This window comes from Rhizobium binae, from assembly GCF_017357225.1.
Classification (GTDB): domain Bacteria; phylum Pseudomonadota; class Alphaproteobacteria; order Rhizobiales; family Rhizobiaceae; genus Rhizobium; species Rhizobium binae.
On the sequence record NZ_CP071604.1, the window covers coordinates 4,359,891 to 4,417,561 of the forward strand.

The window sequence follows — 57,671 nt, forward strand, 5'->3', positions numbered from 1 at the left end:
GCTCGTCACCGATCTTGAGCTGGTCGAGGATTTCCCGATCCGCTACGAGGTGGAGACCTCGCGCCAGCATCGCTGGGCGCGTGGCGACTGGCAGCTCCTGCCCTATATGTTCAACCCGAAATACGGCGTCACGGCCCTCGGCCGCTGGAAGATGTTCGACAATCTGCGCCGCTCGCTGACGCCGATCGCCTGGTTCTTCGCTTCCGTGCTCGGCTGGTATTTCATGGGGCCGCTCGGCGCGCTCGTCTGGCAGATCCTGCTGATCTTCTGCCTCTTTGTGGCGCCGACGCTGTCGCTGATCAACGGCATCATCCCGCGCACCAGCGATATCGTCGCCCGCGCCCATCTCTATACGGTCTGGTCGGACATCACCGCCGCCAATGCGCAGGTTGCGCTGCGCATCGTCTTCATCGCCGACTCCGCCTGTATGATGGCGGATGCGATCGGCCGCTCGCTCTACCGCCTGTTCGTCAGCCACAAGCTGATGCTCCAGTGGCGGACCGCCGCCAGCGTTCAGGCCGGCGGGCAAGGCACCCTCGTCTCCTATTACAAGCAGATGTGGCATGCGCCGGTGCTGGCGCTGCTGGCCCTCGGTTTCGCCGCCCTTCCCGGCGACAACGCTTTCCTCGTCGGGATTCCCTTCGCGCTGCTGTGGATTCTCTCGCCTGTCGTCGCCTGGTATGTCAGCCAGTCGGCGGAAACCGAGGACCGGCTTGAGGTCGCCGATTCCGTGTCGAGCGAGTTGCGCAAGATCGCCCGGCGCACCTGGCGCTATTTCGAGACCTTCACCACGGCCGAACAAAATTATCTGCCGCCTGATAATATCCAGGAAACGCCGCATGTCATCGTCGCGGCCCGCACCTCGCCGACCAATATCGGCGTCTATCTGCTTTCCGTCGTCTCCGGCCGGCATTTTGGCTGGTTCTCCTTCGAGGAGACGCTCGAGCGGCTGGAGCAGACGATTGCCACCATCGACAAAATGGAGAAATTCCGCGGCCATCTGTTCAACTGGTATCACACCGATACGCTGCAGACGCTTGGGCCGCGTTATGTCTCATCGGTCGACAGCGGCAATCTCGCCGGTCATCTGATCGCCATTTCGTCGGCCTGCCGCAACTGGGCCGAGGCTCCTTCCGCCCACATGCAGGGCAACCTCGACGGCGTCGGCGACACGGCCGGCATCCTCGGCGAAGTGTTGGCGGACCTGCCCGACGACCGCAAGACCGTGCGGCCGCTGCGCCGGCGCCTGGAAGAGCGCATCGTCGGCTTCCAGAACGCGCTTGCCGCCGTCAAGCGCGAGCACGAATTCGCCTCGATCCGCATCATCAACCTTGCGGTTCTCGCCCGCGACATCGAGAAGCTCGCCGCCAATCTCGACCACGAAGTCAAGTCGAAGCAGAGCGAGGAGGTCACCCAGTGGGCGGCATCCCTCGTCAAGGTCTGCGAAGCGCATATATCCGACAGCACCTTCGATCTCTCCAAGGTCGATGCGCTCCGGCCGCGCCTGGTGGCGCTGCGCGACAAGGCCCGCGATCTCGCCTTCTCGATGGATTTCGGCTTCCTGTTCCGGCCGGAACGGCGCCTGCTGTCGATCGGCTACCGCGTCGAAAGCGGTGAGCTCGACCAGGCCTGCTACGACCTTCTCGCCTCGGAATGCCGCCTGACCAGCCTGTTCGGCATCGCCAAGGGCGATCTGCCGACGGAGCACTGGTATCGCCTCGGCCGCCAGGTCGTGCCGGTGGGTTCGCGCGGCGCGCTGGTCTCCTGGTCCGGCTCGATGTTCGAATATCTGATGCCACCGCTCGTCATGCAGGAGCGCGGCGGCGGTATTCTCAACCAGACCAACAATCTGGTGGTCGTCGAGCAGATGAACTACGCCCGCAAGCTCGGTATCCCATGGGGCATTTCGGAAGCGGCTTTCAATGCCCGCGACCATAACCTCAACTATCAGTACACGAATTTCGGCGTGCCGACGCTCGGTCTCAAGCGCGGCCTTGGCCACAATGCCGTCATCGCGCCCTATGCTTCGCTGCTCGCCAGCCAGTACGATCCGCCGGGCGCACTCGAAAACCTGCAGCGGCTGCGCAAGGTCGGCGCGCTCGGCAAGTTCGGCTTCCACGACGCCGTCGATTTTACGCCGACACGCGTGCCGGAAGGCAAGAAATGCGCGGTGGTCTACAATTATTATGCCCACCATCACGGCATGTCGATCGCCGCCGTTGCCAACGTCGCCTTCAACGGCCATCTGCGCGAGCTCTTCCATTCCGACCCTGTCATCGAGGCGGCCGAGCTTCTGCTGCAGGAAAAGGCGCCGCGCGACATTCCGGTCATGAGCGGCAAGCATGAATCCGACACGCCGGCCAGCATCCAGGACGATCTGCTGCGGCCGGAGATCAGGAAGATCAGCGATCCGGCGTCGCGCGACCGCGAACTCGTGTTCCTGTCGAATGGCCATTACTCGCTGATGCTGACGGCGACGGGTGCCGGTTATTCCCGCTGGAACGGCCTTTCCGTTTCCCGCTGGAAGGCCGATCCGACCGAAGACCGCTGGGGCACCTTCATCTTCTTGCGCGATACCGCCACCAACGAATGGTGGTCGGCGACAGCAGAGCCGAAGGGCGTCGAGGGCGAAAAGATCAAGGTCGAATTCGCCGACGAGAAGGCGCAGTTCACCAAGACGGTCGGCGACCTGACGAGCGAGGTGGAGTGCATCATCGCCACTGAGCATGATGCCGAGGCCCGCCGCGTCACCCTGCTCAACATGGGCACCGAAGACCGTTTCATCGAAGTCACCTCCTATCTCGAACCGGTCATCACCTCTGATGATACCGACAATGCGCATCCGGCCTTCGCCCGCATGTTCGTCAAAACGGAGATCGGCAGGCGGGGCGACGTCATTCGCGCCGAACGCAACAAACGCGATCCGAACGAGCCGAACATCAGCATCGCGCATCTGATCGTCGACAATGCCGGCGACACCCGTCACACCGAATGCGAGACCGACCGGCGCAAGTTCATCGGCCGTGGCCGCAGCCTCGCCGATGCGGCGGCCTTCGATCCGGGCGCCACACTTTCCGGCAGCGACGGCTTCGTGCTCGACCCTGTCATGTCGCTGCGCCGCACCGTGCGTGTGCCGGCCGGCAAAAAAGTCAGCGTGTTCTTCTGGACGATCGCCGCTCCAAACCGCGACGAGGTTGACAAGGCAGTCAATCGCTACCGTCATCCCGACGCCTTCAACCATGAGCTCGTCCAGGCCTGGACACGCACGCAGGTGCAGATGCGCCACGTCGGCGTCAGTTCGCAGCAGGCGGCAGCCTTCCAGCATCTCGGACGCTACCTCGTCTACCCCGACATGCAGTTGCGCAAGGACGAAGCGACGGTCGAGGCCGGCCTGCAGTCGCAATCGGCACTGTGGCCGCTGGCGATCTCCGGCGATTTCCCGATCTTCACGTTGCGCGTCAACGACGACATGGATCTCGACATCGCCCGCGAGGCACTGCTGGCGCAGGAATATCTGCGCTCGCGCGGCGTCACCGCCGATCTCATCATCATGAACGAACGTGCCTCTTCCTACGCACAGGACATGCAGCACGCGCTGGACGCCATGTGCGAGAACGTGCGCCGCATGGGGCAGGCCGACGGGTTGCGTCAGCATATCTTTGCGGTTCGCAAGGACCTGATGGAGGAGAGCACCTATCATGCGGTGATCGCGGCGTCCCGCGTCACCCTGCATGCGAAAAACGGCAAGGTGATCGACCAGATCAACCGAGCCGTCGCCCTGTTTGCACCATCGAAGGATGAACTGCAGGAAATGGAGCGCGCCGAGCGCAACAAGGTTCCGGTCAAGCGCATCGCGCCGGTGCCGCCGGCTGTCGTGCCGGCCGTCGTCATCGAGGAGGAAGGTGATCTCGACTTCTGGAACGGCATCGGTGGCTTTGCCCGAGACGGCCGCGAATATGTCGTCCGCCTGCCGGGAGGTCATGCGACGCCCCAGCCCTGGATCAACGTCATTGCCAATGAAAGGTTCGGCTTTCATGTGTCGGCCGAAGGCGCAGGCTTTACCTGGAGCGTCAATTCGCGCGATTACCAGCTGACCTCCTGGTCGAACGATGCGGTGGTCAACCGTTCGGGTGAGGCCTTCTATCTCGCCGATCTCGACAGCGGTGCGATCATGACGCCGTTCGCTGCCCTGTCGCGCCGGCCGGATATTCGTTTCGAAGCCCGCCACGGGCTCGGCTATTCGGTCTTCTCGAGCATTCAGCATGAGATCGCGCTGGAACTGACGCAGACGATCGCCCGCGACAAGCCGGTTAAACTGCAGCGCCTGCGCCTGCGCAACACCGGTTCGACCGGCCGCAGACTGCGTCTCTATGGTTACGTGGAATGGATCCTCGGCAACAATCCGGGCCGCACGGCCCCCTTCATCCTGTCGCGGCATGATGGGGAGACGGGAGCGCTGTTTGCCACCAATCCCTACAGCATCGATTTTTCCAATCGAACCGCTTTCTTCGCGGCGAGCGAGACGCCTTCGAGCGTCTGCGCAAGCCGGCGCGAGTTCATCGGCAAGGCGGGAACGATCCAGGCACCGCAGGCCGTTACGTCAGCGGCCGTGCTTTCGGGTGCGACCGAGCTCGACGGCGATCCAGCCGCAGCTCTGGCAATCGACATCGAACTTGGCGCCGGCGAAGAGCGCGACTTCACCTTCTTCCTCGGCGATACGCCGACGGAAGAAGAAGCGCGCACCATCATCGCCGATATCCGCAAGGCTTCGTTCGATGATGCCGTCGAGGCCAACCGCAGCTTCTGGCAGGATTTCACCGGCAGGCTGCAGATCTCGACGCCGGATCGCGGGATGAACAATCTCGTCAACACCTGGCTGCCCTATCAGAGCCTCGGCTGCCGGATCATGGCCCGCACCGCCTTCTACCAGGCAAGCGGCGCCTTCGGCTTCCGCGATCAGCTACAGGACACGCTGGCCTTCCTGCTGCACGAACCCTCGATCGCCCGCCGGCAGATCCTCAACGCCGCCTCGCGCCAGTTCCGCGAGGGCGACGTCCAGCATTGGTGGCTGCCGGGAACGGGTGCCGGAGTCCGCACGATGATCTCGGATGACGTCGTCTGGCTGAGCTATGCGATCCATCACTATTGCAGCGTCACCGGCGATAAGAGCGTGCTCGACGAGGAAATTGCCTTCCTGGAAGGCCCGGCGCTTCTCGAAGGACAGCATGACTCCTTCTACAAGCCGGAGATTTCCGAGGACAAGGCGAGCGTTTACGAACATGCGGCGCTGGCGCTCGACGTCGCCATCGCCCGCAAGGGATCGAACGGCCTGCCGCTGTTCCTCGGCGGCGACTGGAACGATGGCATGAACCGCGTCGGCATCGGCGGACGCGGCACCAGCGTCTGGCTCGGCTGGTTCCTGGCAGGCGCCTTGCGCTCCTTCATCCCCTATGCCGAAGAGCGCGGCGACAAGGCCCGCGCAAAGCGCTGGTCTGCACATCTCAAGGACTTGAAGAAGGCGCTCGAAACCGCGGGGTGGGACGGCGGCTACTATCGCCGCGGCACGTTCGATGATGGCGCGCTGCTCGGCTCCAAGGAAAGCCCAGAATGCCGGATCGATTCGATCGCGCAGTCCTGGAGCGTTCTGTCCGGCGAGGGCGACCCGGCCCGTGCAGCCAAGGCCATGGACGCCGTCCTCGATCAACTGGTCGACGAGGAAGCCCGCATCATCCGGCTGTTCACGCCGCCTTTCATCAATTCGGCCAGGGATCCCGGTTATATCAAGGCTTATCCGCCGGGCGTGCGCGAAAACGGCGGGCAATATACCCATGCCGCGACCTGGGTGGTGATGGCGCTGGCGGAGCTCAAGCGGGGCGACGATGCGCTGCGCTGCTTCCAGATCCTCAACCCGATCACCCATGCGCTCGACAAGGCTTCGGCCGAGCAATACCGGGTCGAACCCTATGTCGTGGCCGCCGACGTCTATGGACATGAGCCCTATACGTCGCGCGGCGGCTGGACCTGGTACACAGGCTCGGCCGGCTGGCTCTATCGGGCGGCCGTCGAGGGCATTCTCGGTATCCGGTTGAAAGACGGCCGGCTTTACGTGCGCCCGTCGCTCCCGTCGGAATGGGACGGTTTTGCGGCGGAGGTGGAGCTGGGCGACGGCAAATACCGCATTTCGGTCTCAAAAGCGTCCAACGCCAGCGGCTACACTCTGTCGATCAACGGCAGCGAAGTCGCCGATCCCGAAGAGGGATATCCGCTCGGATAAAGCGTTTCTCCACGCAGACATCACGGCGATTCGCGAACAGCCAAAAGGGGAACCCTTTTGGCCGTCGTCGCGTTTGAAAATCGGATGATAGGAGACACCCTATGGCAAGCACGCGGACCGAAGCCATCGGCACCGAGCGCAGTTCCCGATCCGTAGCTGCGCCAGGGCGCGATACACGGCTTGACGTGCTGCGTGGCCTCGCCCTGATCATGATCTTCATCAATCATGTTCCCGGGCAGTTCTTCGAATATGCAACGACGAAGAATTTCGGCTTCTCCGATGCCGCGGAGGCCTTCGTGCTGATATCGGGCATTGCCGTCGGCCTTGCGTACGGGACCCGCTTCCAGCCTGGCAATCGGCTCAGAATGGCGATCAAGGCGGCAAAGCGGGCTTTCACGCTCTACCTCGCCCATATGATCACGACATTCATGACACTGGCGCTGTTCATCTGCGGCGCCTGGCTGTTCCACCGGCCTGGACTGCTTGTCGAAATCAATATTCTAGCGGTTCTGATGAACCTCAAGGACGGTATCCCGGCACTGCTCCTGCTCGGTCACCAGATCGGCTACAACAATATCCTGCCCATGTACGGGGCATTGCTGCTGATGGTGCCCATCCTCCTTCTCCTGAACGAGCGTAGCCCGCTGCTGGCGCTTGCCGTCTCGGGCACGGTCTGGCTGCTCGCCGGCATTTATCAGGTGGCGCCGCACAACATGCTGATCGAAGGCTATTGGTTCCTCAACCCGCTCTCCTGGCAGTTCCTGTTTTCGATCGGTATCGTCTCGATCCTGCATATCAAGCGCGGCGGCCGGATCCCGCGGCATCCTCTATTGCTTGCGGTCGCCGTCGCTTACGTCGTGATTTCCTTCGTCTGGGTGACAGGGCATCTCTGGATTTTCGGCAACTCGCTGGCAGCGCTTGGCCTGCCGCCTGTTATCACCGGTTTCGACAAGACCTTCCTGTCGCTGCCTCGGCTGCTGCATGTGCTTGCGCTGACCTATCTGGTCATCAGCATCCCGGCGCTCTCCCGCATCCTGCGGCGTCCGGCCGATCACCCGCTGACGATCCTCGGCCGCCATTCGCTCAACATCTTTGTCGCCGGCACGATCCTCGCTATGGTCGGCCAGGTGGTGCTCTACATCACCAACAAGGATCCGCTGGTCGGCCCGATCTTTGTCATCGCCGGCATCGCGACGCAATTCACCTATGCCTACTATCTCGAGCACAAGCGTCAGCAGGGCAAGGTCAAGAGTAAGCTCGTGACGGAGGTTGCCGCCGTCACGGTGCCCGTGCGGACCGGCGGAGCGGCAAACTCCTATCGCCGGACCAATCGGAAATAGCTGTAAGTTTTGCCTTGATGGAACTGAGCCGGCGGCCCCATCCCGCCGGCTCAGTTTTTGTGAGCGAGGATGTTCACGAGCCTGCCCAGGGGATCGCGGACATAAAAGCGCCTGACGCCCCAGGGCTCGTCCTCCGGGCCGTATTCGACCGGAAAACCTGCAGCCGACATCGCCGCGAAAGCGGCATCGAGATCGTCGACCTCGATCGAGAGGTCCGGCACCGGCGTGCCGGAGCCGCCTTCGCTGGCGATGCTCACCTGAACGTTCATGGGTCTCGCGGCGCCGAAGGTGATGATCCAGCCGTGATCCATGATGACGTCGAGACCGAGGATATCGTGATAGAACCGCCGCGCCGGCGTGATATCGGGTGTCGCAATATTGGCGACGATGCGCAGGACCTTCATGGGCTTTCCCTCCGATGCTTGGACAAGGCGGAAGGTAGGAAGATCGGCAGGTTGATCAATCGAGGCTTGGCTTGGAATGGCGGCGCGTGGCACCCCCTCTGCCCTGCCGGGCACCTCCCGAGCAAGGGGAGATGGTTCTGTGCGTCAAGTTCAGCAAATTGGGGCGGCCATGAGGCTGGTCATGCGGCGTTTCGGAGCGCGATCTTCTTGTGCTCTCTGAGATCGTCCATGTTGATGTAGCGGTTTGCCTCCATCCAGTTTTCGTGGGTTTCGACGGCCAGCGCCCTGACCAGGCGCAGGCAGCTGTCGGCGTTGGGAAAGATGCGCACGACATAGGTGCGGCGGCGGATCTCCTCGTTGAGGCGCTCGAGCATGTTGGTGCTCTTGAGGTGCTTGTGATGGGTGCGCGGCAGCCGCAGGAAGGTGAGCGTCTGCTCGATCGTTTCCTCGACCCAGCCGGTCAGCCGCGGGTACTTGCCCGACCATTTGCCGAGCCAGGCGGCGAGATCGGTCTTTGCCTCGTCGAGGTCGCGGCGGTCGTAGAGCCATCGCAGTTCCTGCAGGCAATCGTCGCCGTGCTTGCGCGGCAGATGATCGAGCGCATTCCTCAGGAAGTGCACGTAGCAGCGCTGCCAGGCGGCTTCCGGGATGACTTCGCCGATCGCCGCGACGAGGCCGGCATGGTCGTCGGAGACGACGAACTCGACGCCCTTGAGGCCGCGGTGCTTGAGGCCGACGAGGAAGTCCCTCCAGGCCGAGCGGCTCTCGCGATTGGCCATCTCGACAGCGAGGATCTGCCGCCGGCCGTCCCAGTCGATGCCGACAGCGATCAGCACCGCCTGGCTCCTGACGACGCCCGCCTCCCTGACCTTCTCGTAGCGGGCGTCGAGGATCAGGTAGGGAAAGGGTTCTTGAAGCGGGCGGCAGGCAAAGGCCTTCAGGCTTTCGTCGAGGCGCTTGTTGATCGCCGAGATCGACGAGGCCGAGAAGGCATGGCCGCACAGCTCCTCGGTGATCGCCTTCACCTTGCGCGTCGACACCCCCTGCACATACATCTCCGCCAGCGTCGCTACCAGCGCCCGCTCCGAGCGCTGGTAGCGCTCGAACAGCTCGGTGGAAAAATGCCCGGAGCGATCCTGCGGCACCCGCAGCTCCAGCTTGCCGACCCGCGTCAGCAGCGTGCGGCCGTAATTGCCGGAGCGATAGCCGAGCCGCTCCGGCGTCCGCTCGCCTTTTTGTGCCCCCAGCGCCTCGTCCATCTCCGCCTCCAGCACCTCCTGCATCACGGCGCGGATCACCTCGCGCAGTCCATCGGGGTTCGCAAGCAGAATGTCTTTGACGGCGGCGACGGCGGTCTTATCTTCAGTCTTGGTCATGGTGGCGTTCCTCGTGAGGGAATCAGGTGACGTAAACATCACCAGCCTGCCATGACCGCCCCTCTTAGAGAATTTGCAGAACCTTCAGCACACTACCTCCCTTTCCGTCGCCGTGCGGACCACAGGTTCGTTGTTGGCTGGGGAGACCATCGCGCCGAGCCAATCTCTCCAGCTGCGGGGCTGATGCCCGGCAGGGCAGAGCGAGGTGGCCCCATGGTACACGGTTACTGTGTGTCGTCAGCGACGGTTTTGGAAGGAAAGCGAAGCCCTGAAGTATGTCGTCGGAATTGGACTTGCCTTACTCAGTCAAACAAAAAGGCCGGAAGGAGCTCCCCTTCCGGCCTTTGTTGTGAAACCCGACCGATCAGGCGGCTTCGGTTGCGTGGGCCTTGCGGACTTCGTCGTCCGTCAGGATACCGCTGGCGCGCAGCAGAGCGGCGAAGCGGCCGTTGCTGTGGCTGAGCTCGTCGAAGCTGCCCTGTTCGACGACGCGGCCGTCGTCCAGGAAGAGCACCATATCGGCTTCGCGGACCGTCGACAGCCGGTGGGCGATGATGAAGGTGGTGCGATTCTCACGCAGATTGTCGATCGCCGACTTGACGCGGGCCTCAGTCTCGACGTCGAGAGCCGAGGTCGCCTCGTCGAGCACCAGGATCGGTGCGTCCTTGAGGATGGCGCGGGCAATCGCGATGCGCTGGCGCTCGCCGCCCGAGAGCTTGTTGCCGCGTTCGCCGACATGCGTCTCGTAACGGTCCTCGCGGGTCTCGATGAAGTCGGCGGCGGCAGCGGCTTCGGCGGCCCGGCGCATTTCCTCTTCGCTGGCACCCTCGCGGCCGAGGCGAATATTGTCGCTGATCGAGCGGTTCAGCAGGCCCGCATCCTGGAAGACGGTGGCGATATGGCGACGCAGCGACTTGCGGGTCACCTTCGTGATATCGGTGCCGTCGACGAGAATGTGGCCGCCTTGCGGATCGTAGACGCGCTGCAGCAGGTTGACGAGCGTCGTCTTGCCGGCGCCGGTCGGGCCGACGATGGCAACCGTCTGGCCGGCCTTCACCGAGAAGGAGACATTGTGCAGACCCTGCGAGCTGTTGCCGAAGCCGAAGGAGACGTCGCGGAATTCGACCGCACCCTTGACGTTCTTGATCTCGCCGTTGCCGGCCGGCTCTTCGCGTTCACGCACCGAATCTTCGAGCGTGTAGAAGTCCTCGAGCTTGGAACGAGCCTCGAAGATCTGCGTAGCGAATTGACGCATCAGGTCGAGGCGGGCAATCAGCAGGTTGGCAAAGCCGATGAAGGCAATCACGTCACCGACACGCAGCTGGCCGGACTGAACGAGCATCGTGCCGATGATCAGGACGACCATCATAGCGATCGTCGAAGCCATGCGGTTCAGCGCGCTGGCGATCGCCCACCAGTCGAGCACCGGATACTGCGCCTCGAGCAGCCGATCGGCAAACGATTTCAATGCCCTGGTTTCGGCTTCGATGCGGTTGTAGCTATGCAGCACCGACACGTTGCTGATCGAGTCGCTGACATGCGAGAAGACCGTATGGTAGTGGTTCTCGACCGAAGCCTGGCCATCCTTGGTGCGGCTCATGACCAGGCGGCCGATCAGCCAGTAGGCAATGCCGAGCACGATGAGGACGGCCGACAGGCGCAGGTCCATCGATATTGCGGTTGGCACCAGAAGAGCAAGCGCGATGACCGTCGACAGATGGTTGCGCATGAATTCCAGCCAGAGGCCGAACAGAGTCTCGCAGGCGCGCAGCAGCGTATGCAGCGCGTTGGAGGTGCCGCGCTGGTGATGCCAGGCGAGCGGCATGGAAATGATGCGGCCAAAAGCCTCCGTCAGCAATGTCGCCCGCCGGCCGTGAGCAAGCCGGTCGGCCTCGCGCGATACAAGGACGAAGGCGACGGTGTTGAACACGGCGAAGGCCGCCCACATGAACAGGATGGGCTTGACTTCACCCTTGCCCGAGATCGCATCGATAATGCGACCGAACAGGATCGGTTCGGCAATGGTGATGGTCGCCAGAACAATATTGGCGATAACGACCAGGGATACGCGGAGCTTGTAGGCGCCAAGATAGCGCAGAGCCCTTGCATAGACCTTGAATAGCGACACGTCCAACCTCTTGTGCATCTGCGAAAACGGGAATGATGCGATGCTACAAAAGGCTACCTGAACCGGCGATTAACGGATCATTCAGAGCCCCTGCCGCGGCAAAATTAAGCTGAACGCTCCATTGCCTCCTGCGACGAAATCGGAGCCGCATCAATAGCATAAAGCAGTGGCTCGCGTGAAGATCGCTCACATCTTTTGGCATCAGGGTCTGGCAACCGGATGCCTGCCGGTTTATATGCCACGACAATTTGCGCTTGCATTTTAATAAATGTTTAGCACAGCATTGAAATTCAAGACTGCATTATTGAAGACCGTTTCGCGACCAAATTGAAAAGCCGCCAACGGCCTGGATGCGGACTTAGGTCCGGACAAGGGGCGTTTTGTGAATATTAATTCGTTAATTCAAGTGCTTGTAATTTTGGAAGAGTGCCCAAATCCGGACGCCGTCATCACCGAGCTCGAGCAGGTCCTCCACGGTTCCGGCTTCGAGTATTACGGCCTGCTGCGCCATTTGCAGAAGACACCGGCGCGACACAATTCGGAACTGCGGGCTGCACAGCTGGCCGGCCGCTGGCCGGAACGATGGCTGCAGATATATGCCGCAAAGAAATATGTCCGGATCGATCCGAGGGTGCGCTATCTCGCCCACGCGCAGCGGCCTTTCCGCTGGCGGGAAAGCATGGCGGCGTTCAACGGCGACGCGCATCGGCGCCGCATGGAGCAGATGATGGTCGACGCCTTCGGCCACGGATTGGAGGACGGCTACCTCTTTCCGATCCACGGGCGCAACGGCATTCTGGGCAGCCTCAGTCTCGGCGGCAGACCGATCGAATTGTCGCCGGTGGAAATCGCCCTGCTCGAGGCCGTGGCGCGCAAGACCTTCTGGCGACTGCTCGAGCTGACGGGCGAGGCCGAGGCACTGGAAACGGTGCTGCCGGCTGAGACGCCGCTGACGCGGCGCGAGATGGAAATCCTGCACTATCTCGCCGAAGGCATGACGTCGATGGAGATCAGCAAGATGCTGAAAATCTCGAACCACACCGTCGATTGGTACATGAACAGCCTGCAGGACAAGCTGAAGGCGAAGAACCGGCAACAGGCAGTGGCGATCGCTTTCCGCCATGGCCTGATAAGCTGAGCTTTTCTGATCCGTTTCGCCAAAATTGCTGCATACTGCCAGTCGACATGTCTTCGCATGGCGAGAAAGTGCGTTTCGCAGTCGCAAGAGAAATTGAACTTCCTGTGACAAGAAGTTAAGAATTTTCTTCGCGGGTGCAGCATGCCCGCCTCTGAACGACGGAGGAGACCGTTTTGCCCATTTCCAAGATACTCGTTGCCAATCGCTCTGAAATAGCCATTCGCGTGTTCCGCGCGGCCAACGAGCTCGGAATCAAAACGGTGGCGATCTGGGCGGAAGAGGACAAGCTGGCGCTGCATCGCTTCAAGGCGGATGAGAGCTACCAGGTCGGCCGTGGTCCGCATCTGGCGCGCGATCTCGGGCCGATCGAAAGCTATCTGTCGATCGACGAGGTGATCCGGGTCGCCAAGCTTTCGGGCGCCGACGCCATTCACCCCGGCTACGGCCTCTTGTCGGAAAGCCCGGAATTCGTAGATGCCTGCAACAAGGCCGGCATCATCTTCATCGGCCCGAAGGCCGATACGATGCGCCAGCTCGGCAACAAGGTCGCGGCGCGCAATCTGGCGATCTCGGTCGGCGTGCCCGTCGTGCCGGCGACCGAACCATTGCCGGACGACATGGCCGAGGTGGCGAAGATGGCGGCGGCGATTGGCTATCCCGTCATGCTGAAGGCCTCCTGGGGCGGCGGCGGCCGCGGTATGCGCGTCATCCGCGCCGAAGCCGATCTCGTCCGCGAGGTGACGGAAGCCAAGCGCGAGGCAATGGCGGCCTTCGGCAAGGACGAGGTCTATCTGGAAAAGCTGGTCGAGCGCGCCCGCCATGTCGAAAGCCAGATCCTCGGCGATACGCACGGCAATGTCGTGCATCTGTTCGAGCGTGACTGCTCGATCCAGCGCCGCAACCAGAAGGTCGTCGAGCGCGCGCCGGCGCCCTATCTTTCCGAGGCGCAGCGCCAGGAGCTCGCCGCCTATTCGCTGAAGATCGCGGCGGCGACCAATTATATCGGCGCCGGCACCGTCGAATATCTGATGGATGCCGATACCGGCAAATTCTACTTCATCGAGGTCAATCCGCGCATCCAGGTCGAGCACACGGTGACCGAAGTCGTCACCGGTATCGACATCGTCAAGGCGCAGATCCATATCCTCGACGGCGCCGCGATCGGCACGCCGGAATCGGGCGTTCCCGCTCAGGCCGACATCCGTCTCAACGGCCATGCGCTGCAATGCCGCATCACCACGGAAGATCCGGAACACAACTTCATTCCGGATTACGGCCGCATCACCGCCTACCGCTCGGCCTCCGGCTTCGGCATCCGCCTTGACGGCGGCACTTCCTATTCCGGCGCCATCATCACCCGCTATTATGATCCGCTGCTCGTCAAGGTGACGGCCTGGGCGCCGAACCCGTCCGAAGCGATCAGCCGCATGGACCGGGCGCTGCGCGAATTCCGCATCCGCGGCGTGGCCACCAACCTGACCTTCCTCGAAGCGATCATCGGCCACCCGAAGTTCCGCGACAACAGCTACACCACCCGCTTCATCGACACGACGCCGGAGCTCTTCCAGCAGGTCAAGCGTCAGGACCGCGCGACGAAGCTCCTGACCTATCTCGCCGACGTCACCGTCAACGGCCACCCCGAAGCCAAGGACAGACCGAAGCCGCTGGAGAATGCCGCCAAGCCGGTGGTGCCCTATGCCAACGGCAATGGCGTGAAAGACGGCACCAAGCAGCTTCTCGACAGGCTTGGTCCGAAGAAGTTCGGCGAGTGGATGCGCAACGAGAAGCGGGTGCTTCTGACCGATACGACGATGCGTGACGGCCACCAGTCGCTGCTCGCCACCCGCATGCGCACCTATGACATCGCCAGGATCGCCGGCACCTATGCGCATGCGCTGCCGAATCTCTTGTCGCTCGAATGCTGGGGCGGCGCCACCTTCGACGTCTCCATGCGCTTCCTCACCGAAGATCCGTGGGAACGGCTGGCGCTGATCCGCGAGGGCGCGCCGAACCTGCTCCTGCAGATGCTGCTGCGCGGCGCCAACGGCGTCGGCTACACCAACTATCCTGACAATGTCGTCAAATACTTCGTCCGCCAGGCTGCCAGGGGCGGCATCGATCTCTTCCGCGTCTTCGACTGCCTGAACTGGGTCGAGAACATGCGGGTGTCGATGGATGCGATTGCCGAGGAGAACAAGCTCTGCGAGGCGGCGATCTGCTACACCGGCGATATCCTCAATTCCGCCCGCCCCAAATACGACCTGAAATATTATACCGACCTTGCCGTCGAGCTCGAGAAGGCCGGCGCCCATATCATCGCAGTCAAGGATATGGCGGGTCTGTTGAAGCCGGCGGCGGCGAAGGTGCTGTTCAAGGCGCTGCGCGAGGCGACCAGCCTGCCGATCCACTTCCACACGCATGACACGTCGGGCATTGCGGCCGCCACCGTTCTTGCGGCCGTCGAAGCCGGTGTCGACGCCGTCGATGCGGCAATGGATGCGCTTTCCGGCAATACCTCTCAGCCCTGCCTCGGCTCGATCGTCGAGGCGCTCTCCGGCTCCGAACGCGATCCAGGCCTCGATCCGGAATGGATCCGCCGCATCTCCTTCTATTGGGAAGCTGTGCGCAATCAGTATGCTGCTTTCGAAAGCGACCTCAAGGGCCCGGCCTCGGAAGTCTATCTGCATGAAATGCCGGGTGGCCAGTTCACCAATCTCAAGGAGCAGGCGCGCTCGCTGGGACTGGAGACCCGTTGGCACCAGGTGGCGCAGGCCTATGCCGACGCCAACCGGATGTTTGGCGATATCGTCAAGGTGACGCCCTCCTCCAAGGTCGTCGGTGACATGGCCCTGATGATGGTCAGCCAGGATCTGACGGTCGCCGACGTCGTCAGCCCCGAGCGCGAAGTCTCTTTCCCGGAATCGGTGGTCTCGATGCTGAGGGGCGATCTCGGCCAGCCGCCGTCGGGATGGCCGGCAGCGCTGCAGAAGAAGGCGCTGAAGGGCGAAAAGCCCTATACGGTGCGTCCCGGTTCGCTGCTGAAGGAAGCTGATCTCGATGCCGAGCGCAAGGTCATCGAGACGAAGCTGGAGCGCGAGGTCAGCGACTTCGAGTTTGCCTCCTACCTGATGTATCCGAAGGTCTTCACCGACTTCGCGCTCGCCTCCGATACCTATGGCCCAGTCTCGGTGCTGCCGACGCCGGCCTATTTCTACGGGCTGGCCGATGGCGAGGAGCTGTTTGCCGATATCGAAAGAGGCAAGACGCTCGTCATCGTCAATCAGGCGATGAGCGCCACCGACAGCCAGGGCATGGTCACCGTCTTCTTCGAGCTCAACGGTCAGCCGCGCCGCATCAAGGTGCCGGACCGGGCCCATGGGGCGACGGGCGCGGCTGTCCGCCGCAAGGCCGAACCCGGCAATGCCGCACATGTCGGTGCGCCGATGCCCGGCGTCATCAGCCGCGTCTTCGCCTCGTCCGGCCAGGCCGTCAGCGCCGGTGACGTGCTCGTCTCCATCGAGGCGATGAAGATGGAAACGGCGATCCACGCGGAAAAGGATGGAACCATTGCCGAAATCCTCGTCAAGGCCGGCGACCAGATCGATGCCAAGGACCTGCTTGTCGTCTATGCCGGTTGAGCCTTGCCGAGAGGCTTGATCAGTTGGCCGGCTGCTTCGGCCAATCACCCGATTGTGTGTGATCGAGCTGTCGGAAAGCTGATTTTTCGGAGCGTTTACGGCCTCCTCGCCTTGCCTGGCGAGGAGGCTTTCTCATAGACTTGAGGTCGTATATCCGCCCCAAGACCAACCAGGAAATCCTCTCCATGAGCAAGTTGAAGTTTGCCGTCATCGTCGGCAGCACACGCATTGGCCGTTTCGCCGAACATCCGGCCAAGTGGATCGCTGGGCTCGTCGGCCAACGCTCCGATCTCGAAGTCGAGGTTCTCGATCTTCTCGACTATCCCATGCATTTCTTCGGCGAAGAGCGGGCAACTACGGCGGAAAGCGAAGCCGCCGAGCGCTGGAAGAAGAAGCTACGCGAATTCGACGGCTTCATTTTCACCGTTGCCGAGTACAATCATGCGCCGACGGCGGTTTTAAAGAACGCGATCGATCTCGGCGAATTCATCCAGAAGCCGGTCGGTTTCGTCGGTTATGGCGGTGTCGGCGGCGCACGTGCGGTCGAGCAGCTTCGTCTGATCTTCGTGGAAATGGGTGCCGCTTCCGTCAAGACCGGCGTCCACATCGCCTTCAGCGAATATCTTGCCGTTCTCAAGGAAGGCAAGAGCCTGGGCGATTACGCGCATCTCAACGAGGCTGCCAAGAACCTGCTCGACCAGATCACCTGGTGGGGCAATGCGCTGAAGGCAGCGCGCTCCGTCGTCACCTCGGCCTGAGCCAGGTCGTTTAGACACAAAGCGTCTCACGTGAATCATGATTCACGTGAGACAGTTCAGATATCGTAGGTATGAGCGGCGTTGATCGTCGAAATGAAGCGCTTGGTGCGTTCGCGCTGCGGCGCGGTGAAGATCGCCCTGGCGCTGCCCGTTTCCACCACGCTGCCGGCTTCCAGGAAGACCACGTCATTGGCGATCTTGGAGGCGAGGCGCAGATCATGGGTCGCCATGACCATGGTCGTGCCTTCCCGGGCCAACTGGCCCAGCACATCGACCACTTCCGCGGAGAGTTCCGGATCGAGCGCCGAGGTCGGCTCGTCACACAGAAGCACGCGCGGCGACGGCGCGAGCGCCCGGGCGATCGCCACGCGCTGTTGCTGGCCGCCCGATAATGTCGAAGGCCAGGCATCGGCCTTGTGCGCCATGCCGACCTTCGTCAGGAGTTCGGTGGCGCGTTCGCGGGCTTTCTCCTTCGGCCATTTCAGCACCGTGACCAGACTTTCCATGACGTTTTCGATCGCGGTTTGATGCGGGAAGAGCTGGAAGTTCTGGAAAACCATGCCGGTCTGGCGGCGGATTTTTTGGATTGCCTGCCAGCCGACCCGTTTGCCGGGCGCGAAGGAAAGCTCTGCCTCGCCGAGGCGGATTGCACCTGATGTCGGGATTTCGAGCAGGTTGATACAGCGCAGCAGCGTGCTTTTGCCGCCACCTGAGGGCCCGACCAGCGCGGTGACGCTGCCTTCGGGGATGCGAATGCTGATGTCCTTCAGGATAATGGCGTCGCCGAAGCGCTTTTCGATGTTGGAAAGCTCGATCATGCATTTGCCTCGAGCATGCCGCCGTAACGCGAGAAGCGGCGTTCCAGCCGCACCTGCAGCTGCGAGAGGATGGAGCTCAGCGCAAGATAGATCAGCGCCGCCTCGATATAGAGGATCAGCGGCTCATAGGTGGTGGCGACGATGCGCTGAGCTGCCTGGAACAGTTCCGGCACGGTGATGGCGGCGGCAAGCGACGTGTCCTTGACCAGCGAAATGAAGGTATTCGACAGCGGCGGCACGGCGACGCGGCCGGCCTGCGGCAGGATGGTGCGGCTCATCGCCTGGCGCCAGCTCATGCCGATCGAATAGGCCGCTTCCCACTGACCCTTGGGCACGGAGGAGATGACGGCGCGGATGATCTCGGAGCTGTAAGCGCCGATATTCAGGGTAAAGCCAATGAGGGCGGCGGGAAAGGCATCGAGAAGGATGCCGATGCTCGGCAGGCCGTAGAAGATCACGAAGAGCTGCACGAGCAGCGGAGTGCCACGGATGACCCAGACATAGAAACGGGCGACGGCCGTAAACGGTGCGGGACCGAAGAGGCGGGCGATCGCCGTGATCAGGCCGAGGATCAGACCGAAGGTGAAGGACAGCAGCGTGAGGGGGATGGTGAAGATCAAACCCGCCCAGAGGAGCGAGGGCAGCGATTCCGCCATCAGTTGAAGCCAGTGCTGCAAGAAAGGTTCCCTCTCTTCGGTTGGGTGGTGACATCTCGAATATCCCTCCTCAACCCCTCCCTACAAGGGGGAGGGGGTTTGGATGCCGTTCCCGACGCCTTTCACTTCATCGTTTCATCCGCAGGAAGGCCGATGTTTTCTGCAAGCGGATGCTTCAAGTTAGCCCCTCCCTTGGGGGGTTGAGAGGGGATTTTCCCAACTTACTTCGAAACGTCCTGGCCGAAATATTTGTCGGCGATCTTCTTGTACGTACCGTCGGCCTTGATTTCGGCAAGCGCCTTGTTGATTTCGGCAAGAAGCTCCGGCTCGTTCTTGCGGATGATGATACCGGAGTAATCGGCATTTTCCTGCTGGGCGGCAATCTTCACCGGCGCGTCCGGCTTATGCTTCTTGAAGTCCAGGAAGGAGAGGCTGTCGTTGATCGTCGCATCGGCGCGTTTGGTCAGCACGAGCTGGATCGACTGGTCGAAACCGTCGGTGCCGACGAGCTCCGCGCCGGCCTCGGTCGCGAGCTTGCCGAAGTTGCTGGTCAGCGACTGGGCGGATTTCTTGCCCTTCAGATCGGCGAAGGTCTTGATGCTGTCGTCGCCGTCGCGGACGATCAGCACGGCCTTGGAAGCGATATAGGGTTCGGAGAAATCATATTTCTGCTTGCGGGCTTCGGTGATGCCGACCTGGTTGATGACGGTGTCGTAGCGCTTGGCGTCGAGGCCGGCGATCAGGCCGTCCCACTTGCCTTCGACGAATTCGGCCTTGACGCCGAGCTTGGCGGCGATCGCCTCGCCGATCTCGACGTCGAAGCCGATAAGCTTGCCGCTTTCGTCATGATAGGTGAAGGGCGCATAGGTGCCTTCGGTTCCGATCTTGAAGACGCCCGCCGATTTGATGGCAGCTAGGTTTTCGCCGGCATGGGCGGGCAGGAGGGCTGCAGCCTGAATGAGGACAGCGGCGGCGGCGGTTTTCAACCAATTCATTGTTTTGTCCATCCTTGGGAGGTGTGATCGGATTCGGCATAGTTTGCAGAAAACTAGGGCGGCGGAAGCGTAGAAAACTGCGAATAAATGCAGAAACTGCAAAATATTTTTCTCCGGCGGCGGCCGCCGCCCAAGGGGGCGCATTGTTTCATCGCATCAGAAAACGTGTAGCTGTGCATGTTGTCTGCACGATCATAAACGTTTATGCATGTTTTCATCAGATCGGCCAATGACCCGGTAGGAACATGCAGGATTTTCTGTTGCGAGAGCGCCAAGATGTGATTTCCGAGCGGCTGCGGCTGAACGGCCGCGTGCTGGCGGCGGAACTTGCGCTCGAATTCGGCGTCTCCGAAGATACGGTACGGCGCGACCTTCGCGAGATGGCGGCGGCGGGACTCTGCGAGCGGGTCTATGGCGGGGCCTTGCCGGTTTCGCCGGCGCATGGAAGCCTGACGCAGCGCATCGGCATTGTCGCCGACCGAAAGCAGGCACTGGCGCGGGCCGCGGCAAAGCAGATCGCCGCCGGTCTGACCGTGTTCTTCGATGCCGGCAGTACCAATCTGGCGATTGCCAACGCCTTGCCTGCCGAGCTCGAACTGACGGCTGCGACCAATGCGCCGGCCATCGCCGCGGCGTTGCTCGACAAACCTGCTGTCAGCATCATCCTGATCGGCGGCATGATGGACCGGCAGACCGGCGGCGCGCTCGGCGCCAAGGCCCTGCGGGATATGGAGCAGATTTCGCCCGATCTCTGCATCCTCGGCGCCTGCGGCGTCGATCTCGAGGCCGGCATCACCGCCTTCAGCTTCGAGGATGCGGAGTTCAAACGTTTTGCCACGTCGAGAAGCAGAAAAGTTCTGGCGGCCGTGACCTCGGAGAAGTTCGGCACCGCTGCACCCCACAGCATACTGCCGGTTGCGCATTGCGAATGCTTGGTCGTCGAGCACGATGCAGATCCAGCCGTCCTCGCCGGCTACCGCGAGCGCGGCTGTCGGACCATCATCGCCGAGAAAACGAACTGAGGCCGCCCAGGCGGCGTTTAGAAAACGGGCTCTTCAAAGCCCGATAACGAGGAAAGACTGAAAATGGACAGTCATGTGAATGCGCCGCCGGGGGTCCGCAGGGGCTTCCTTACCAGAAGCAGGGCAGCGGTTTCCCTGCTCTTTCTCATGAACGGCTTTGTCGTCGGCTGCTGGGCGCCGAAGATACCGGATTTCGCCGAGCGTCTCGGGCTCTCCAAGTTCGAGCTCGGGCTGATGATCATCGTCTTCGGCATCGGCTCGCTGGTCATGATGCCGATCGCCGGCGCACAGATTGCCAAGCATGGCTCGCGCGTCGTTGTTCGGGCAACGGCTGTCTGCGTACTGCCGTTGCTCCTGGCGCTGACGCTCGCGCCGAACGTGATCACCGGGGCGATCGCGCTCTTCCTGTTCGGCGGCTTCATCGGCGCGATGGATGTGGCGATGAATGCCAATGCGGTCTCGGTCGAACAATCGATGCGCCGCGCCATCATGTCGTCCTGCCACGCCTTCTGGAGCCTCGGCGGCCTGATCGGCTCCGGCCTCGGCGGCATCGTAATCGCCAAGCTCGGCATTCTCGGCCATGCCCAGCTGGCGACCGCGCTGGCGGCGATCTTCCTTGCCGTCGCCTGGCCGATGATCCTTGCGGATCCGCCGCATCCCGACACCAAGAAGGAAAAAACCAGGCTGCCGATGGTGCCGCTGCCATGGCTGCTCGGATTGATGGCGCTGTTCTCGATGGTGCCGGAAGGTGCGGTTCTAGACTGGGGCGCGCTCTACCTCCGCCAGGAAATGGACGCATCCGTAGCACTTTCCGGCCTTGGTTTCGCAGCCTTCTCGGCGACCATGGCGATCATGCGCTTTGCCGGCGATCTGGTGCGCGACCGTTTGGGCGGTGTCAAGACGCTGCGGGTCTGCACGCTGTTTGCCATTGCCGGCATGCTGCTTGCGGGTTTCGCGCCGGACGCCGAGATTGCCATCCTGGGCTTTGCCCTGTGCGGCATCGGCATTTCCAACATGGTTCCGATCGCCTTCTCGGCGGCCGGCAACATTCCCGGCCTGAAGCCCGGCATCGGCATTTCGGTCGTCACCACCATGGGCTATTCCGGCATGCTGGTCGCGCCGTCGGTGATCGGCTTCGTCGCCGAGCATGTCGGCTTTGCCGTCGTATTCATGGCGCTGCCGGTGCTGCTGCTCGTCGTTCTCCTGTTCTCGAAGCTCGCCCATTATGCCGATGGCGTCTCCGGAGGAGGCCACTGAGCCGCTTCCAAACAAAAGTGATACAGGAGGCGGTTGACAAGCCGCCGGGCTTGATCCACCTGAATGGCGCTGTCTCTAAAGCGCGGGGCAGTCTTTCGGAGAGGGCCCTGCGCTTTAGGTCCTTGTTTTACGCATGTCGTCATCGCAAAACCGCTGCAGATTGTTGCGCGACATGTTTTAGGGGTGCAAAAACTCTTCATGTCTTCAGCCGCCGCTTTTGATCCGAAACCGCGCCGCGCTTCCGTTGCCGTCGATGTCGGCGGCGTCATCGTCGGCGGTGGCGCGCCGATCGTCGTGCAATCCATGACGAACACCGATACGGCCGATATCGACTCGACCGTCGCTCAGGTCGCGGCCCTCCACCGGGCAGGCTCGGAGCTGGTGCGCATCACCGTCGACCGCGACGAGAGTGCGGCTGCCGTGCCGAAGATCCGCGAGCGGCTGCTGCGGCTCGGCATGGACGTGCCGCTGATCGGCGACTTCCATTATATCGGCCACAAGCTGCTTGCCGATCATCCGGCCTGCGCCGAGGCGCTGGCGAAATACCGCATCAATCCCGGCAATGTCGGCTTCAAGGACAAGAAGGACAAGCAGTTCGCCGAGATCATCGAGATGGCGATCCGCTACGACAAGCCGGTGCGCATCGGCGTCAACTGGGGTTCGCTCGATCAGGATCTGCTGACGGCGCTGATGGATGAGAATGCGGCCGCTGGCTCGCCGCTCTCGGCCCGGCAGGTGACGCGCGAGGCGATCGTCCAGTCGGCGCTGCTTTCGGCAGCGCTAGCCGAGGAAATCGGCCTGCCGCGCAGCCGCATCATCCTGTCGGCCAAGGTCAGCCAGGTGCAGGATCTGATCGCCGTCAACTCCATGCTCGCCGAACGCTCGAACCATGCGCTGCATCTCGGCCTGACCGAAGCCGGCATGGGCAGCAAGGGCATCGTCGCTTCGTCGGCGGCGATGGGATTCGTGCTGCAGCATGGCATCGGCGATACGATCCGCGTCTCTCTGACGCCCGAGCCGAACGGCGACCGCACGCGCGAAGTCCAGGTGGCGCAGGAAATCCTGCAGGTCATGGGCTTCCGTCAGTTCGTGCCCGTCGTTGCAGCCTGTCCGGGCTGCGGACGCACGACGTCGACGGTGTTCCAGGAACTGGCCCAGAATATCCAGAACGATATCCGCAAGAATATGCCGGTCTGGCGCGAGAAATATCCTGGTGTCGAGGCGCTGAATGTCGCCGTCATGGGCTGTATCGTCAACGGACCGGGTGAAAGCAAGCACGCCGATATCGGCATTTCGCTTCCCGGCACCGGCGAGACGCCCGCAGCGCCCGTTTTCGTTGACGGCAAGAAGGCGTTGACGCTGCGCGGCCCCAATATTGCCGCTGATTTCGAAGCACTTGTCGTCGATTATATCGAGAAGCGCTTCGGCCAGCGGACGGCGGCCGAATGAAGACCGCCGCATTTAGATGAGCCGGTATTGGTCGCCCATCGTCAGCAAGCTTCAGCCCTATGTCGCGGGGGAGCAGCCGCGTGTTCCCGGCCTGATCAAGCTTAACACCAATGAGAATCCCTACGGCCCGTCTCCCAGGGCGCTCGAGGCGATCGAGGAAGCGGCGGACGATCGTCTGCGGCTCTATCCCGATCCGACTGCGACGGAATTGCGCGAGACGATCGCGGCCCGATTCGGTCTGACGGCAGATGAAGTGTTCGTCGGCAACGGCTCCGACGAGGTGCTCGCTCATACGTTTCAGGCGCTGCTGAAACACGACCTGCCGCTTCTCTATCCGGATGTCAGCTATCCTTTCTATCCAGCCTATAGCCTGCTATACGACGTCGAGACGATCGAGGTACCTGTCGACGACAGGTTCCGGATCCGGCTGGCGGACTACGACAGGCCGTGTGGCGCGATCATCATCCCCAATCCGAATGCGCCGACCGGCATCGGCCTGCCGCTTGCCGAGATAGAGGCGTTTGTCGCCGCACATCCGGATGCGGTCGTGGCGATAGACGAGGCCTATGTCGATTTCGGGGGCGAAAGCGCTGTCCCGCTCATTTCCAGATATCCCAATCTGCTGGTCATACAGACCTTGTCGAAATCACGCTCGCTTGCGGGTCTGCGCGTCGGTTTTGCGCTGGGCCAGAGGGAGCTGATCGAGGCGCTGGTGCGCGTCAAGGACAGTTTCAATTCCTATCCGCTCGATAGTCTGGCACAGGTCGCCGCGACGGCCGCGATCAAGGACGAGGCGTGGTTCGAGGCGTGCCGGAGGAAGCTTGTTGTCAGCCGGGACGCTCTTGTCCGGGACCTCCAAACATTGGATTTCGAGGTGCTGCCGTCTCAGGCGAATTTCATTTTCGCAAGGCATGAAAGCCGGCCGGGCGCCGCACTTCAAGCCGCGCTGCGGGAGCGCGGCGTTCTCGTCCGGCATTTCGCCAAGCCGCGCATTTCGCAATTCCTGCGCATCAGCATCGGCACAGACGAGGAATGCGCCCGCCTGGTGTCCGCTCTCAAGGAATTATTGGCAGCCTGATCTAACTCTTCCGGTCGGCGATGAAATGCGCCGCGGCAACGAGGGTTGATGCACGGGCGCCGTAGGGAGCCAGCAGCGCCTCGGCGTCAGCGACATGCCGGCGGAGCTCGGTATCGGCCCATTCCATACCGTGCAGCGCCACGAGCGTGCCCTTGCCGCGGGCCGTGTCCTTGCCGGTCGCCTTGCCCATGGTTGCGGCATCCGAGGTCAGGTCGAGAATGTCGTCGGCGAGCTGGAAGGCAAGGCCGATCTTTTCGCCGAAGGCGCGCAGCCGGCGGCGGTCCTCCTGCGGGCTTCCTGCGATGATGGCGCCGGCCTCGCAGGCAAAGCGGATCAGCGCGCCCGTTTTCATCGCCTGCAGGCGGATGATGCCGGCCTCGTCTGGAGCCTGTTTTTCCGCCGCGAGATCGAGCGCCTGGCCGCCAGCCATGCCGCCGAGACCGGCGGCGCGCGCAAGCGCCAGAACCAGCGATGCCTTGCTGGCATCGGGAAGCGCCGATTCCGGTGCTGCGACAATGTCGAAGGCGTAAGTCAGCAGGCTGTCGCCGGCGAGGATCGCGGTGGCTTCATCGAACTTGACGTGCACCGTCGGTTTGCCGCGGCGCATGTCGTCATCGTCCATGGCCGGCAGATCGTCATGCACGAGGGAATAACAGTGCACGCATTCGAGTGCGGCGCCAATGCGAAGGGCGGCCTGCGCATCGCCGCCGAGAAGAGCGGCACTTTCGACGACCAGGAATGGCCGCAGCCGCTTGCCGCCATTCAGCACGGCATAGTGCATGGCGCCGCGCAGGGTCTCGGGCCTGGCGATTTCGTCGGAAAGGGCGTTCGGCAAAAGCAATGCGTCGAGCAGCGCCTCGATCTCGCGGGCGTTGTTCTTCAGCCTCGTCTCGAAAGTGTCCCGGTTCGCGTCCATCGGCGCTGTTTGGCATGGGGCAAGGGGGCTTGCAACGGAATTGTCGATGGCTACCGCAAGATTTCCCGTGTGCTCTGGCATAAGCGTCTCACAGGGGTTATGAGAACGACAGGGAGCGAAGTGGACTGGGGGCATTTTGGATATAGCGCCGGAGACAGAGGATATCGTCGACATGCCGGCCCATCGGCGATGGTTCGAAAATCGGCCTGTGCTGAAGCGCATCGTTGTTGCCGTGCTGGCATTGGTCGTCCTTCCCTATGTGCTGATCTTTTTCTACCTGCTGCCCTTCATCCACCCGGTCTCGACGCTGATGCTGCGCGATCTCGTGCTGCTGCGCGGTTATGACCGCAGATGGGTATCGCTGGACGAGATCTCGCCTGCACTGGTGCAGTCGGTGATGATGTCCGAGGACGGGCAATATTGTTTTCATGGCGGCGTCGACTGGGCGGAGATGCGCATGCTGGTCGAGGATACGCTGAAGGGCCAGGCAACGCGCGGCGGCAGCACCATCCCGATGCAGACGGCCAAGAATCTCTTTCTCTGGAACAGCCGCTCCTTCGTGCGTAAGGCGATGGAGCTTCCGCTCGCCGTCTCCACGGATTTCGTCCTGTCGAAGCGGCGGCTGATGGAAATCTATCTCAACATCGCCGAATGGGGTCCCGGCATCTACGGCGTCGAGGCGGCGGCCCAGCATCATTTCAAGGTTCCGGCCTCGAAGCTGACGCGGCGGCAGGCGTCGCTGCTGGCCGTGTCGCTCCCGAACCCGATCGACCGCAATGCCGGCAAGCCGGGACGCGGCCTTCGCCGGCTGGCCGGCGTCATCGAAAGGCGTGCGCAGGGTTCGGGCGATTACATCAAATGCATCTATGAATGAGATCAGAACTTGTCGTTAGAAACGGCAAGCGTCATCTGACATTCTTGGTTCTGCCATATGGGCGAATACAGTCCAACCAGAACCCCCGAGTCGCCCATGACCGCAATGACCTTTTCTCCCGAGCTTCTTCGTTATTCGAAGAGGCACAATTCAAATCCGCCCGCCCATCTCGGCAGCCGCTATCGCAAGGCTGGCGGCTTCCTGCCGGAAGCCGGCAATACCATCGTCTGTCATGTCGAGAAGGCATCGCGGACGCAGGCGGCGCTGATCGAGGCGCGCGAAAGATATCTGGTCATGCCCGAGGCCCCGCAGTTCCTCTTCACGCCGATCTCGAGTCTCCATATGACGCTTTTCGAAGGCATCATCGAGAGCCGGCGCCGGCAGGAGTGCTGGCCGCATGATCTTCCTCTCGATGTGCCGATTGACGACATGACCGCGCTGCTGGCAGAGCGGCTCGAAGGCTTTTCTATGGCCGAGCCTTTCAAGGTCGCCGTCGTCGCAGCCCGCCCGTCAGGGCTGTTGGTCGACGGGGTGACGGAGAGCGACCGCAAGATCATGCGTGCCTGGCGCGATGCCTTTGCCGATCTTCTCGGCTATCGCCAGCCGAACCATCTGGATTACAAATTCCACATTACCTTCGCCTATCCGACCGAATGGCTGGAGGATGAAGCGTTGCCGCGCTGGCAGGCGATGCTGGACTCGGTGGCCGCGGATATCCGCCGCAAGACACCCGTCTTAGAGCTGACGCCGCCGGCGTTCTGCGTGTTTGAGGACATGAACCATTTCCACGAACTGCTGATCTTCGATATCGGCGCCTGAACGGGAGAAGCCTATGAACAGACCGACGCTTTACATCGGCAACAAGAACTATTCTTCCTGGTCGTTCCGGCCATGGATGGCGCTGACGGGCGCCGGCGTCGATTTCGAGGAAATCCTGATCCCCTTCGACTATCCCGGCGGCAATCCCGATATCAAAGCCATCTCGCCGACCGGCCGCGTGCCCCTTCTGCAGCATGGCGGATTGAGGATATGGGAATCGCTGGCGATCATCGAATATGCCGCCGAGCTATATCCGGATGCGGGGCTCCTGCCCGCAGATCGCGCCGACCGGGCGCTCGCCCGCTCGGTTTCGATGGAGATGCTCTCGAGCTTCCGGGCCCTACGCAACGCCTGTCCGATGAATATCCGCAGGCCGAGGGGCAAGATCGCGCTGCCGGAAGGCATCGAAGCTGATATCGGCCGTATCGAGGCGATCTGGCGCGATCTTCTGCAGAAATCCGGCGGGCCGTTTCTCTTCGGCGCGTTCAGCGGCGTGGATGCGATGTTCGCGCCTGTGGTCAACCGTTTCGATGTCTATGATCTCGTCAGCCAGGATGATACGCTCGCCTATATGAAGACGATGAAGGCGCATCCGGCCTGGCGGAAATGGGAAGAGGCGGCCCGCGCCGAGCCCTGGATCGTCGCGGAAGTCGAGGTCTGAGGCTCGAATCGTCGGCTTCGCAAAAAGATACGCATGGGGACTGGTCAAGGCCGCCCCTTGCATGTATAAGCGCGCAAAATTTCCGAAATCGCGACATGTCCGTTTCGGCCGCCAGTCTGGCCGTGGGAGTGTTTTGCCCGCAAGTGGAGTAAGAAAAATGGCTGTACCGAAGAGAAAAACGAGCCCGTCCAAGCGCGGCATGCGCCGTTCGGCTGATGCGCTGAAGGCTCCGACCTATGTCGAAGACAAGAATTCCGGCGAACTGCGTCGCCCGCATCACATCGACCTGAAGACCGGCATGTATCGCGGCCGCCAGGTCCTGACGCCGAAGGAAAGCGCATAATTTTTCGATTCGGCTCGTCCGATCGAAGCTTTTCGAGGCCGGCGTGACGCCGGCCTTTTTGCATTTCCCTGCAGCGGGGTTATCGGCAAATATAATATTTGCAGCGGCTTGAAGTGGGAAGGCGGTTTACGGCAGTATTCCCTTGGCGCCAGGAGATTTGCCGATGATAGCCGCAATGCCGCTGATGATTATCCCGTTTATTCTTTACAATCTGGCGATGCTCGGCCTGATGGGCGATGGCGGCATTGCAGTGCTGAAGCATGACGTCATCGTGCTGTCGATGCTCTCAGGCGCGATCTGGAGCATGGCGCTCGGCGATCTCTTTATCGTCGTAGCGCTTGTCGTTTTGTTCTTCGAAATCCTGAAAGCGACCAGAACCGGTCCCGGCAACCTTTCGAATCATATCCTGTCGATGCTGGTGTTCATCGCCTTGCTGGTCGAGTTTCTGCTCGTCCAGGACGCTGCGACGCAGGTGTTCTTCATTCTGATGACGATCGCTCTGATCGATGTGATCGGCGGTTTTGCAGTTTCGATCCGAAGCGCCGGGCGGGATGTCTCGATCGGCTTATAGGTTGTCGAGCTTGTTCTGAAGGGCGCGGAGCTGTTCCTTCAGCTCGTCGATATCCTTGGCCTCGGCCTTGCGGCTTTCCTTGGCCGCCGGCGGAGCCATGAAAGGCGAGAACATCTGCATGGCCTGCTGAAACAGCTCGGTGTTGCGGCGGACCTGGTCCTCGACCATCTGCATCGGCAATTGCAGGTTCTTGCCGAGAGGCGTCTCGCCAAAGGCGCGGTTCACCTGCTCGCGCATCTGGGCCTGCTGCTCGGTGAAAGCGCGCATCGAATGTTCGAGAAAGCTCGGCACGACCATCTGCATCTGGTCGCCGTAATAGGTGATGAGCTGGCGCAGGAAGGAGATCGGAAGCAGCGTGTTGCCAGTCTTCGATTCCTGTTCGAAGATGATCTGGGTCAGCACCGAATGGGTGATGTCATCTCCGCTTTTTGCATCCTGGACGATAAAATCTTCGCCCTTCTTCACCATCTCCGCCAGATCTTCCAGCGTCACATAGGTGCTGGTGCCTGTATTGTACAGGCGGCGATTGGCGTATTTCTTAATGACAATCTGACCCTCATTCTTCGCCATATCAGTCTCCTGAACCCCCGTCTGATTTATGGATGTTCCTCCACTTCAGACTGTAAACGCAAAAGAAGGCCGGTGACAATCTCTTTGTGCTATGCGGCAAACCTTTAACAGATCATACGAATCGGCTTTGCGGGCCGCCGCCGAAAAATTCGGGCGGCCGGTCTTCGCGTTTGACTTGTGCTCAAAGCTTTGCCAGTTTCCCCTTATATAAGTGGGACGAAAACGAGGAGCCTCCCCATGAGCAATGCATCCGTCGTCATCGCCAGTGCAGGTCGAACAGCAGTTGGTTCGTTCAACGGCGCTTTCGCAACGGTCCCCGCGCACGAACTCGGCGCGGCCGTCATCAAAGGCGCGCTCGCGCGCGCCGGCGTCGATGCCGGCGACGTGGACGAGGTGATCCTCGGCCAGGTGCTGGCCGCAGGCGAAGGCCAGAACCCGGCTCGCCAGGCGGCGATCAAGGCCGGCATTCCGAAGGAAGCGACAGCCTGGGGCGTCAACCAGCTCTGCGGCTCAGGCCTGCGCGCCGTTGCGCTCGGCATGCAGCAGATTGCCACCGGCGATGCCAAGATCATCGTTGCCGGCGGCCAGGAATCCATGTCGATGGCGCCGCATGCCCTGCACTTGCGCGGCGGCGTCAAGATGGGTGACGCGAAGATGGTCGACACGATGATCAAGGATGGCCTGACCGATGCCTTCCATGGTTATCACATGGGCATCACCGCCGAGAATATTGCGCGTCAATGGCAGCTTTCGCGCGACGAACAGGATCAGTTCGCCGTCGCTTCACAGAACAAGGCCGAAGCCGCCCAGAAAGCCGGCCGATTTACCGATGAGATCATCCCTTATGTCATCCAGACGCGTAAGGGCGACGTTACGGTTGATGCCGACGAGTATATCCGCCACGGCGCCACGCTGGAGGCGATGGCCAAGCTGCGGCCGGCCTTCGACAAGGACGGCACGGTGACGGCTGCGAATGCCTCCGGTCTCAATGACGGCGCCGCAGCAGCAGTGCTGATGAGCGAAGCCGAAGCGGTCCGCCGCGGCATCCAGCCGCTCGCCCGCATCGTTTCCTGGGCAACGGCGGGCGTCGATCCTTCAATCATGGGTACCGGCCCGATCCCGGCGTCCCGCAAGGCGCTGGAAAAGGCCGGCTGGTCGGTCGGCGATCTCGATCTCGTCGAAGCCAACGAGGCTTTTGCGGCGCAAGCCTGCGCTGTCACCAAGGATCTCGGTTGGGATCCTGCTATCGTCAACGTCAATGGCGGGGCGATTGCCATCGGCCACCCGATCGGCGCTTCCGGCGCGCGCGTTCTCAACACGCTGCTGTTCGAAATGAAGCGCCGCGGCGCGAAGAAGGGCCTGGCCACGCTTTGCATCGGCGGCGGCATGGGTGTCGCCATGTGCTTCGAAGCACTTTAATAGCATACGATCCATCATTGATTGAAATCCCGCCGCGCGCGGGGCGAAAACACAAGGGGAGCGGAACATGAGCAGAGTGGCTCTGGTCACCGGAGGGACACGCGGCATCGGCGCAGCCATATCCATGGCATTGAAAAACGCCGGATACAGGGTGGCGGCAACTTATGCCGGCAATGACGAGAAGGCCAGAGCCTTTCATGACGTCACCGGCGTTGCCGTATTCAAGTGGGACGTTTCCGACTACGCTGCCTGCGGTGAAGGGGTCGCCAAGGTTGAAAGCGAAATCGGCCCGGTCGAGATTCTCGTCAACAATGCCGGCATCACCCGCGATGCCATGTTCCACAAGATGACGCCGCAGCAGTGGCACGAGGTGATCAATACCAACCTCACCGGCCTATTCAACATGACGCATCAGGTCTGGACCGGCATGCGCGACCGCAGCTTCGGGCGCATTGTCAACATCTCCTCGATCAACGGCCAGAAGGGCCAGATGGGCCAAGCCAACTATTCGGCCGCCAAGGCCGGCGATCTCGGCTTCACCAAGGCGCTTGCCCAGGAAGGGGCGGCGAAAAACATTACTGTCAACGCCATCTGCCCCGGTTACATCGGAACGGAAATGGTGCTTGCCGTGCCGGAGAAAGTGCTGAACGAGCGCATCATTCCCCAGATCCCCGTCGGCCGTCTCGGCGAGCCGGAAGAGATCGCCCGTTGCGTCACCTTCCTCGTCTCCGACGATGCCGGCTTCATCACCGGTTCAACGCTGACGGCCAATGGCGGGCAGTTCTTCGTTTAGCCCCGGTTGACGATCCAGATCGACTTGAAGCGACAGCGTCTGCCTGGCTGCGCTGTCTCTTTTATGTGCGGGACCGGATATCCGCAACGCGGGTTCAGAACGTCAGGAGCGGCTGCGGGGGTTGCGATGTCCGCGGGCTGGAATCCTGACCGGCACTGTTTGCGCCGCCCGGTCTTCGCTGCGAAGGGCTGAGATCGCGCTTGTCACGAAGGCCAAGGCGATGGGAACGGCGACGGCGGAACCCATGAAAATCTGGGCCATGGAGGCGTTCCCTTTCGGTGCGTGGGCGGCTTTGTCTGCCCATTGCGCTTGAGAAGGAATATGCGGTCGGCGGGTCGACGCCGGCAGGCTCGACTTTCGAAACCGATCGTCAACGTCGCGTTGACGCAGGATGCCAGCAAAGAAAAACGGGCGCCAGGGCGCCCGTTGGGAGTCCGATATGATTTTGCCGGTCAGTAGCGGCAACGGGCCTCGTAGCGGCGGCCGTAGCGGTCGCGATAAATGCAGTAGCCGCGGCGTTCGACCGACTGGCCGATCAGCGCGCCGGTCAGACCGCCGGCAACGGCACCGACTGCGGCACCGCCCCAGCTGTTGGTTACGGCGCCGCCGATGACCGCACCGGTGCCGGCGCCGATCGCCGTGCCCTGCTCGGTCGGAGTACAGGATGCGAGAGCGCCCACGAGCGCGCCAATGAGAACAATTTTCTTCATCATGTCGTAACTCCCCAGGTTGTCGGGCTTTAGATGCGCCCCATTAGTACAAGGATAATGATAATGACGAGAACTAGCCCCAAACCGCCCGAAGGTCCATAGCCCCAGCCACGGCTATAACCCCAATTCGGCAAGGCTCCGATCAAGAGTAGAATGAGGATAACGAGAAGTATCGTGCCAAGCATTGCGTGTTTCCTTCATTTTCATCCGCAATCTGAATGGACAAGAAACACGCATTGGCGATTTTTGTTCCCGGTTGAGCCCGCGAATTGTGATGCGGCACGATTCATGGTTTGTGATCGATGCTGCCCAGTAAAATAGCACTATGGTTAAAAAGACGTTTAAATACAACATGTTGCGGCGAACAAAGCACGAAGATTGCAATGTCGTCGATTCGTCGGCGATTCGTTCCGTTTTTGATCAATCCGATGACGTAAGCGCTCCCCGCTTAAACGATGTGAATTTCGTCGTCGAAAGGTTAATCCTCGGCCTGCGGCGTCAGACGCGAGGGGCAGTCCCCCGACTGCATATAGCGGCAACACATGGCGGCGCCACCAGATCTTGCCGTGAACGAAAGGTGAAAGCGGTTTGGTCGGCGATTCGTCTCCGATTCGTTCCGGATTTGGTCGAAGGGTTAATTGGCCAGGAATGTTCGCTTGGCAAAAAGCGCACGGCCGACCGCCGGCAAGGCGATGGAGATGCGAACAGGAGAGAGTCTCCCGATTCAGCATCTAGTGGAAAAAAGTGATTCAAAATCAATACTTAGCCGTGAACAAAAGCTGAATCCGCGGGAGTCAGCGATTCGTCGCTGATTCGTTCTCAGGCTGTTCTGAATCGGAAATGCAGGCGTCCCGGATGACTCGCAGAGGTCGTAATCCTCGCTGCATTTTAAAATCTGCCCTTGCGTTTGCGGCGGCAGCTGTCCATGTGTTCTGTGCCTCCGTCGAGAGGCGACAATTTTCCTGGGGCCGCCTGCCTCTTTTGCATGGACCATGACTCTGACTTCGCAGCCGATGATTCTGAGCGGGCGCGGTGTGACCGCGATGCTCGGACCAACCAATACCGGCAAGACCCATTACGCCATCGAGCGCATGGTCGCACACGGGACCGGCGTGATCGGCCTGCCGCTGCGGCTGCTGGCGCGCGAGGTCTATACGCGGGTGGTGGAGAAGGTCGGTGTGCAGAACGTGGCGCTGGTCACCGGTGAGGAAAAGATTTCGCCGGCCAATGCACGCTTTTCGGTCTGTACCGTCGAAGCGATGCCGCGGGACACGAAGGCCGCCTTCGTTGCGATCGACGAGGTGCAGCTCGCCGGCGATCTCGAGCGCGGTCATATCTTCACCGATCGCATCCTGCACCTTCGCGGCCGCGAGGAAACGCTGCTGCTCGGCGCGGCAACGATGCGGCCGATCCTTCAGCAGCTGCTGCCCGGTATCACCATCGTCGAACGGCCGCGGCTTTCGCATCTTTTCTATGCCGGGCAGAAGAAGATCACCCGGCTGCCGCAGCGCTCCGCCATCGTCGCCTTTTCGGCCGACGAGGTTTATGCCATCGCCGAGCTCATCCGTCGGCAGCGCGGCGGCGCGGCGGTCGTGCTGGGCGCGCTCAGCCCTCGCACCCGCAATGCGCAGGTCGCGCTCTACCAGGCGGGCGACGTCGAATATCTGGTGGCGACCGACGCAATCGGCATGGGCCTCAATCTCGATGTCGATCACGTCGCTTTCGCCCAGGACAGAAAATTCGATGGATACCAGTTCCGCAACCTCAATCCGGGTGAGCTCGGCCAGATCGCCGGCCGCGCCGGGCGGCACGTGCGCGACGGAACCTTCGGCGTCACCGGCCAGGTCTCGCCCTTCGACGAGGAGCTGGTCCAGCGCATCGAAGGCCATGAATTCGACAATATCAAAGTCTTGCAGTGGCGCTCGACCGAGATGGACTTCTCCTCGATCCATTCGCTGCGGGCCAGTCTCGAGGCGGGGCCGCGCGTTGCCGGACTGACGCGTGCGCTGCCCGCGGTCGACCAGCAGGCGCTGGAGCAGCTTTCGCGCTATCCCGAAGTCATCGATCTCGCCGATCGGCCGGCCCGCGTCGAAAAACTCTGGGAGGCTTGCGCACTTCCCGACTACAGGCGTATCACTCCGGCACAACATGCCGATCTGATTGCGACCCTCTTTTCCGATCTCGTCCGCTATGGCACGGTGAACGAGCAATTTCTGGCGGAGCAGGTTCATCGCTCCGATCGGACCGATGGGGAAATTGACACGCTTTCGGCGCGAATCGCGCAGATAAGGACCTGGACCTATGTTTCGAATCGGCCCGGCTGGCTGACCGATCCGACACATTGGCAGGAAAAGACGCGGGAAATCGAAGATCGATTGTCCGATGCGTTACATGAAAGGTTGACGAAACGCTTTGTTGATCGCAGGACATCTGTGCTCATGAAGCGCCTGAGAGAGAATGCGATGCTGGAAGCTGAAATCAGTGTGAATGGCGATGTCTTCGTTGAAGGACATCATGTAGGGCAGTTGAGCGGGTTCCGTTTCACGCCGGTGGCGGGAACGGACGGACCGGATGCCAAGGCGGTTCAGGCTGCGTCGCAAAAAGCGCTCGCGCTCGAATTCGAAGCCAGAGCGGCGCGGATGCATGCCGCCGGCAACAGCGATCTGGCGATCGGCTCGGACGGTTTGATCCGCTGGCTCGGAGATCCGGTGGCGCGGCTTTCGGGCAGCGATCACGTCATGCGCCCGCGGGTGATCCTGCTGGCCGACGAGCAGTTGACGGGCAATGCCCGCGATCACGTCGCCGCCCGCATCGAGCGCTTCGTCAATCATCATATCAGCACAGTGCTGAAGCCGCTCGATGATCTGTCGCGCGCCGAGGACCTGCAGGGTCTCGCCAAGGGGCTCGCTTTCCAGCTCGTCGAGAATCTCGGCGTACTCTTCCGCCGAGACGTGACTGAGGAGGTGAAGTCGCTGGATCAGGAGGCTCGCGCCTCCATGCGCCGCTACGGCGTGCGTTTCGGCGCCTATCATATCTTCGTCCCGGCCCTTCTGAAGCCGGCGCCAGCCGAACTGATCACGCTGCTCTGGGCGTTGAAGAACGACGGTTTGGACAAGCCGGGTTACGGTGACCTCATTCCCGTGTTGGCCGCCGGTCGCACCTCTGTCGTGACCGATCCAAGCTTCGAGCGGATGTTCTACAAGCTCGCGGGCTTTCGTTTCCTCGGCAAGCGCGCCGTGCGCATCGACATACTTGAGCGGCTTGCCGATATCATCCGTCCGCTGCTGCAATGGAAACCCGGTCAGAACAATCGTCCGGAGGGCGCCTATGACGGCCGCCGCTTCACGACGACGACGGCGATGCTGTCAATACTCGGCGCGACGCTCGAGGACATGGAAGAAATCCTCAAGGGTCTCGGCTATCGCGCCGATGCCGTGAAGGCGGAAGAGGCGTCGGCTCATCTTGCCGCGCAGGACGCCGCTTCGGCGCCCGCAGCCTCCGCGCAAGCATCCGCGGAAGAAACGGTGGAAAAGGCCGATCACGACGACGCCGACGCAGCGGCGGAGGAGGCCGTTTCCGAGCCGTCCCCAGCCGAGGCGGCCGCGGCAGAAGCGCCAGCGGCAGAAGCAGTTCAAGACAACCCTGCGACCGAAGCCTCGGCGGAGGTTTCGGCTGCCGGGGAAGCGGCCGCTGCTTCCGGAGAGGCCGGCGAACCGGCGGAACCGAAGCCGGTTCTTCTCTGGCGCCTCGGCGGCCGCAACGATAATCATCGTCAGGCGCGTGGCGGCCATGGCGAACGCCGCGGTGGCCAGGGCCATGATCGGGGCCAGAACCAGGACCGCGGCGAGCGCAATCGCCGCCCGGGCGGCGGCGAAGGCGGCGAAGGAAATCGCGGCGGCGACGGACGCGACAACAACCGCAACAACCGCGGCAAGGACGGCGGTCGTGATGGCCGGCCGCAGCAGGCACGGGGCGGTGAGCGCAAGGACCAGCCGCGCGGCGACCGGCCGGACCGTAGCGAGCGCAAGGATCGCGGCGAGCGCAATGACCGTAACGATCGCAACAACAATCGCGGCGCACAGCCGCTGCGCTTCGAGGCCAAGCCGCCGCGCAAGGAGAAGCCGATCGATCCGGATTCGCCCTTCGCCAAGCTCGCCGCTCTCAAGGAACAGATGAAGAAGTAGTCATGGGCGGGGAGACACAGCCGGTAAGCGGTTCGCGCCAGCGCATCGACAAGTGGCTGTTCTTCACGCGCATGGTGAAGTCGCGTTCGCTGGCGCAGAGCCATGTCCAGTCGGGGCACGTGCGCATCAACGGCGAGCGCTGTAGCCAACCGAGTCAGATGGTCAAGCCGGGCGACCGCATCGAGTTGACGCTGGAACGGCGTGACGTCGTTCTCATCGTGCGTCTCGCCGGCGAGCGGCGGGGGCCCTACGAGGAGGCCCGCCTGCTCTATGACGACCAATCGCCGCCGCCGGATGAGGCAAAACGCCTCACCCCCTACGAGCAGGCGATCCGCGCCACCGGGGCCGGCCGTCCGACCAAAAAGGAAAGACGCGCGATCGACAGGCTGATGTCGGACGAGGATTAGAAAACTCTGCTCGACGCGACGGCTTTTGCAGATCGTTTATCCTTGAAATCCGGCGATAAAGCCGATACGTCACTGACAACCTGCCGGAAGCGTGCTTGCCTCCCAAGCCTGTCCACGCTTCGTTCGGCACGGGGATAGGCGCGACGTTCCAGGTTGCCCGGCCCCACCGCATGGAAATCCTGGAGTTCTTCATGACCTACGTCGTGACCGACAATTGCATCAAGTGCAAATACACCGATTGCGTAGAAGTCTGCCCCGTCGACTGCTTCTATGAAGGCGAGAATTTCCTCGTCATTCATCCCGACGAATGCATCGATTGCGGCGTCTGTGAGCCCGAATGTCCCGCCGAGGCGATCAAGCCGGATACCGAGCCGGGCCTCGACAAGTGGCTGAAGATCAATACCGAATATGCCAGCATCTGGCCGAACATCACGGTCAAGAAGGACCCGCTGCCGGAGGCCAAGGAGATGGACGGCCAGACCGGTAAATTCGAGAAATATTTCTCCGAAAAACCTGGTTCCGGCGACTGATTCGGCTGCGCGATTTGACCGCAGGATTTGGGCATTTCCGCGATGAAACGTTTTAAATCCTGCGTGTCTGAGATGGGTGATGTGTGTTGCCCGCATGACTCAGGCGAAGCAAATTATTGATTTCCTCATATTTTTATGATAGGTTTCGCCTACTGTTCCATTTGTGGCATGGCGCATGCCCAAAACCATCACGAAAGCAGAACAAATCCGTACGCGGTTTCCGTGACATATCAACGCTTTGAGCGCCGGGTCCCCCAGATCGCGCGCAAGAAGTCCTTGCTTTTGCCTGATGGGACCAGAGTGAAGTCACCCGACGGATGCAACCGTCTCAACCGGGCCTGACTGACCCGGCTCCGGCCGCCGCCGGATGCGTAACAGGGAGTTTTTGAATAGAATGACGACTCAGCAGAAAAAACCTTCTACAGCACGTCACGGCTTCAAGACCGGTGAATCGATCGTCTACCCCGCTCACGGCGTCGGTACCATCACTGCTATTGAAGAGCAAGAAGTTGCCGGCATGAAGCTCGAACTTTTCGTTATCGATTTCGAGAAGGATAAGATGCGCCTGAAGGTTCCGGTCGCGAAGGCGATGAGCATCGGCATGCGCAAGCTTTCGGAAACGGATTTCGTCGATCGTGCATTGAAGGTTGTGCAGGGCAAGGCGCGCATCAAGCGGACCATGTGGTCCCGCCGCGCCCAGGAATATGATGCCAAGATCAATTCCGGCGATCTGATTTCCATCGCTGAAGTCGTCCGTGATCTTTATCGTGCGGAAAACCAGCCCGAGCAGTCCTATTCCGAACGGCAGCTCTACGAGGCCGCGCTCGACCGGATGGCGCGCGAGATCGCCGCTGTTAACAAGATGTCGGAAACCGAGGCTGTCCGCCTCGTCGAAACCAACCTCAACAAGGGCCCGAAGCGCGGCAAAGCCATCGAAGAAGACGATTCGCAGGACGAAGCCGCATAAGGCGACCCTGTTTTTCCAATGAAAAAACCCGGCCTTCGTGCCGGGTTTTTTATTGGAACTTTTTCCTGACTGCCGCGTTTATCATACGTAATTGCGGACTGCTCGTCGAGCGCTGGCTCTTCGGCTCGCCGCTGTTCTATCAATGTTCGGTGAGGAGCGGATCATGCCTTTTCAATATTGCCCCTTCGGCAACATGGAGAAACAGGTCCAACCCGGCCGCTTTAGCGGCTCATGATGAAAAATAGGGCCTCCCGCTGAAAAGTCCAGGGGTGAGGCCTTCATGCATTCGGAACCCCATTGAGTCCGGACAGCGATGTTCCGGAGGGTGAGTTTTATTGTCTATTTTGAGGGCGAAGGCCTGTTTCGGGAGATCGATATGAAGAACATGTCTGCAGACCGGCGCATGATCAAAATCGCGATGGCCGCCCCCTATCTCGCCCGCCAGGAAGAGCATGATCTCGCCACCCGCTGGAAAGATCACGACGATCGCGGTGCGCGCAACCAGATCGCCATGGCGCATATGCGCCTGGTGATCTCCATGGCCGGCAAGTTCCGCAATTTCGGCCTGCCGATGAGCGACCTCGTGCAGGAGGGCTATGTCGGCCTGCTGGAGGCAGCCGCGCGTTTCGAACCGGAACGCGACGTGCGCTTTTCGACCTATGCCAGCTGGTGGATCCGGGCGTCGATCCAGGACTATATCCTGCGCAACTGGTCGATCGTGCGCGGCGGCACGAGTTCGGCGCAGAAGGCGCTCTTCTTCAATCTGCGCCGCCTGCGCGCCAAGCTCGCCAAGGGCGACACGCAACTGACACTGCAATCCATTCATCAGGAAATTGCCGCCGCCCTAGGCGTCAGTCTTGCCGACGTTCAGACCATGGATGCCAGGCTTTCCGGCAACGATGCTTCGCTGCAGGCGCCATCCGTCTCCGGCGATGCCGAGAGCGCCGAGAAGATGGATTTTCTCGTCAGCGACGACCCGCTGCCCGACGAACAGGTCTCCAACATGATCGACGGCGAACGCCGCCGCATCTGGCTAGCCTCGGCGTTGAAGCATCTCAACGAACGCGAAATGAAGATCATCAGCGCACGGCGGCTGGCCGAAGATGGCGCCACGCTCGAGGAGCTCGGCGCCGATCTCGGCATTTCCAAGGAGCGGGTGCGCCAGATCGAAAGCCGGGCGATGGAAAAACTTCGCACCGCGCTGGTCAGCGCCGACCCGCATATGGCGGCCTACGCTTGAATCTTTCCCCTCCAGCAGCACTGACTGGCCCGGCTTAAGCCGGGCTTTTTTTACTCGGCAATGATCTTGACGCGATCGCCGGGCGAAACGGCTGCACCCGTGGGCAGGGCATTGATGAGCTTGAAGAGATCGAGCTTGCGGTCGGTGCCCATCATGCGGGCTGCGAGCGTCGAGACATTCTCGCCCGGCCGCACCGTGACGACACGGATGCGCAGCGGCTTCAGCGAGGCGGCTTCCGCCGGGGTCATGCGCCGGAAACTCGCGCGCAGGACATCGGCCGTCGGCTCAAGGGCGTCGCTGCCTTTCGGCACCGCGGTCAAGAAACGGAAGATCTGCGCATTGTTGCGGATCACGGTGACATCGAAATCCCAGCGGTCGGCGCTGGCGCGCGCGGTCGCAGCTTCCATGCCATTGACGGTGATCTGCTGGATGGTCGACGGGTCGAGGCCGGTGACCCAGCCGCTGGAGATATAATTGGTGAGGCTCTGGTTCTGGTTGTCGGCGACGCCATCGAAGCGGACGGCGATGTCGTTCGGACCGGTCGCCATCACAGCCTCGACCTTGTTGTCGATGTGGAAGTCCGGAGGAACGTCGAAGCGGATGCCGAGACCGCCGTGCAGGAAGGTCTGGCCGCGCACATAACCTTCCTCCGGGCTGTCGCCGTACAGCAGACCGTCTATGCCGTCGAGATAATAATCGCGGCCCTTGTCGCCGACCGAACCTTCCTGGCCGAAGGCCCGCGCATGGGTGCGGGCGAGATCGATGCGCTGTGCGGAATTCGGGTGGCTCGACAGGAAGTCGAGGCTCTGGTCGGCCTCCGGGTCGACCGACATGAAGCGGCTGTAAGCTGCCATGGAATCGAGGAAGCGGGCGGCGGCGTAGGGATCGTAGCCGGCTTCGCCGAGCATGCGCACACCGATGACATCAGCCTGCAACTCCTGCTGCCGGGAGAAGGCGGCGAGCCGCAGCTTGCCGCGGGCCAGCGCCTGTTTGCCGGCGATATCGCTGGAGAGCACCTCGGCGACGACGCGGCTGGCGATGACCTCCGCCTCTTCGCGCTTCTGCCGCTCGATGCCGTGGTTCGCCGTCACGTGGCCCATTTCGTGCGACAGCACGGCGGCGACCTCCGAGGCGTCGTTGGCAAGGGCGAGCAGGCCGCGGGTGACGTAGAGATAACCGCCCGGCAGTGCAAAGGCGTTGATGGCCGGCGAGTTCAGAATGGTGATGCGGTAGGACTGGCTCGGATTTTCCGATACCGCCGTCAGCGCGCCGGCGATGCGGGCGACGAGACGCTCGGTCTTGGCATCCTTATATTCGCCGCCGTAGCTTGCCACGATGCGCGGATGCTCGCGGGCGCCCATCGCCGCACGCGGGTCGTTCTTCTGCACCTCATCAACGATCTGCGGATTGGAAGACGGCGATATGCTGGGCTGATAGGATTGTTCGATCAGCGATTGACACCCGTTCAGCGCCATTGCGACGGCTGAAAGCAGCATGAGACGGCGCGCGAAACGGCGCGGCGCGGAGATGACATCACTGGAAAGCGCGGGCGATTTCCACGTCGTCAGGCTGTCCAGTCTGGTTCTCCGCATCATGTCACTGCTTTGCCGGTTTGCCGCAGATCGAGACCGGCCTTGGCAAGGGAAACTCAACAGGTGCGCACCCCTGATCTCGCGCTGCACAATAGGCCGATACAAGTCCTTGCTGTAGCTGATTTACGCATCGGTTGCATAGCGAGACTCTACTTAATTGTGGCGCCGTTGCATTTTGGCAATGCCTCAATCGTTGAGGCCCCCTTCGCTCGGATGAAATTATGGCGAAAGTTCTGTCATGCGGGGCAGATTTGGCGGCGGCGCGGAAAAAGAACGGAGTGATCGAGGCAATCCCTGCGCTAACAGCAACAGCGCGCGAAAATCACAACTCCTGATCGTGATTTCCGCGGGGCGGCGCCTGTTATGACGCAATCCAGTTACGATCGGGCTATTCCGCCGCTTCCGCCGTTGCCGGTTGCGGTTGCTTCGTCTCGCTGGCACGCGGCAGTTGCACGGGCTTCAGCATCACGGCGGCGGCAAGGCCGATCAGGGCAATGGCGCAGGAGGTCATGAAGAGCGTCGAGAAGGCAGCGGCATAGATATCCGCGACGGCTTGACGGCTGGCTTCGGGAAGGGCAGCCATCATCTTCGGCGTCAGCTGTTCGATATCGGCGACACCGGCAATGGGAACGCCGGCCTTGCCGAGCCCGGAGGCTATGATCGCACCGTAGATGGAAATGGCGATCGAGGCGCCGCCCATGCGCGAGAGCGTCACCGAACCGGTCGCGGCGCCGACGTCGCGGGCGGGTGCGGCATTCTGCACGCCGATCACGGGAACCTGCTGGGCAAGGCCGATACCGATTCCATGCAGCAGCATGATCGCGCCAATGAAGGCGATCGGCGTTCCGGCGTAGGTCTGCGACATCAGCGCGAAGGCGAGGGCGCTGCAGCTGAGGCTTGCAATGGCGAAGGGTTTGTAACGTCCCGTCCTGGAGATGATGCGGCCCGCGGACAGCGATCCGCAGACGAGGCCGCCTGTGAGGAGGATGAAGAGAAGGCCGGCGGCGGAAGGCGAAAGACCCGTCGTCGTCTGCAAGAAGAGAGCGAAGTAGTTGACCATGCCGATGGCAATGGCGCCGCCCATGATCGAGATGATCAGCAGCAGGCTGAAGGTCGAATTGCGGAAAAGCTGCAGGGGAACGATCGGCTCCGGTGCGCGGCGCTCGACGAAAACCCAGGCGACGGCGCAAACCGCGCCGAAGGCGACGACGCCGACACTTTGCGGCGATATCAATGCGCCGAACAATTCGCTACCATCGGTGGCAAGCACGACGCTCGTCGTCGTCAGCGCAAGCAGCAGCGCACCGGCGTAATCGATCTTGGGGCGGCGATGCGGTTTGCGGTAAGGGAGCATGAAGGCCAGCCCGGTCAGCGCGATGAAGCCGATCGGCACGTTGACGAGGAAAATCGAGCGCCAGCCGAAGAGGTCGCTCATCGTGCCGCCAAGCACCGGGCCTATGGCGCCGGAAGCCATCAGCACCAGGCTGGAATAGCTCTGATAGCGCGCCCGCTCGCGCGGCTCGAACAGATCGGCGTTGACGGCAAAGATCGATACCATGATGCCGCCGCCGCCGAGGCCCTGCAGCACGCGGGCCGCGATCAGCGTATCCATCGAGACGGCAAGGCCGCAGACGGCAGAGCCGACGGTGAAGATTGCGATCGCGGTCATCATCACGTATTTGCGGCCAAAGAGATCGCCGAGCTTGCCGTAGAGCGGCATGACGGCGCTGAGCGCCAGAAGATAGGCCGAGCCGATCCAGCCGAACCGTTCGAGGTGGCCGAATTCGCCGACAATGGTCGGCAGCGCCGTCGAAACGATCTGATTATCAAGTGTCGCCATGAACATGGCGGTCATCAGAAAGAAGAAGAGGATAAGCCGACGACGAGGATCCGTCACGAGCGGCGCAGGCGCGAGTTGCATGTCCATGAGATGTATTTCCGGGTTTGATTGATTTTATGTGCTATCAGCATGTAATTGTCAATGGCACATGAATGCCCTCGGCATATTCAATTTTGGCGGCCGCTCTGTTATGGTTCCGTCATGAATGAAGCCTTGACCAAGATCCTATCCGACAGACCGGCCGAGCCGGACGAGAACCTGCCTCGCATCGGCCGGAGCATGGCGCGCATGCGGCTGATGACCGGGCGGCGGTTGATCGGCCGGCTGGCAATCCAGAGCGCCGCGCCCGGTCTTGAACTTTCCCATCTCGACGTGCTGGACGCCGTGCGGCGGGCCGAACCAAACGGGGAGGTCACTGTCGGCACGATCGCGGAGATGCTGCGCATCGATCCGTCGCGCGCCAGCCGGGTGGTGGCCGACATGGTCGGGCGCAATGTGTTGCGCCGCGAGGCCTCGCAGGCCGATGCGCGGCGGATCGTCGTCGTCATCACCGACGCCGGCCAGGCCTTGCTTGCCGAGATCCACGCGCAGAAACTTGCGATCATCTCCGAGATCGTCTCCGAGTGGCCGCGCGAGGATATCGAGCGCTTCGCAACCCTGTTCGAACGGTTCATTGGTGGATACGAAGCAATCTTTCTGTCGCGCGACAAGGATACACCCGGTTGAGGCAAAGGCCGCCGATCCACCGGTGCGCCCCTTCCCCTCGCCCCCCCGTTTGCGCTAAGGGCAATGCCCATGAGCCAATCCACCTTCACCATTCTGCTCGGCGGCGAACTCAGCCTGACGGAGCGCCTGCGCCAAGCGGTCGGCGGCAGCCGCTTCATCGCAGCCGATGGCGGCATGCGGCATGCGGCAGCGCTCGGCGTGACGCCGGAACTCTGGGTCGGCGATTTCGATTCAACGCCGGCCGATCTTGACGGGGCGTTTCTCAATGTGCCTAAACAGCCCTACCCGGCGGCAAAGGCGGCAACGGACGGCGAAATCGCCGTATCGGAAGCGATCGCCCGCGGCGCGCGGCGGCTGGTCCTCGCCGGTGCGCTCGGCGGCGAACGCTCCGACCACGCGCTCCAGCATCTGCTGTCGGCCGTCGGCTTGGCGGAAGCGGGTTTTGACGTGCTGCTGACCTCGGGAAAGGAGGAGGCGGTGCCGCTGATTGCCGGCACGGTCGAACTCGATCTTCCGAAAGGCAGCCTGTTTTCCGTGCCGGGTTTCGGCCCGCTGACCGGCCTTTCGATTGAAAATGCGCGTTATCCGCTCTCAGATTTCCACCTGCCTTTCGGCTCGTCGCGCACCATTTCCAACGTGGCGGAAGGCAAAGTTCGCTTTTCGCTCAGCAGCGGCCGGGCGATCGTGCTTGCCCGACCCTATGATCTTTCCGGAGTCTGATTTTTGGCCCCTCCCATTCTGAAACTCGACGACATCTTCTTGAGCTTCGGCGGCGCGCCGCTTCTGGCGGGCGCCTCGCTGCAGGTCGAGCCCGGCGACAGGATCTGTCTCGTCGGCCGCAACGGCTCGGGAAAATCGACCTTGCTGAAGATTGCCGCCGGTCTGGTCGAGGCGCAGTCCGGCGAGGTCTTCCGTCATCCTTCGTCGACGGTGCGCTATCTCGAACAGGCGCCGGATTTTGCCGGCTTCAGCACGGTGCAGGCCTATGCGGAAGCCGGGCTCGGGCCGGGTGACGATCTCTATCGCGTCACCTATCTGCTGTCGCATCTCGGGCTGACCGGCGAGGAAAATCCGAGCACTCTTTCCGGCGGCGAATCGCGCCGGGCAGCGCTTGCACGCGTGCTGGCGCCAGAGCCCGATATTTTGCTGCTCGACGAGCCGACCAACCATCTCGATCTGCCGACGATCGAATGGCTGGAAGGCGAGTTGCAGAAGACGCGCAGCGCCCTCGTGCTGATCTCACACGACCGGCGTTTCCTGGAAAAAGTTTCGACCGCAACCGTCTGGCTCGACCGTGGCACCTCGCGCCGGCTCGACAGAGGGTTTGCGCATTTCGAGGCCTGGCGTGACCAGGTGCTCGAGGCCGAGGAACTGGAACAGCACAAGCTCGGCAAGGCGATCGAACGCGAGGAGCATTGGCTGCGCTACGGCGTCACGGCGCGGCGCAAGCGCAATATGCGCCGTCTCGGCGAGCTGCAGACGATGCGTTCGCAGTATCGCGGCCATAAGGGGCCGCAGGGCACGGTGCAGGCGACGGTTTCCGACGCGCAGGAATCCGGCAAGCTGGTGATCGAGGCCGACAAGATCAGCAAGAGTTTCGGCGAGCGCGTCATCGTCACGCCCTTCTCGATCCGTGTGCATCGCGGCGATTGCATTGGCTTGGTCGGGCCGAACGGCGCGGGCAAGACGACATTGTTGAAGATGCTGACCGGGCAGCTTTCCCCGGATAGCGGCATGATCAAGCTCGGCACCAATCTGGAGATTGCCACACTCGACCAGAAGCGCGAGGATCTCGATCCGGAGGATACGCTAGCCAACTACCTTACGGACGGACGCGGCGAGAACCTGATCGTCAACGGCGAGCAGCGGCACGTCACCGGTTACATGAAGGAGTTCCTGTTCCAGCCGGAACAGGCGCGCACGCCAATCAAGAGCCTCTCAGGCGGCGAACGCGCCCGGCTGATGCTGGCCCGCATCCTGTCGCGCCCGGCCAATCTCCTGATCCTCGACGAGCCGACCAATGATCTCGATATCGAGACGCTCGACCTCTTGCAGGAAATCGTCTCCGGCTTCCCCGGCACCGTCATTCTCGTCAGCCACGATCGCGATTTCCTCGACCGCACCGTGACCTCGACGATCGCACCCGCCGTGCCGGATGCGCCGGACGGCCGCTGGATCGAATATGCCGGCGGCTATTCGGACATGCTTGCCCAGCGCAGGGGCGCGCTCGAGGAGCGCAAGAAGGCCGAGAAGGCGGCGGAGAGGCCGAAGGCGCAGGAGACGGCGCCGGCCGCGGCAAGCTTGAGGGGCAAGCTCTCCTTCAAGCAGAAATTCGCGCTGGAAAACCTGCCGAAGGAGATGGCCAAAGCCGAAGCCGAGATCAGCAAGTGCGAACAAGCGATGGCCGATCCCAATCTCTTCACGCGCGATCCGGCCGCCTTCAGTCGCCTTGCGGCCGAGATGGAGAAGCTGCGTACCGGCCTGACTGCCATGGAAGAGGAGTGGCTGGAACTCGAAATGCTGCGGGAAGAGCTGGAGGGCTGACTTTTACAACTCAGCCGCTCGCCTCATCCATGTAACCAGAAGTCCTGCCGGACGGCCGGAGCGCTCTAAAGCGCCGGGGCGGGCACGGCGGCGGCGCCGGCACTGGCGCCCGTCTGGGCAACCTGCGGCTGCGGCTCTTCGGATTTTGAAGGCAGCGCCTGCAGATGCAGGACGCGCGGTTGCAGCGCCTCGAGATAGGCTTCGGAGCGGCCGATATAGATCATGCCGGTTTCGGGCAGGGAGATCAGCAGCTTTGACATCGTTTCCTGCCACTCCGGCTCCATGCCTTCCAGCACTTCGTCGAAGACGATCCAGCGCGGGCGCACGAGCAGCAGGCGGGCGAAGCCGATCGCCTTCTGTTCGTCGCTGCCGAGAAGCTTGTCCCAACGGGCGCGGGTATCGAGCCTTGTGATCAGCGAATGCAGGCCGGCTTTTTCGAGCGCCGCCTCGACGGCTGATTTCTCGTAGGCATCGGGGCTTTCGGGGAAAGCCAGCGCGTCCCGCAGCGTGCCGCCCGGAACATAGGCGTTCTGCGGCACGAACAGCATATCGTCGACCGGCGGCAGACCCATCGTGCCGCTGCCGCATGGCCACAGGCCGGCCATCGCCTGGAACAGCAGCTTGCGGTTGACGCTGTGATCGCCGTTGATCATGACTTTCTCGCCGGCCTTGATCACAACATCGGTTTCGCGCAGGCGGAAGCCACCGCACTCGTCGATATCCTCGCCGATCTTGGCGTTGATCACCACATCCTTCAGCGTCAATGTATCGGGTGCGGTGTTTTCGTAAGCGATGCTGTCCTTCAGGTCGTAATCCTCGTCCATGTCGAGCAAGGCCTGGCGGAAATCGGTGACGCGCATCAGCGTGGCGCGCCATTCGGCGATCGGGCCGAAATTGGCGACATACCAGCGCAGCGCCGTATTGACCTGGTTGAAGGCGCCGACCGACATCATCAGCTGGCCAAGGGTGAGACCGCCGGAGAAATAGGCGGGTGCCGCGACGATGATCGGGATGACGATCACCAGCCAGCCGTAGCCGGCCGAAACCCAGGTGAGATTGGTATTGGCCATGGCGAGCCGCTTGACGACCCTTAGCACCGAGCTGATGTCGGTGTTGATGCGCCGGCGCTCGTTCTCCTCGCCGCGGGCAACGGTGATCGCCGGCATGTTCTCATTGGCATGCATCAGCGTGAAACGAAGCTCGGCCTCTTTGGAAAAGCGGTCGGCATTGAGCTTGACCAGCTTGCGGCCGACGACCTGGCTCAGAACCGAGGCGGAGGCGGCGTAGAAGATTGCGGCCCAGACCATGTAGCCGGGAATGGAGAAGCTGCGGCCGCTGATGTGAAAGATGAAGCCGCTCGACAGTTCCCAGAGCACGCCGATGAAGCTCACCAGAAGAATGGTCGATTGCAGCAGGCCGAGGACGAGCCCGGTGGTGCTTTCGGCAAGGTTGCGGGAATCCTCGTGCAGGCGCTGATCCGGATTGACGCCGATCAGGCCGCTGGAGGCGAGCCGCAGCGCCCGCTTGCGCTTCAGCCACTGGTCGACGAGGTCGCGCGACAGGCCTTCGCGCATATAAAGCGCGGTCATCTGGTTCAGCCAAGCCTGCAACACATTGAGCAGCAGCAGCGTGCCGGCGATCATCGCGAAGATTTCGAGCTGATGGAAGAATTCGCCGAGGTCGCGGCGCTCGAGCGAATCGTAGAAGGGGGCGTTCCACTCATTGAGAATGACCTGGCCATAGGCCGTCGCCAGGATGACGAGGATCAGCACGGTCGCTAGAAACAGCACCTTGCCACGCACTTCAGAATTCCAGAATGCAGAGAACATCACCCCGAGGCGATATGTCAGGCTGAAATCATACCCTACTCTATCCTGCCTCCGGATGCCCGGCCTCCCCTTGGTCTTATCTGCCATCATGCTTTTCCAACACCGCCCATACTGTCATTATTAACATGGTGGCGTTACCGGTCTATCAACAGATTCTATCAGTCATTAAACTGTGATGAGGCTTGCCTGAGTCGCTGTCGCATGCATTCGGCTTGATTCGTCGCTCAACTGGGACTAATTAACGCATTCCGTGGTGATTTGGCCGGCCGGCTTGCAGCCACGTTAAAAAATTCGCTAAAGGGCCGCGTGCGGACCGGTAGCGATTTTTTGTCGCCGCCGGTTTTTTTATTTTTGATCGAGTGACCGCAATGCCCATCAAGATCCCCGATACGCTTCCAGCTTTCGAAACCCTCGTCCAGGAGGGTGTGCGGGTAATGACCGAGACGATGGCGATCCGACAGGATATCCGCCCGTTGCAGATCGGGCTGCTCAATCTGATGCCGAACAAGATCAAGACCGAGCTGCAGATGGCGCGCTTGGTCGGCGCCTCTCCGCTGCAGGTGGAGCTGTCGCTGATCCGCATAGGTGGGCACAAGGCGAAGAACACGTCCGAAGATCACCTGCTTGCCTTCTACCAGACCTGGGAGGAGGTTAAGCAGCGCAAATTCGACGGTTTCATCATCACCGGGGCGCCGATCGAGCTCCTGCCCTATGAGGACGTCACCTATTGGAAAGAAATGCAGGAGATTCTCGACTGGACGGAAACCAACGTCCATTCGACGATGAACGTCTGCTGGGGCGCGATGGCGGCGATCTATCATTTCCACGGCGTTCCGAAATACGAGCTGAAGGAGAAGGCCTTCGGCGTCTACCGCCACCGGAACCTGAAGCCCTCCTCTATCTATCTCAACGGCTTTTCCGATAATTTCGAGGTGCCGGTGTCGCGCTGGACGGAGGTGCGGCGCGCCGACATCGAGAAATGCGAAAGCCTGGAAATTCTGATGGAATCGAGCGAGATGGGCGTCTGCCTCGTGCATGAGAAAAGGGGCCGGCGGCTCTATATGTTCAATCATGTCGAATATGATTCCACCTCGCTCTCGGACGAGTATTTCCGCGACGTCAACGCCGGCGTGCCGATCAAGATGCCTCATAACTACTTCCCGCATAACGATCCGGCGCTTGCGCCGCAGAATCGCTGGCGCAGCCATGCGCATCTCCTGTTCGGCAACTGGATCAACGAGATCTATCAGACGACGCCCTATGACGTCGAAGAGATCGGCATGGATCTCTGAGCCGCGTCACTCGCATATCAAGGCAGTGCCGCGGCATCTCGGCTGCATTTCTTTCTGTTCCGACCGGTTGCGGTTTGGCGCAAATGCGGGCAGGTTCCGGTCCTGAACCCCAGGGATAGAACGGAACGGACGTCATCATGTCGGACAAGTTGGAGCGGGAAGTTTTCGGGCAGACGAAGGCGGGCGAAACCGTCTATCGCGTCGTCATCAAGGGCGGCGGGCTGACGGCGAAGATCATCAGCTGGGGCGCGGTCATCCAGGATCTGCGGCTTGAGGGTCATGACGCGCCGCTGCAGCTCGGCTTCGAGGAGTTCGACAGCTACCCGCTCTATTCGGCCTATTTCGGCGCGACGCCCGGCCGTTGCGCCAACCGGATCGGCGGCGGGAAATTTACTCTCGACGGCAAGGACCATCAACTCGAACCGAACGAAAACGGCGTCACGCATCTGCATGGCGGCAGCGACAATATCGCCAAACGCAACTGGACGATCATCGAACACGACGTCGACCGCGTGGTGCTGAAGATCGTCGATCCCGATGGCCGCGCCGGCTATCCTGGCAATTGCACCATCCAGGCAACCTTCCGGCTGCACGGCAATGGCGAACTGTCGATTACCTATGAATCGACCAGCGACCAGCCGACGCTCGCTAATGTCTGCCAGCACGCCTATTTCAATCTCGATGGCCGCGAGGATGCGCTCGGCCACGACATCATGATCGCCGCCGATCACTATCTCCCGACCGATGAAAGGCAGGTGCCGACCGGCGAGATCCGTTCCGTCGCCGGTACGGAATTCGACTTGCGCGAAATGACCCCGATGAAGCGTTTCGTTGGGAGCGAGCAGGTGCTGTACGACCATAATTTCTGCCTGTCAGCCGAACGGACCGCCAAGCGCAGCGTCGCGCTCGCCCGAAGCCTTTATTCCGGGGTATCGCTTGAAGTGCGCAGCACCGAACCGGGCGTGCAGTTCTATGCCGGTTTCAAGCTCAATACCGGGGCGCCCGGCCTCGGCGGGCGCAAATACGGCCCATTCGCCGGCTTCTGCCTGGAGACGCAGGTCTGGCCGGATGCCATCAACCACCAAGGTTTCCCGAATGCGGTGCTGCGCCCGGGCGAAGTGCTGCGCCAGGAGACGGATTATATCTTCACCAAGAGCTGACGCTATTGGAGGCGCGGTGCTGTCGACGCACGGCTGTTAAATTTGAGCGCTATGAAACCTCTTCGGTCCGCCGGAGGGTTTTTTCTTGACCGTGCGCGATTCCGTCTTGCCGATTGGTTCTAGATAGGTTCTATTGAGAGCCCATGGATAGAACCAGTCTGATAGCGGAGCTGAACAGCCGCAGCCTGCGTGACGAGGCGTTGACCGGCCCGCTCTATAAGCGACTGGCGCAGGCGCTGACCGGCCTTATCCAGGAAGGCCTGCTGAAACCCGGCGCGGCGCTGCCGGGAGAGCGCGATCTCGCCGAGGCCTTGAAGCTCGGCCGTGTGACCGTGCGCACCGCCTATCGCGATCTGATGGCGTCGGGCGCACTGGAATCGCGCCACGGAAGCGGTACTTTCGTATCGAGCAGAGTGGAACGCATGGAGCAGTCGCTCTGGCGGCTTTCTTCTTTCTCCGCCGATATGCGCTCACGCGGCCGTCTGCCGGCTGCCCGGATCTTGTCGCGGACGATCAATACGCCGTCGCCAGAGGAATCCTTCCTACTCGGCCTTGGCGGCGACGAACCGGTGCTGAGGTTGGACCGTTTGCGCCTTGCCGACGGCCTGCCGCTGGCGATTGAACGCGCCGTGGTGCCGATCAAGTTCCTAGGCGTCGATGGCGGCGGCGAAGGATCGCTCTACGATACGCTGGCGGCCAGCGGCCACAGGCCCGTGCGGGCGCTGCAGCGGCTGACCGCCGTCACACTCGACCCGTCGTCGGCGGCGATCCTGAACGTCATGGCTGGCGCGCCCGCGCTCCTGATCGAACGTGTCTCGCGCCTGGAAGACCAGCGTGTCGTCGAATACACCCGCTCGCACTATCGCGGCGACGCCTATGATTTCGTTGCCGAATTGAGAATCGGAGATGACCTATGAGTGAAACCCAGTCGTTGATGCTACAGGAAGCCGGCCAGTCGCCCGAGGTGGTGGCCACGCTTCTCGAAAAGGAGAAGCCGGTTTTTGCCGAGATCGCTCGGCTGTTTTCGTCCGCTCCCCCAAGCGTGGTGACGACGGCGGCGCGCGGCTCTTCGGACCATGCCGCCACCTTCTTCAAATATCTCTTCGAGATCACCTGTGGCGTTCCGGTCGCCTCGGTCGGTCCCTCGATCGCGTCCGTCTACGGTGCCGCGCTCCATCTGAAGGGCGGCGTGCATTTCACCGTCTCGCAATCAGGCGCAAGCCCCGATATCGTGGCGTTGCAGGAGGCGGCCAAGAAGGGCGGGGCAACGACGATCGCCGTCGTCAACGTCACCGACAGCCCGCTCGCCAAACAGGCCGATATCGTTCTCGGCCTCAACGCGGGCGCCGAAAAAAGCGTTGCGGCGACCAAGTCCTTCATCGCTTCCGTTGCCGCCCTTGCCGGTGTCACGGCTGCAATCGGCGGCGCGTCCGAGCTGCAAGCGGCGCTCGCCAAGCTGCCGGCGGCGCTGTCAGCGACGGCCGGGATCGATACGGCCGCAGCCGAAGAGGTGCTCTTCCACGCGACCTCGCTCTATACGGCAGGCCGCGGTCCCGCCTTCGCGATCGCGCTCGAAGCGGCGCTGAAGGCCAAGGAAACCTCCGGCCTGCATGCGGAAGCTTTCTCGCTGGCGGAACTGATGCACGGTCCGATGCGCCTGGTGCAGCCGGGCTTTCCGATCGTCGCCTTTGCGCCCGATGATGCGGCCTTCGCCAACAACGGCCAGGCGCTGGAGCGCCTGCAGAAACTCGGCGCCACCACCGTCGGTTTCTCCACGCAGCCGCTCTCCGGGATCAATCTTCGGGTGCCGACGACCGGCAACGGCCTCATTGATCCGCTCGTGTCGCTGCTCGTCTATTACCGGCTGATCGAGTCGGTGACGCGCCGCAAGGGCTTCGATCCGGACAAGCCGACAAACCTGCTCAAGGTGACGGAGACGGTCTGATGGCCCGCAAGATCTTCATCGGCGCCCGCATCTTCGACGGTGAACGCTTTCATGACGACAAGGCGCTGATCGTTACCGATGGGCGGGTCGAAGCGATTGTCGCGACAAACGATCTGCCGGACGGCGAGACGGTGACACTGGCCGGCGGCGTGCTTTCGGCCGGCTTCATCGATGCACAGGTCAACGGCGGCGGCGGACGGATGCTGAACGACGAACCATCCGCCGCCTCGATGGAGATCATCGCGCAGGGCCACCGGCCCTATGGAACGACCGCGCTGCTGCCGACGCTGATCACCGACACATCGGAGGCCTCCATCGCAGCGATCGAGGCCGCTACGGACGCCGTCAAGGGGAACCGCGGTGTCGCTGGTCTGCATCTCGAAGGCCCGCATCTGGCGCCAGCACGCAAAGGCGCACACCTGGCCGAATTGATGCGGCCGGTCGAGGACCGCGACGTCAAGGCCTTCATCCGGGCGCGTGAGGCGATCGGCACGCTGCTCGTCACTATTGCCGCCGAGCAGGTGACGGTTGCCCAGGTGCGCGAACTGGCCGAAGGCGGCGTCACCGTCAGCATCGGCCATTCCGATTGTTCGAGTGAGGCAGCGGCGGAACGTTTCGACGCCGGGGCGCGCGGCGTCACGCATCTCTTCAACGCCATGAGCCAGCTCGGACATCGCGCCCCCGGTTTGGTCGGCGCGGCGATCGATCATCCCTCCACCTGGTGCGGCATCATCGCCGATGGTCACCACGTCGATCCGAAGGCCTTGCGCACGGCGCTGCGCGCCAAGCGCGGAGAAGGCAAGCTGTTCTTCGTCACCGATGCGATGTCGCTCGTCGGGTCTGAAAAGGACTCGTTCACGCTGAACGGGCGCACCGTCCGGCGCGAAAGGGGCGGCTTCTGCTCGAAGCTGGTGCTGTCCGACGGCACGCTCGCCGGCTCCGACGTCGACATGATCTCGACGATCCGCTATGGCGTCGCCTATCTCGACCTGACGCTCGCCGAAGCCCTGCGCATGGCGACCCTCTATCCCGCCCGCTTCCTCAGGCTTGCCGACCGCGGTCATCTCGCGCCGGGCGCGCGCGCCGATCTCGTTCACCTCACCGATGCGCTGACTGTTACCGCCACCTGGCTTGCCGGCGAAGCGACCTGACATCAAGGAGACGTGGCATGACTGATATCACCGATGCCTATTTCTCCAATCTGATCGGACGGCTGGAGACGTTGAAGCAGACGCTTGCCGAGCCGATGGCGCAGGCAGCGGCGGTGATCCTCGATGCTGCCCGCGGTGACAAGCGCGTTTATGTCTTCGGCACCGGCCATTCGCATATGCTGGCGGAAGAGGTGCACTATCGCGCCGGCGGGCTCGCCTTCACTGTGCCGGTGCTTGTCGGGTCGGCCATGCTGCACGAGGGAGCGGTCATCAGCTCGGTCTATGAACGGACCCAGGGCCTGGTGCGGCCAATGCTGGAGCGTTACGGCATGCAGCCGGGCGACGTCATCATCATCGCCTCCAATTCAGGCGTGAATGCAGCGCCAATCGAGGCCGCCGATTACGCGCATGAAATCGGCGCGAAGGTGATCGCTATCACCTCGATCGCCTATTCCTCGGCGATCGCCAATGGCCGCCGCCGGCTCGCCGAGGTCGCCGATGTCGTGCTCGACAACGGATTGCCGCCGGGTGACGCCGTTCTTGATCTTGAAGGCACGGGGCTTCGGGTCGGGCCGGTCTCGACGGCAGTGGGGGTGACCGTCATCAATGCGATCTTTGCTGAGGTCGCTTCGGAGCTTTCGAAATCCGGCGATGCGCCTGTTTATCTCAGCGCCAACATGCCGGGGGCGGCAGAGATCAACCAGAAGCTCGTCAATAGGTACAGGCCGCGCAACCCGCATCTCTGAGAGAGGGAATAAAAGGAGCGCGTCGCACGCCCGGTTCATGACGCGATCAAGCGGCGAGAATGGAACTGACCATGCGGGCGGTCCGCGGTGCCAGCGTCAAACCGATATGCCCGTGTCCAAAAGCAAACACGACGTCCCTGCCTCCTTTTGAAGGCCGGATAACGGGAACGGAATCGGGCATGGAAGGGCGCAAGCCCATCCAGCTCCGGCTTGGTTCTCCGAGCGTTGGGAAAATCCTGCGCGCGTTTGCAAGCAACACTTCGAGGCGCCTTGGGTTCGAAGGAGCAGCAATCCCTCCGAGCTCCACAGTACCGGCTACGCGCAGGCGGCCGCGCATCGGGCAAAGGTAAAATCCATGATGCGTCGGGCATACCGGCCGTCCCACCGGCAGTGTTTCCATATCGAACTCGAGATGATAACCCCGCTCGGTATCCAGCGGGACCTGCTCTCCGAGCTGCAGAGCCAGCCCACGGGAATGTGCCCCGGCGGCGATCACGGCTGCTCGGGCATCAATGCTGTGGGTTGAAGCCATCATCCTCACTCCATTCCGCGCACGCGAAATAGTCGTCACGGCGTCTCGAACGAACTCGACGCCCGCCTGTCTGGCGGCGGCTTCCATCACGCTCATGAGCTCGCCGGGATCGGTGAAGTTTATCGCTTTCGGAAAGAAAAGCCCCCCGCCATGGACCTGCGGCAGCCGGGGCTCCAGGCTTTGCACTTCGCCGGGGGTGAGAAGCTGCTGCGCGATCCCGTAGTTTCGGCGAAGTTCGACATCCGAAGCGGCTGCCTTGAAGGCCTCGGGCGTCTGGTAGAGGTAGAGGCATCCTTTCGCGCTTAAAAGATCGGACGCACCGATTTCCGCTGCAAGTTGGAGCCATTCCGATGACGCGTCGGACAGAAGGTCGGCGATGCGGCTCACATTGTCTCGGTACCTGTGAGGAAGGGATTCGTAGGCAAAACGCATCAGCCACGGAAACAATGTCGGCAATGCCGCCTTGCGGATGGACAACGGGCTGTCGGCATTGAGCAGCAGCGATGCCAGGTTCTTCAGAACAGCAGGCGTGCCGACGGGAATGATTGCATAATCGGCGATCGTTCCGGCATTGCCGTAAGATGCGCCCGAACCGGGTTGGTTGGGTTCGATCAGGACGACATCGCGGCCGTCGGCACGCAGCCGCAGAGCGGTTGCCACGCCAATCACGCCGCCGCCGATGACGGCGATATCTGTTGTTAGCTTGTTCATCAGATGTGGATTTATCTTTAGAGAAACGAGGCTTGGATGCCTGATCAGACCAAGAGCTAACCTGGGGAAGCGTAACGCGCGACATAGGCAGCCGTGCGTGCTTCCGTTGGGCGGTCGAGCACATCCCCGGCAGTTCCCTGCTCGATGATAACTCCACCGTCGATGAAGACGACCCAGTCCGACACTTCTTTCGCAAAGGGCAGCTCATGGGTGACCAGGATCATCGTCATGCCGTCGGCGGCCAGTTCCCGCATGACGCGGAGAACCTCGCCGGTCGATTCAGGATCGAGCGCCGACGTCGGCTCGTCGAACAGCAACACCGTTGGTTCCAGCGCCAAAGCGCGTGCGATCGCCACACGCTGCTGCTCGCCGCCCGACATCTGTTCCGGATAAGCCATCGCCCGTTTGGCAAGGCCTACTCTCGTCAGTAGTTTCACGGCTCGTTCCACAGCCTCTCTCTCGCCGATCCCGGCTGCGTGCATCTGAGCGAGAACGACATTCTCCACGGCTGTCAGATGCGGGAACAGATTGAAGCGCTGAAACACCATGCCGACGCGCTGCCGAAGCTTTGCAAGGTTGCGGCAGGTCACCTGGCCGTCGGCGAAGATCGTTTCATCGCCGATGGTGATCGTTCCCTCATCGGGACGTTCAAGCAGGTTGACGCAGCGCATGAGCGTGGTCTTTCCTCCGCCGCTCTGGCCAATGATGCTGACGATTTTGCCGGCGGGAACCTCAAGATCGACGCGGTCGAGCACCAAGCGCCCATCGAAAGACTTGCGCAATCCGCTAATTTTGACGGCGGGGCGGCCGATCGGCTGGTTTGACACGAAGGCAGTTTTGGCAGGAGTGGTCGTCATGGGTCAGACTCTCCCCTCGGCGAGATAGGATCTGGCTAATTTGAGTCGTCGCCTTCTGGCCAATGACAATGGCACACCGGCATGGATCTTGCGCTCCAGCAGAAGCAGACATTGTGACACCGGGTAGCAGATGGCGAAATAGGCCGCGGAGATCACGAGATATACCTCAAGCGCCCGGAATGTTTCCGAGGCTATCAACTGTGCCTGCGTCATCAGCTCGGCAGCGGAGATCGTCACGAGCAGCGACGTCGATTTGATCAGGTCGACGAACATCGTGTTCGTGCCGGGAAGGGCCAACCGCACCGCCTGCGGCAGGACGACATGGCTGAACGTCTTGCCGCGCCCCAGCCCGAGAGCTTGAGACGCCTCTTGCTGGCCTTGGTGTACGCCGGCGATCGCTGCCCGAAAGATCTCGGACAGATAAGCGGCGTAGAAGAGCACCAAGCTCAACACTCCGGCCTCGAAAACCTCCAGCCTGATGCCTACGGAAGGCAGGCCGAAGTAGGTGAGAAAAATGATCGCCAGAAGCGGTACGTTTTTAAAGAGTTCGGTGTAGAAGGCCGCAGGGACGCGGACCAGGCGCAGCCGGTTGAGCCGCATCAGCGCAAGGGCAAGACCAAGGATCGTCGCGCCGATGAAGCTGGCCAGGGTGTAGCCGAGGGTCCTGAGCAGACCCACGGCAATGTTTCCGACGTAGTCATTCCAGGGAACCTGGAAAATATCGGTGAAGGATGACAACGCCGTCATGCTTCCATCTCACTTCTCGATGGAGGGCGGGTTCCAGTCGGCGGGACGGTCAACGCCGCGCCGCTGTGCCGCCATTTCGGGCGATGGAACCAGGAACTGCTTGGGATCACCGCCCCATCTCGTGATCAACGCTGCAAGGGATCCGTCCTTGTACATGGCGTCAATCTGATCGGACACAGCCTTGGCTAGCTTTGGCGACTGCTTGGGAAGGTAGAATCCGGTCATGTAGGCCTGAAAATACTTGTAATCGGGGTGCGCGGCCACCTGTTCGTTTGTCGGCGGCTTCAGATATTCGATGCGGACCTTCATGTCGGGGCGCTGCTGTTGTTGATAGGTGATCAGCAGCGGGTCGAGAAAGCCGACGTCCAGACGCCCGGAAGAAATATCCTGGAACACACCCTCGGCGCTCGGGAAGGTATGGGGTGAGGCGTCAGGGACCTGCGCGATCGATTTCGCCCAGACATACCCCGTCACAGTGCCGAGGTTCTTGCCTTCGAGGCTCGCAACATCCGGAAAGCTCGTCGTGCCGCTCACGGCCATGGCCGGCGGCGAATAATACGGCGGATCCGTAAACAGGCCGACCTTCTGGCGGGCGTCTGACCATGCAATTCCGCCAATGGTTATGTCAGCCCGTTGCGTCTGGACAGAAGCCAGCATGCCTGGA

The 57,671-nt window shown here is 61.8% G+C and carries 48 protein-coding genes and 1 riboswitch (2 of these 49 cut by a window edge); of the genes, 30 read left to right on the plus strand and 18 right to left on the minus strand.

Translation table 11 applies throughout. From position 1 onward, the window contains the following. On the plus strand, window positions 1-6,274 hold the 3' portion of the coding sequence (locus J2J99_RS21305) for a glycoside hydrolase family 94 protein (protein ID WP_168295012.1). Its footprint begins 2,246 nt before the window's first position; only the last 6,274 of its 8,520 coding nucleotides appear in the window; the start codon falls outside the window, past its left edge; the stop codon is at window positions 6,272-6,274. Between the two features lie 101 nt (window positions 6,275-6,375). Further along, window positions 6,376-7,614 carry an OpgC family protein gene (locus J2J99_RS21310; RefSeq protein WP_168295013.1) on the plus strand — a complete coding sequence of 413 codons (1,239 nt, stop codon included), beginning with the start codon at window positions 6,376-6,378 and terminating at the stop codon, window positions 7,612-7,614. A gap of 50 nt (window positions 7,615-7,664) precedes the next feature. Here the strand turns inward: J2J99_RS21310 and J2J99_RS21315 are convergent, their stop codons facing one another. The 3 genes from J2J99_RS21315 to J2J99_RS21325 all read right to left on the minus strand — a co-directional run bounded on the left by J2J99_RS21315 (window position 7,665) and on the right by J2J99_RS21325 (window position 11,522). Next, on the minus strand, window positions 7,665-8,018 hold the full coding sequence (locus tag J2J99_RS21315) for a VOC family protein (RefSeq protein ID WP_168295014.1): 354 nt from the start codon (window positions 8,016-8,018) through the stop codon (window positions 7,665-7,667). Between the two features lie 179 nt (window positions 8,019-8,197). Continuing rightward, window positions 8,198-9,394, minus strand: coding sequence for an IS256 family transposase (locus J2J99_RS21320; protein WP_168295015.1), 1,197 nt, complete (start codon window positions 9,392-9,394; stop codon window positions 8,198-8,200). Window positions 9,395-9,758: 364 nt separating this feature from the next. After that, on the minus strand, window positions 9,759-11,522 hold the full coding sequence (locus tag J2J99_RS21325; RefSeq protein ID WP_168295016.1) for a glucan ABC transporter ATP-binding protein/ permease: 1,764 nt from the start codon (window positions 11,520-11,522) through the stop codon (window positions 9,759-9,761). Between the two features lie 382 nt (window positions 11,523-11,904). Between J2J99_RS21325 and J2J99_RS21330 the strand changes: the two genes are divergently transcribed. The 3 genes from J2J99_RS21330 (at window position 11,905) to J2J99_RS21340 (ending at window position 17,056) form a co-directional block, all read left to right on the plus strand. Beyond that, window positions 11,905-12,660: a helix-turn-helix transcriptional regulator gene (locus tag J2J99_RS21330; RefSeq protein WP_168295017.1), complete on the plus strand. Its 756-nt coding sequence runs from the start codon at window positions 11,905-11,907 to the stop codon at window positions 12,658-12,660. Window positions 12,661-12,833: 173 nt separating this feature from the next. Beyond that, complete coding sequence (pyc, locus tag J2J99_RS21335; RefSeq protein ID WP_168295018.1) at window positions 12,834-16,298, plus strand: pyruvate carboxylase; 3,465 nt, start codon at window positions 12,834-12,836, stop codon at window positions 16,296-16,298. 185 nt (window positions 16,299-16,483) lie between these two features. Then, the gene (locus J2J99_RS21340; RefSeq protein ID WP_168295019.1) at window positions 16,484-17,056 is read left to right on the plus strand and encodes an NADPH-dependent FMN reductase; all 573 of its coding nucleotides are present in this window, start codon (window positions 16,484-16,486) and stop codon (window positions 17,054-17,056) included. 56 nt (window positions 17,057-17,112) lie between these two features. Here J2J99_RS21340 and J2J99_RS21345 read toward each other — a convergent pair whose 3' ends face one another. The 3 genes from J2J99_RS21345 to J2J99_RS21355 form a co-directional block, all read right to left on the minus strand. Continuing rightward, the gene (locus J2J99_RS21345; RefSeq protein WP_168295020.1) at window positions 17,113-17,874 is read right to left on the minus strand and encodes an amino acid ABC transporter ATP-binding protein; all 762 of its coding nucleotides are present in this window, start codon (window positions 17,872-17,874) and stop codon (window positions 17,113-17,115) included. Then, window positions 17,871-18,551: an amino acid ABC transporter permease gene (locus J2J99_RS21350; RefSeq protein WP_168295021.1), complete on the minus strand. Its 681-nt coding sequence runs from the start codon at window positions 18,549-18,551 to the stop codon at window positions 17,871-17,873. Before J2J99_RS21350 ends, J2J99_RS21345 begins: the two co-directional genes overlap by 4 nt. 200 nt (window positions 18,552-18,751) lie before the next feature. Continuing rightward, on the minus strand, window positions 18,752-19,525 hold the full coding sequence (locus J2J99_RS21355) for an amino acid ABC transporter substrate-binding protein (protein WP_168295022.1): 774 nt from the start codon (window positions 19,523-19,525) through the stop codon (window positions 18,752-18,754). Window positions 19,526-19,770: 245 nt separating this feature from the next. Here J2J99_RS21355 and J2J99_RS21360 point away from each other — a divergent pair, with 245 nt between their 5' ends. The 4 genes from J2J99_RS21360 (at window position 19,771) to hisC (ending at window position 24,331) form a co-directional block, all read left to right on the plus strand. Then, window positions 19,771-20,547 (plus strand): DeoR/GlpR family DNA-binding transcription regulator, encoded by a 777-nt coding sequence (locus J2J99_RS21360; RefSeq protein WP_168295023.1) that lies wholly within the window; start codon window positions 19,771-19,773, stop codon window positions 20,545-20,547. Window positions 20,548-20,610: 63 nt separating this feature from the next. Then, window positions 20,611-21,804 carry an MFS transporter gene (locus J2J99_RS21365; RefSeq protein ID WP_168295024.1) on the plus strand — a complete coding sequence of 398 codons (1,194 nt, stop codon included), beginning with the start codon at window positions 20,611-20,613 and terminating at the stop codon, window positions 21,802-21,804. A 198-nt stretch (window positions 21,805-22,002) separates the two neighbouring features. Continuing rightward, the gene (gene ispG, locus J2J99_RS21370; RefSeq protein WP_168295025.1) at window positions 22,003-23,253 is read left to right on the plus strand and encodes a flavodoxin-dependent (E)-4-hydroxy-3-methylbut-2-enyl-diphosphate synthase; all 1,251 of its coding nucleotides are present in this window, start codon (window positions 22,003-22,005) and stop codon (window positions 23,251-23,253) included. Window positions 23,254-23,269: 16 nt separating this feature from the next. Continuing rightward, window positions 23,270-24,331 carry a histidinol-phosphate transaminase gene (gene hisC, locus J2J99_RS21375; protein ID WP_168295026.1) on the plus strand — a complete coding sequence of 354 codons (1,062 nt, stop codon included), beginning with the start codon at window positions 23,270-23,272 and terminating at the stop codon, window positions 24,329-24,331. 1 nt (window position 24,332) lies between these two features. Here hisC and J2J99_RS21380 read toward each other — a convergent pair whose 3' ends face one another. Then, window positions 24,333-25,247, minus strand: coding sequence for a polyprenyl synthetase family protein (locus J2J99_RS21380; protein WP_168295027.1), 915 nt, complete (start codon window positions 25,245-25,247; stop codon window positions 24,333-24,335). 136 nt (window positions 25,248-25,383) lie between these two features. Between J2J99_RS21380 and mtgA the strand changes: the two genes are divergently transcribed. The 5 genes from mtgA (at window position 25,384) to J2J99_RS21405 (ending at window position 28,515) form a co-directional block, all read left to right on the plus strand. Further along, window positions 25,384-26,121, plus strand: a complete 738-nt coding sequence (mtgA, locus tag J2J99_RS21385) for a monofunctional biosynthetic peptidoglycan transglycosylase (RefSeq protein ID WP_168295028.1) — start codon at window positions 25,384-25,386, stop codon at window positions 26,119-26,121. A gap of 96 nt (window positions 26,122-26,217) precedes the next feature. After that, window positions 26,218-26,940, plus strand: coding sequence for a DUF1868 domain-containing protein (locus J2J99_RS21390; protein WP_168295029.1), 723 nt, complete (start codon window positions 26,218-26,220; stop codon window positions 26,938-26,940). 13 nt (window positions 26,941-26,953) lie between these two features. Further along, the gene (locus tag J2J99_RS21395) at window positions 26,954-27,601 is read left to right on the plus strand and encodes a glutathione S-transferase family protein (RefSeq protein WP_168295030.1); all 648 of its coding nucleotides are present in this window, start codon (window positions 26,954-26,956) and stop codon (window positions 27,599-27,601) included. 157 nt (window positions 27,602-27,758) lie between these two features. Continuing rightward, window positions 27,759-27,944 (plus strand): 50S ribosomal protein L32, encoded by a 186-nt coding sequence (rpmF, locus tag J2J99_RS21400; RefSeq protein ID WP_003543812.1) that lies wholly within the window; start codon window positions 27,759-27,761, stop codon window positions 27,942-27,944. Window positions 27,945-28,107: 163 nt separating this feature from the next. Continuing rightward, window positions 28,108-28,515 (plus strand): hypothetical protein, encoded by a 408-nt coding sequence (locus J2J99_RS21405; RefSeq protein ID WP_168295031.1) that lies wholly within the window; start codon window positions 28,108-28,110, stop codon window positions 28,513-28,515. Here J2J99_RS21405 and phaR read toward each other — a convergent pair. Beyond that, on the minus strand, window positions 28,510-29,085 hold the full coding sequence (gene phaR, locus J2J99_RS21410) for a polyhydroxyalkanoate synthesis repressor PhaR (RefSeq protein WP_168295032.1): 576 nt from the start codon (window positions 29,083-29,085) through the stop codon (window positions 28,510-28,512). The genes J2J99_RS21405 and phaR overlap by 6 nt on opposite strands. Before the next feature lie 237 nt (window positions 29,086-29,322). Between phaR and J2J99_RS21415 the strand changes: the two genes are divergently transcribed. Together J2J99_RS21415 and phbB are read left to right on the plus strand one after the other, a co-directional pair. Further along, entirely contained in the window at window positions 29,323-30,504 is a 1,182-nt protein-coding gene (locus J2J99_RS21415) for an acetyl-CoA C-acetyltransferase (protein WP_168295033.1), read from the plus strand. A 67-nt stretch (window positions 30,505-30,571) separates the two neighbouring features. Next, window positions 30,572-31,297 (plus strand): beta-ketoacyl-ACP reductase, encoded by a 726-nt coding sequence (phbB, locus tag J2J99_RS21420; protein ID WP_168295034.1) that lies wholly within the window; start codon window positions 30,572-30,574, stop codon window positions 31,295-31,297. Between the two features lie 102 nt (window positions 31,298-31,399). Here phbB and J2J99_RS21425 read toward each other — a convergent pair whose 3' ends face one another. From J2J99_RS21425 to J2J99_RS21435, 3 genes are all read right to left on the minus strand, one after another. Continuing rightward, complete coding sequence (locus tag J2J99_RS21425) at window positions 31,400-31,558, minus strand: hypothetical protein (protein ID WP_168295035.1); 159 nt, start codon at window positions 31,556-31,558, stop codon at window positions 31,400-31,402. Between the two features lie 191 nt (window positions 31,559-31,749). After that, window positions 31,750-32,010 (minus strand): YMGG-like glycine zipper-containing protein, encoded by a 261-nt coding sequence (locus J2J99_RS21430; protein WP_168295036.1) that lies wholly within the window; start codon window positions 32,008-32,010, stop codon window positions 31,750-31,752. A 26-nt stretch (window positions 32,011-32,036) separates the two neighbouring features. Next, window positions 32,037-32,192: a DUF3309 family protein gene (locus tag J2J99_RS21435; RefSeq protein WP_003543790.1), complete on the minus strand. Its 156-nt coding sequence runs from the start codon at window positions 32,190-32,192 to the stop codon at window positions 32,037-32,039. An 807-nt stretch (window positions 32,193-32,999) separates the two neighbouring features. Here J2J99_RS21435 and J2J99_RS21440 point away from each other — a divergent pair. The 5 genes from J2J99_RS21440 (at window position 33,000) to J2J99_RS21460 (ending at window position 39,335) form a co-directional block, all read left to right on the plus strand. Beyond that, on the plus strand, window positions 33,000-36,191 hold the full coding sequence (locus tag J2J99_RS21440; protein ID WP_168295037.1) for a helicase-related protein: 3,192 nt from the start codon (window positions 33,000-33,002) through the stop codon (window positions 36,189-36,191). 2 nt (window positions 36,192-36,193) lie between these two features. Next, window positions 36,194-36,598 (plus strand): RNA-binding S4 domain-containing protein, encoded by a 405-nt coding sequence (locus J2J99_RS21445; protein WP_168295038.1) that lies wholly within the window; start codon window positions 36,194-36,196, stop codon window positions 36,596-36,598. Between the two features lie 191 nt (window positions 36,599-36,789). Continuing rightward, window positions 36,790-37,128: a ferredoxin FdxA gene (gene fdxA, locus J2J99_RS21450; RefSeq protein ID WP_011427210.1), complete on the plus strand. Its 339-nt coding sequence runs from the start codon at window positions 36,790-36,792 to the stop codon at window positions 37,126-37,128. A gap of 394 nt (window positions 37,129-37,522) precedes the next feature. After that, window positions 37,523-38,095, plus strand: coding sequence for a CarD family transcriptional regulator (locus tag J2J99_RS21455; RefSeq protein ID WP_168295039.1), 573 nt, complete (start codon window positions 37,523-37,525; stop codon window positions 38,093-38,095). A gap of 376 nt (window positions 38,096-38,471) precedes the next feature. Beyond that, entirely contained in the window at window positions 38,472-39,335 is an 864-nt protein-coding gene (locus tag J2J99_RS21460; RefSeq protein WP_012485599.1) for an RNA polymerase factor sigma-32, read from the plus strand. 50 nt (window positions 39,336-39,385) lie between these two features. Here J2J99_RS21460 and J2J99_RS21465 read toward each other — a convergent pair whose 3' ends face one another. Together J2J99_RS21465 and J2J99_RS21470 are read right to left on the minus strand one after the other, a co-directional pair. After that, window positions 39,386-40,930, minus strand: a complete 1,545-nt coding sequence (locus J2J99_RS21465) for a M48 family metalloprotease (protein WP_168295040.1) — start codon at window positions 40,928-40,930, stop codon at window positions 39,386-39,388. Between the two features lie 385 nt (window positions 40,931-41,315). After that, window positions 41,316-42,854, minus strand: coding sequence for an MDR family MFS transporter (locus tag J2J99_RS21470; RefSeq protein ID WP_168295041.1), 1,539 nt, complete (start codon window positions 42,852-42,854; stop codon window positions 41,316-41,318). 114 nt (window positions 42,855-42,968) lie between these two features. On the opposite strand from J2J99_RS21470, the gene J2J99_RS21475 reads away from it, so the two are divergent. The 3 genes from J2J99_RS21475 to J2J99_RS21485 all read left to right on the plus strand — a co-directional run bounded on the left by J2J99_RS21475 (window position 42,969) and on the right by J2J99_RS21485 (window position 46,037). Beyond that, window positions 42,969-43,493, plus strand: a complete 525-nt coding sequence (locus J2J99_RS21475) for a MarR family winged helix-turn-helix transcriptional regulator (RefSeq protein WP_168295042.1) — start codon at window positions 42,969-42,971, stop codon at window positions 43,491-43,493. A 63-nt stretch (window positions 43,494-43,556) separates the two neighbouring features. Further along, entirely contained in the window at window positions 43,557-44,213 is a 657-nt protein-coding gene (locus J2J99_RS21480; protein WP_205918648.1) for a thiamine diphosphokinase, read from the plus strand. Window positions 44,214-44,216: 3 nt separating this feature from the next. Then, a complete protein-coding gene (locus tag J2J99_RS21485; protein WP_168295044.1) occupies window positions 44,217-46,037 on the plus strand; it encodes an ABC-F family ATP-binding cassette domain-containing protein in 1,821 nt (606 codons plus the stop codon). 65 nt (window positions 46,038-46,102) lie between these two features. Here the strand turns inward: J2J99_RS21485 and J2J99_RS21490 are convergent, their stop codons facing one another. Continuing rightward, window positions 46,103-47,953: an ABC transporter ATP-binding protein/permease gene (locus J2J99_RS21490; protein WP_168295045.1), complete on the minus strand. Its 1,851-nt coding sequence runs from the start codon at window positions 47,951-47,953 to the stop codon at window positions 46,103-46,105. A gap of 153 nt (window positions 47,954-48,106) precedes the next feature. Further along, window positions 48,107-48,184, plus strand: a riboswitch (SAM riboswitch). Window positions 48,185-48,234: 50 nt separating this feature from the next. Between J2J99_RS21490 and metA the strand changes: the two genes are divergently transcribed. The 6 genes from metA to J2J99_RS21520 all read left to right on the plus strand — a co-directional run bounded on the left by metA (window position 48,235) and on the right by J2J99_RS21520 (window position 54,160). Next, window positions 48,235-49,158: a homoserine O-acetyltransferase MetA gene (metA, locus tag J2J99_RS21495; protein WP_168295046.1), complete on the plus strand. Its 924-nt coding sequence runs from the start codon at window positions 48,235-48,237 to the stop codon at window positions 49,156-49,158. Window positions 49,159-49,295: 137 nt separating this feature from the next. Continuing rightward, window positions 49,296-50,318 carry an aldose epimerase family protein gene (locus J2J99_RS21500; RefSeq protein ID WP_168295047.1) on the plus strand — a complete coding sequence of 341 codons (1,023 nt, stop codon included), beginning with the start codon at window positions 49,296-49,298 and terminating at the stop codon, window positions 50,316-50,318. Window positions 50,319-50,461: 143 nt separating this feature from the next. Continuing rightward, a complete protein-coding gene (locus J2J99_RS21505) occupies window positions 50,462-51,235 on the plus strand; it encodes a GntR family transcriptional regulator (protein ID WP_168295048.1) in 774 nt (257 codons plus the stop codon). Next, window positions 51,232-52,263 (plus strand): SIS domain-containing protein, encoded by a 1,032-nt coding sequence (locus J2J99_RS21510; RefSeq protein WP_168295049.1) that lies wholly within the window; start codon window positions 51,232-51,234, stop codon window positions 52,261-52,263. The genes J2J99_RS21505 and J2J99_RS21510 overlap by 4 nt, the downstream gene beginning before the upstream one ends. Beyond that, window positions 52,263-53,414, plus strand: a complete 1,152-nt coding sequence (nagA, locus tag J2J99_RS21515; RefSeq protein WP_168295050.1) for an N-acetylglucosamine-6-phosphate deacetylase — start codon at window positions 52,263-52,265, stop codon at window positions 53,412-53,414. The genes J2J99_RS21510 and nagA overlap by 1 nt, the downstream gene beginning before the upstream one ends. Before the next feature lie 17 nt (window positions 53,415-53,431). Then, a complete protein-coding gene (locus J2J99_RS21520) occupies window positions 53,432-54,160 on the plus strand; it encodes an SIS domain-containing protein (RefSeq protein ID WP_168295051.1) in 729 nt (242 codons plus the stop codon). A gap of 46 nt (window positions 54,161-54,206) precedes the next feature. Here the strand turns inward: J2J99_RS21520 and J2J99_RS21525 are convergent, their stop codons facing one another. The 4 genes in view from J2J99_RS21525 to J2J99_RS21540 are tightly spaced (at most 56 nt apart) and all read right to left on the minus strand, a layout consistent with a single transcriptional unit that may run on beyond the window. Beyond that, on the minus strand, window positions 54,207-55,403 hold the full coding sequence (locus J2J99_RS21525; protein WP_168295052.1) for an NAD(P)/FAD-dependent oxidoreductase: 1,197 nt from the start codon (window positions 55,401-55,403) through the stop codon (window positions 54,207-54,209). A 56-nt stretch (window positions 55,404-55,459) separates the two neighbouring features. Continuing rightward, entirely contained in the window at window positions 55,460-56,260 is an 801-nt protein-coding gene (locus J2J99_RS21530) for an amino acid ABC transporter ATP-binding protein (RefSeq protein ID WP_168295053.1), read from the minus strand. Window positions 56,261-56,263: 3 nt separating this feature from the next. Then, window positions 56,264-57,007 carry an amino acid ABC transporter permease gene (locus tag J2J99_RS21535; RefSeq protein ID WP_168295054.1) on the minus strand — a complete coding sequence of 248 codons (744 nt, stop codon included), beginning with the start codon at window positions 57,005-57,007 and terminating at the stop codon, window positions 56,264-56,266. A 9-nt stretch (window positions 57,008-57,016) separates the two neighbouring features. Further along, window positions 57,017-57,671, minus strand: the 3' portion of a protein-coding gene (locus tag J2J99_RS21540; RefSeq protein ID WP_168295055.1) for a substrate-binding periplasmic protein. 272 nt of this gene lie beyond the right edge of the window; only the last 655 of its 927 coding nucleotides appear in the window; its start codon lies off the right edge, out of view; its stop codon occupies window positions 57,017-57,019.

What these genes read in the sequence shown, in the direction of transcription:
- J2J99_RS21310 (WP_168295013.1), top strand. Translation starts at nt 6,376, where the DNA reads ATGGCAAGCACGCGGACCGAAGCCATCGGCACCGAGCGCAGTTCCCGA.
- J2J99_RS21315 (WP_168295014.1), bottom strand. Translation starts at nt 8,018, where the DNA reads ATGAAGGTCCTGCGCATCGTCGCCAATATTGCGACACCCGATATCACG.
- J2J99_RS21320 (WP_168295015.1), bottom strand. Translation starts at nt 9,394, where the DNA reads ATGACCAAGACTGAAGATAAGACCGCCGTCGCCGCCGTCAAAGACATT.
- J2J99_RS21340 (WP_168295019.1), top strand. Translation starts at nt 16,484, where the DNA reads ATGAGCAAGTTGAAGTTTGCCGTCATCGTCGGCAGCACACGCATTGGC.
- J2J99_RS21345 (WP_168295020.1), bottom strand. Translation starts at nt 17,874, where the DNA reads ATGATCGAGCTTTCCAACATCGAAAAGCGCTTCGGCGACGCCATTATC.
- J2J99_RS21355 (WP_168295022.1), bottom strand. Translation starts at nt 19,525, where the DNA reads ATGAATTGGTTGAAAACCGCCGCCGCCGCTGTCCTCATTCAGGCTGCA.
- J2J99_RS21360 (WP_168295023.1), top strand. Translation starts at nt 19,771, where the DNA reads ATGCAGGATTTTCTGTTGCGAGAGCGCCAAGATGTGATTTCCGAGCGG.
- J2J99_RS21365 (WP_168295024.1), top strand. Translation starts at nt 20,611, where the DNA reads ATGGACAGTCATGTGAATGCGCCGCCGGGGGTCCGCAGGGGCTTCCTT.
- ispG (WP_168295025.1), top strand. Translation starts at nt 22,003, where the DNA reads ATGTCTTCAGCCGCCGCTTTTGATCCGAAACCGCGCCGCGCTTCCGTT.
- hisC (WP_168295026.1), top strand. Translation starts at nt 23,270, where the DNA reads ATGAGCCGGTATTGGTCGCCCATCGTCAGCAAGCTTCAGCCCTATGTC.
- J2J99_RS21380 (WP_168295027.1), bottom strand. Translation starts at nt 25,247, where the DNA reads ATGGACGCGAACCGGGACACTTTCGAGACGAGGCTGAAGAACAACGCC.
- J2J99_RS21390 (WP_168295029.1), top strand. Translation starts at nt 26,218, where the DNA reads ATGACCGCAATGACCTTTTCTCCCGAGCTTCTTCGTTATTCGAAGAGG.
- J2J99_RS21395 (WP_168295030.1), top strand. Translation starts at nt 26,954, where the DNA reads ATGAACAGACCGACGCTTTACATCGGCAACAAGAACTATTCTTCCTGG.
- rpmF (WP_003543812.1), top strand. Translation starts at nt 27,759, where the DNA reads ATGGCTGTACCGAAGAGAAAAACGAGCCCGTCCAAGCGCGGCATGCGC.
- J2J99_RS21405 (WP_168295031.1), top strand. Translation starts at nt 28,108, where the DNA reads ATGATAGCCGCAATGCCGCTGATGATTATCCCGTTTATTCTTTACAAT.
- phaR (WP_168295032.1), bottom strand. Translation starts at nt 29,085, where the DNA reads ATGGCGAAGAATGAGGGTCAGATTGTCATTAAGAAATACGCCAATCGC.
- J2J99_RS21415 (WP_168295033.1), top strand. Translation starts at nt 29,323, where the DNA reads ATGAGCAATGCATCCGTCGTCATCGCCAGTGCAGGTCGAACAGCAGTT.
- phbB (WP_168295034.1), top strand. Translation starts at nt 30,572, where the DNA reads ATGAGCAGAGTGGCTCTGGTCACCGGAGGGACACGCGGCATCGGCGCA.
- J2J99_RS21425 (WP_168295035.1), bottom strand. Translation starts at nt 31,558, where the DNA reads ATGGCCCAGATTTTCATGGGTTCCGCCGTCGCCGTTCCCATCGCCTTG.
- J2J99_RS21430 (WP_168295036.1), bottom strand. Translation starts at nt 32,010, where the DNA reads ATGATGAAGAAAATTGTTCTCATTGGCGCGCTCGTGGGCGCTCTCGCA.
- J2J99_RS21435 (WP_003543790.1), bottom strand. Translation starts at nt 32,192, where the DNA reads ATGCTTGGCACGATACTTCTCGTTATCCTCATTCTACTCTTGATCGGA.
- J2J99_RS21440 (WP_168295037.1), top strand. Translation starts at nt 33,000, where the DNA reads ATGACTCTGACTTCGCAGCCGATGATTCTGAGCGGGCGCGGTGTGACC.
- J2J99_RS21445 (WP_168295038.1), top strand. Translation starts at nt 36,194, where the DNA reads ATGGGCGGGGAGACACAGCCGGTAAGCGGTTCGCGCCAGCGCATCGAC.
- fdxA (WP_011427210.1), top strand. Translation starts at nt 36,790, where the DNA reads ATGACCTACGTCGTGACCGACAATTGCATCAAGTGCAAATACACCGAT.
- J2J99_RS21455 (WP_168295039.1), top strand. Translation starts at nt 37,523, where the DNA reads ATGACGACTCAGCAGAAAAAACCTTCTACAGCACGTCACGGCTTCAAG.
- J2J99_RS21460 (WP_012485599.1), top strand. Translation starts at nt 38,472, where the DNA reads ATGAAGAACATGTCTGCAGACCGGCGCATGATCAAAATCGCGATGGCC.
- J2J99_RS21465 (WP_168295040.1), bottom strand. Translation starts at nt 40,930, where the DNA reads ATGATGCGGAGAACCAGACTGGACAGCCTGACGACGTGGAAATCGCCC.
- J2J99_RS21470 (WP_168295041.1), bottom strand. Translation starts at nt 42,854, where the DNA reads ATGGACATGCAACTCGCGCCTGCGCCGCTCGTGACGGATCCTCGTCGT.
- J2J99_RS21475 (WP_168295042.1), top strand. Translation starts at nt 42,969, where the DNA reads ATGAATGAAGCCTTGACCAAGATCCTATCCGACAGACCGGCCGAGCCG.
- J2J99_RS21480 (WP_205918648.1), top strand. Translation starts at nt 43,557, where the DNA reads ATGCCCATGAGCCAATCCACCTTCACCATTCTGCTCGGCGGCGAACTC.
- J2J99_RS21490 (WP_168295045.1), bottom strand. Translation starts at nt 47,953, where the DNA reads ATGGCAGATAAGACCAAGGGGAGGCCGGGCATCCGGAGGCAGGATAGA.
- metA (WP_168295046.1), top strand. Translation starts at nt 48,235, where the DNA reads ATGCCCATCAAGATCCCCGATACGCTTCCAGCTTTCGAAACCCTCGTC.
- J2J99_RS21500 (WP_168295047.1), top strand. Translation starts at nt 49,296, where the DNA reads ATGTCGGACAAGTTGGAGCGGGAAGTTTTCGGGCAGACGAAGGCGGGC.
- J2J99_RS21505 (WP_168295048.1), top strand. Translation starts at nt 50,462, where the DNA reads ATGGATAGAACCAGTCTGATAGCGGAGCTGAACAGCCGCAGCCTGCGT.
- J2J99_RS21510 (WP_168295049.1), top strand. Translation starts at nt 51,232, where the DNA reads ATGAGTGAAACCCAGTCGTTGATGCTACAGGAAGCCGGCCAGTCGCCC.
- nagA (WP_168295050.1), top strand. Translation starts at nt 52,263, where the DNA reads ATGGCCCGCAAGATCTTCATCGGCGCCCGCATCTTCGACGGTGAACGC.
- J2J99_RS21520 (WP_168295051.1), top strand. Translation starts at nt 53,432, where the DNA reads ATGACTGATATCACCGATGCCTATTTCTCCAATCTGATCGGACGGCTG.
- J2J99_RS21525 (WP_168295052.1), bottom strand. Translation starts at nt 55,403, where the DNA reads ATGAACAAGCTAACAACAGATATCGCCGTCATCGGCGGCGGCGTGATT.
- J2J99_RS21530 (WP_168295053.1), bottom strand. Translation starts at nt 56,260, where the DNA reads ATGACGACCACTCCTGCCAAAACTGCCTTCGTGTCAAACCAGCCGATC.
- J2J99_RS21535 (WP_168295054.1), bottom strand. Translation starts at nt 57,007, where the DNA reads ATGACGGCGTTGTCATCCTTCACCGATATTTTCCAGGTTCCCTGGAAT.